Annotated in this window: 52 protein-coding genes and 3 pseudogenes (1 of these 55 cut by a window edge); 12 read left to right on the forward strand and 43 right to left on the reverse strand. The window is 64.2% G+C overall.

Features of this window, described 5'->3' with window-relative positions; all coding sequences use genetic code 11:
- Nucleotides 1-733 precede the first annotated feature (733 nt).
- The 31 genes from ACZ92H_RS12325 to ACZ92H_RS12475 all read right to left on the reverse strand — a co-directional run bounded on the left by ACZ92H_RS12325 (nt 734) and on the right by ACZ92H_RS12475 (nt 31,404).
- Complete coding sequence (locus tag ACZ92H_RS12325) at nt 734-1,381, reverse strand: DUF4272 domain-containing protein (RefSeq protein ID WP_465049556.1); 648 nt, start codon at nt 1,379-1,381, stop codon at nt 734-736.
- Nucleotides 1,382-1,405: 24 nt separating this feature from the next.
- Complete coding sequence (locus tag ACZ92H_RS12330; RefSeq protein ID WP_465049557.1) at nt 1,406-2,608, reverse strand: eCIS core domain-containing protein; 1,203 nt, start codon at nt 2,606-2,608, stop codon at nt 1,406-1,408.
- A gap of 24 nt (nt 2,609-2,632) precedes the next feature.
- Complete coding sequence (locus ACZ92H_RS12335; RefSeq protein WP_465049558.1) at nt 2,633-5,422, reverse strand: hypothetical protein; 2,790 nt, start codon at nt 5,420-5,422, stop codon at nt 2,633-2,635.
- A 44-nt stretch (nt 5,423-5,466) separates the two neighbouring features.
- Nucleotides 5,467-7,719 carry an ATP-binding protein gene (locus ACZ92H_RS12340; protein ID WP_465049559.1) on the reverse strand — a complete coding sequence of 751 codons (2,253 nt, stop codon included), beginning with the start codon at nt 7,717-7,719 and terminating at the stop codon, nt 5,467-5,469.
- A 4-nt stretch (nt 7,720-7,723) separates the two neighbouring features.
- Nucleotides 7,724-8,215 carry an aspartyl/asparaginyl beta-hydroxylase domain-containing protein gene (locus ACZ92H_RS12345; RefSeq protein ID WP_465049560.1) on the reverse strand — a complete coding sequence of 164 codons (492 nt, stop codon included), beginning with the start codon at nt 8,213-8,215 and terminating at the stop codon, nt 7,724-7,726.
- A gap of 4 nt (nt 8,216-8,219) precedes the next feature.
- On the reverse strand, nt 8,220-8,987 hold the full coding sequence (locus tag ACZ92H_RS12350; RefSeq protein WP_465049561.1) for a hypothetical protein: 768 nt from the start codon (nt 8,985-8,987) through the stop codon (nt 8,220-8,222).
- 4 nt (nt 8,988-8,991) lie between these two features.
- On the reverse strand, nt 8,992-9,636 hold the full coding sequence (locus ACZ92H_RS12355; RefSeq protein WP_465049562.1) for a hypothetical protein: 645 nt from the start codon (nt 9,634-9,636) through the stop codon (nt 8,992-8,994).
- Complete coding sequence (locus ACZ92H_RS12360) at nt 9,636-10,580, reverse strand: hypothetical protein (RefSeq protein ID WP_131368854.1); 945 nt, start codon at nt 10,578-10,580, stop codon at nt 9,636-9,638. Before ACZ92H_RS12360 ends, ACZ92H_RS12355 begins: the two co-directional genes overlap by 1 nt.
- 63 nt (nt 10,581-10,643) lie before the next feature.
- A complete protein-coding gene (locus ACZ92H_RS12365) occupies nt 10,644-14,183 on the reverse strand; it encodes a hypothetical protein (RefSeq protein ID WP_465049563.1) in 3,540 nt (1,179 codons plus the stop codon).
- Nucleotides 14,180-14,995 (reverse strand): hypothetical protein, encoded by an 816-nt coding sequence (locus ACZ92H_RS12370; protein ID WP_131368852.1) that lies wholly within the window; start codon nt 14,993-14,995, stop codon nt 14,180-14,182. The genes ACZ92H_RS12365 and ACZ92H_RS12370 overlap by 4 nt, the downstream gene beginning before the upstream one ends.
- Entirely contained in the window at nt 14,992-15,969 is a 978-nt protein-coding gene (locus ACZ92H_RS12375; protein ID WP_465049564.1) for a phage tail protein, read from the reverse strand. Before ACZ92H_RS12375 ends, ACZ92H_RS12370 begins: the two co-directional genes overlap by 4 nt.
- Nucleotides 15,966-17,093, reverse strand: coding sequence for a hypothetical protein (locus ACZ92H_RS12380; RefSeq protein ID WP_465049565.1), 1,128 nt, complete (start codon nt 17,091-17,093; stop codon nt 15,966-15,968). The genes ACZ92H_RS12375 and ACZ92H_RS12380 overlap by 4 nt, the downstream gene beginning before the upstream one ends.
- A gap of 3 nt (nt 17,094-17,096) precedes the next feature.
- The gene (locus ACZ92H_RS12385) at nt 17,097-20,159 is read right to left on the reverse strand and encodes a baseplate J/gp47 family protein (protein WP_465049567.1); all 3,063 of its coding nucleotides are present in this window, start codon (nt 20,157-20,159) and stop codon (nt 17,097-17,099) included.
- Nucleotides 20,156-20,353 (reverse strand): hypothetical protein, encoded by a 198-nt coding sequence (locus ACZ92H_RS12390; protein ID WP_465049568.1) that lies wholly within the window; start codon nt 20,351-20,353, stop codon nt 20,156-20,158. Before ACZ92H_RS12390 ends, ACZ92H_RS12385 begins: the two co-directional genes overlap by 4 nt.
- Before the next feature lie 14 nt (nt 20,354-20,367).
- Entirely contained in the window at nt 20,368-20,757 is a 390-nt protein-coding gene (locus tag ACZ92H_RS12395) for a GPW/gp25 family protein (RefSeq protein WP_131368848.1), read from the reverse strand.
- A 2-nt stretch (nt 20,758-20,759) separates the two neighbouring features.
- Nucleotides 20,760-21,167: a PAAR domain-containing protein gene (locus tag ACZ92H_RS12400; RefSeq protein ID WP_465049570.1), complete on the reverse strand. Its 408-nt coding sequence runs from the start codon at nt 21,165-21,167 to the stop codon at nt 20,760-20,762.
- 5 nt (nt 21,168-21,172) lie between these two features.
- Nucleotides 21,173-21,769, reverse strand: coding sequence for a phage baseplate assembly protein V (locus ACZ92H_RS12405; RefSeq protein WP_465049572.1), 597 nt, complete (start codon nt 21,767-21,769; stop codon nt 21,173-21,175).
- Nucleotides 21,766-22,812: a phage late control D family protein gene (locus ACZ92H_RS12410; protein WP_465049574.1), complete on the reverse strand. Its 1,047-nt coding sequence runs from the start codon at nt 22,810-22,812 to the stop codon at nt 21,766-21,768. Before ACZ92H_RS12410 ends, ACZ92H_RS12405 begins: the two co-directional genes overlap by 4 nt.
- Nucleotides 22,805-23,446, reverse strand: a complete 642-nt coding sequence (locus ACZ92H_RS12415) for a CIS tube protein (RefSeq protein WP_465049575.1) — start codon at nt 23,444-23,446, stop codon at nt 22,805-22,807. The genes ACZ92H_RS12410 and ACZ92H_RS12415 overlap by 8 nt, the downstream gene beginning before the upstream one ends.
- Entirely contained in the window at nt 23,446-24,591 is a 1,146-nt protein-coding gene (locus ACZ92H_RS12420; protein ID WP_465049576.1) for a hypothetical protein, read from the reverse strand. Before ACZ92H_RS12420 ends, ACZ92H_RS12415 begins: the two co-directional genes overlap by 1 nt.
- Nucleotides 24,591-25,103, reverse strand: a complete 513-nt coding sequence (locus tag ACZ92H_RS12425) for a phage tail protein (RefSeq protein ID WP_070257377.1) — start codon at nt 25,101-25,103, stop codon at nt 24,591-24,593. Before ACZ92H_RS12425 ends, ACZ92H_RS12420 begins: the two co-directional genes overlap by 1 nt.
- A 1-nt stretch (nt 25,104) precedes the next feature.
- Entirely contained in the window at nt 25,105-25,260 is a 156-nt protein-coding gene (locus ACZ92H_RS12430; RefSeq protein WP_465049822.1) for a DUF6760 family protein, read from the reverse strand.
- Nucleotides 25,257-25,640: a hypothetical protein gene (locus ACZ92H_RS12435; protein WP_465049577.1), complete on the reverse strand. Its 384-nt coding sequence runs from the start codon at nt 25,638-25,640 to the stop codon at nt 25,257-25,259. Before ACZ92H_RS12435 ends, ACZ92H_RS12430 begins: the two co-directional genes overlap by 4 nt.
- 21 nt (nt 25,641-25,661) lie before the next feature.
- Nucleotides 25,662-26,108 (reverse strand): phage tail protein, encoded by a 447-nt coding sequence (locus ACZ92H_RS12440; RefSeq protein ID WP_034777734.1) that lies wholly within the window; start codon nt 26,106-26,108, stop codon nt 25,662-25,664.
- A 34-nt stretch (nt 26,109-26,142) separates the two neighbouring features.
- Nucleotides 26,143-27,801: a phage tail sheath C-terminal domain-containing protein gene (locus ACZ92H_RS12445; protein WP_465049578.1), complete on the reverse strand. Its 1,659-nt coding sequence runs from the start codon at nt 27,799-27,801 to the stop codon at nt 26,143-26,145.
- Nucleotides 27,802-27,820: 19 nt separating this feature from the next.
- Nucleotides 27,821-28,399 carry a carboxypeptidase regulatory-like domain-containing protein gene (locus ACZ92H_RS12450; protein ID WP_131375533.1) on the reverse strand — a complete coding sequence of 193 codons (579 nt, stop codon included), beginning with the start codon at nt 28,397-28,399 and terminating at the stop codon, nt 27,821-27,823.
- Nucleotides 28,396-29,025, reverse strand: a complete 630-nt coding sequence (locus ACZ92H_RS12455) for a Pvc16 family protein (protein WP_131375531.1) — start codon at nt 29,023-29,025, stop codon at nt 28,396-28,398. Before ACZ92H_RS12455 ends, ACZ92H_RS12450 begins: the two co-directional genes overlap by 4 nt.
- A 2-nt stretch (nt 29,026-29,027) precedes the next feature.
- A complete protein-coding gene (locus tag ACZ92H_RS12460; protein WP_465049579.1) occupies nt 29,028-29,876 on the reverse strand; it encodes a hypothetical protein in 849 nt (282 codons plus the stop codon).
- Entirely contained in the window at nt 29,876-30,508 is a 633-nt protein-coding gene (locus ACZ92H_RS12465) for a hypothetical protein (protein ID WP_465049580.1), read from the reverse strand. Before ACZ92H_RS12465 ends, ACZ92H_RS12460 begins: the two co-directional genes overlap by 1 nt.
- Nucleotides 30,509-30,515: 7 nt before the next feature.
- Nucleotides 30,516-30,902 carry a hypothetical protein gene (locus ACZ92H_RS12470; RefSeq protein ID WP_465049581.1) on the reverse strand — a complete coding sequence of 129 codons (387 nt, stop codon included), beginning with the start codon at nt 30,900-30,902 and terminating at the stop codon, nt 30,516-30,518.
- 88 nt (nt 30,903-30,990) lie between these two features.
- The gene (locus ACZ92H_RS12475) at nt 30,991-31,404 is read right to left on the reverse strand and encodes a hypothetical protein (protein ID WP_152259351.1); all 414 of its coding nucleotides are present in this window, start codon (nt 31,402-31,404) and stop codon (nt 30,991-30,993) included.
- 527 nt (nt 31,405-31,931) lie between these two features.
- On the opposite strand from ACZ92H_RS12475, the gene ACZ92H_RS12480 reads away from it, so the two are divergent.
- The gene (locus ACZ92H_RS12480) at nt 31,932-32,642 is read left to right on the forward strand and encodes a helix-turn-helix transcriptional regulator (RefSeq protein ID WP_465052356.1); all 711 of its coding nucleotides are present in this window, start codon (nt 31,932-31,934) and stop codon (nt 32,640-32,642) included.
- Nucleotides 32,643-33,286: 644 nt separating this feature from the next.
- On the opposite strand, the gene ACZ92H_RS12485 is transcribed toward ACZ92H_RS12480, so the two are convergent.
- Nucleotides 33,287-34,216 (reverse strand): LysR family transcriptional regulator, encoded by a 930-nt coding sequence (locus ACZ92H_RS12485; protein WP_465049583.1) that lies wholly within the window; start codon nt 34,214-34,216, stop codon nt 33,287-33,289.
- Between the two features lie 137 nt (nt 34,217-34,353).
- Between ACZ92H_RS12485 and ACZ92H_RS12490 the strand changes: the two are divergent.
- A pseudogene (locus ACZ92H_RS12490) lies at nt 34,354-35,577 on the forward strand (FAD-dependent monooxygenase).
- Between the two features lie 467 nt (nt 35,578-36,044).
- Here ACZ92H_RS12490 and ACZ92H_RS12495 read toward each other — a convergent pair.
- The gene (locus ACZ92H_RS12495) at nt 36,045-36,977 is read right to left on the reverse strand and encodes an AraC family transcriptional regulator (protein ID WP_465049584.1); all 933 of its coding nucleotides are present in this window, start codon (nt 36,975-36,977) and stop codon (nt 36,045-36,047) included.
- 133 nt (nt 36,978-37,110) lie between these two features.
- On the opposite strand from ACZ92H_RS12495, the gene ACZ92H_RS12500 reads away from it, so the two are divergent.
- From ACZ92H_RS12500 to ACZ92H_RS12520, 5 genes are read left to right on the forward strand one after another with little or no spacing between them, the layout of a single operon-like run.
- Nucleotides 37,111-37,854, forward strand: a complete 744-nt coding sequence (locus ACZ92H_RS12500) for an SDR family NAD(P)-dependent oxidoreductase (RefSeq protein ID WP_465049585.1) — start codon at nt 37,111-37,113, stop codon at nt 37,852-37,854.
- 17 nt (nt 37,855-37,871) lie between these two features.
- Complete coding sequence (locus tag ACZ92H_RS12505; protein ID WP_290599650.1) at nt 37,872-38,267, forward strand: VOC family protein; 396 nt, start codon at nt 37,872-37,874, stop codon at nt 38,265-38,267.
- Between the two features lies 1 nt (nt 38,268).
- Nucleotides 38,269-39,252, forward strand: coding sequence for a saccharopine dehydrogenase family protein (locus ACZ92H_RS12510; protein ID WP_465049586.1), 984 nt, complete (start codon nt 38,269-38,271; stop codon nt 39,250-39,252).
- A 10-nt stretch (nt 39,253-39,262) separates the two neighbouring features.
- Nucleotides 39,263-39,589 carry a nuclear transport factor 2 family protein gene (locus ACZ92H_RS12515; RefSeq protein WP_465049587.1) on the forward strand — a complete coding sequence of 109 codons (327 nt, stop codon included), beginning with the start codon at nt 39,263-39,265 and terminating at the stop codon, nt 39,587-39,589.
- A 15-nt stretch (nt 39,590-39,604) separates the two neighbouring features.
- Nucleotides 39,605-40,153 (forward strand): nuclear transport factor 2 family protein, encoded by a 549-nt coding sequence (locus tag ACZ92H_RS12520; protein WP_465049588.1) that lies wholly within the window; start codon nt 39,605-39,607, stop codon nt 40,151-40,153.
- A 75-nt stretch (nt 40,154-40,228) separates the two neighbouring features.
- On the opposite strand, the pseudogene ACZ92H_RS12525 reads toward ACZ92H_RS12520, so the two are convergent.
- A pseudogene (locus ACZ92H_RS12525) lies at nt 40,229-40,375 on the reverse strand (transposase domain-containing protein); the annotation flags it as partial.
- 76 nt (nt 40,376-40,451) lie between these two features.
- Between ACZ92H_RS12525 and ACZ92H_RS12530 the strand changes: the two are divergent.
- A pseudogene (locus ACZ92H_RS12530) lies at nt 40,452-40,947 on the forward strand (transposase); the annotation flags it as partial.
- 62 nt (nt 40,948-41,009) lie between these two features.
- On the opposite strand, the gene ACZ92H_RS12535 reads toward ACZ92H_RS12530, so the two are convergent.
- From ACZ92H_RS12535 to ACZ92H_RS12545, 3 genes are all read right to left on the reverse strand, one after another.
- Nucleotides 41,010-43,382: a membrane-bound PQQ-dependent dehydrogenase, glucose/quinate/shikimate family gene (locus ACZ92H_RS12535; protein ID WP_465049589.1), complete on the reverse strand. Its 2,373-nt coding sequence runs from the start codon at nt 43,380-43,382 to the stop codon at nt 41,010-41,012.
- Nucleotides 43,383-43,442: 60 nt separating this feature from the next.
- Complete coding sequence (locus ACZ92H_RS12540) at nt 43,443-44,138, reverse strand: MFS transporter (protein WP_465049590.1); 696 nt, start codon at nt 44,136-44,138, stop codon at nt 43,443-43,445.
- Between the two features lie 125 nt (nt 44,139-44,263).
- Nucleotides 44,264-45,169 (reverse strand): LysR family transcriptional regulator, encoded by a 906-nt coding sequence (locus tag ACZ92H_RS12545; protein ID WP_465049591.1) that lies wholly within the window; start codon nt 45,167-45,169, stop codon nt 44,264-44,266.
- Between the two features lie 118 nt (nt 45,170-45,287).
- Here ACZ92H_RS12545 and ACZ92H_RS12550 point away from each other — a divergent pair, with 118 nt between their 5' ends.
- The 4 genes from ACZ92H_RS12550 to ACZ92H_RS12565 are packed head-to-tail and all read left to right on the forward strand — an operon-like array spanning nt 45,288 to nt 48,234.
- A complete protein-coding gene (locus tag ACZ92H_RS12550; protein WP_465049592.1) occupies nt 45,288-45,716 on the forward strand; it encodes a (R)-mandelonitrile lyase in 429 nt (142 codons plus the stop codon).
- Nucleotides 45,717-45,723: 7 nt separating this feature from the next.
- The gene (locus ACZ92H_RS12555; protein WP_465049593.1) at nt 45,724-46,512 is read left to right on the forward strand and encodes a carboxymuconolactone decarboxylase family protein; all 789 of its coding nucleotides are present in this window, start codon (nt 45,724-45,726) and stop codon (nt 46,510-46,512) included.
- 15 nt (nt 46,513-46,527) lie between these two features.
- Entirely contained in the window at nt 46,528-47,052 is a 525-nt protein-coding gene (locus ACZ92H_RS12560) for a (R)-mandelonitrile lyase (RefSeq protein ID WP_465049594.1), read from the forward strand.
- A gap of 3 nt (nt 47,053-47,055) precedes the next feature.
- Nucleotides 47,056-48,234: an MFS transporter gene (locus ACZ92H_RS12565; RefSeq protein ID WP_465049595.1), complete on the forward strand. Its 1,179-nt coding sequence runs from the start codon at nt 47,056-47,058 to the stop codon at nt 48,232-48,234.
- A gap of 577 nt (nt 48,235-48,811) precedes the next feature.
- On the opposite strand, the gene ACZ92H_RS12570 is transcribed toward ACZ92H_RS12565, so the two are convergent.
- From ACZ92H_RS12570 to ACZ92H_RS12595, 6 genes are all read right to left on the reverse strand, one after another.
- The gene (locus ACZ92H_RS12570) at nt 48,812-50,416 is read right to left on the reverse strand and encodes an aldehyde dehydrogenase (NADP(+)) (protein WP_465049596.1); all 1,605 of its coding nucleotides are present in this window, start codon (nt 50,414-50,416) and stop codon (nt 48,812-48,814) included.
- Nucleotides 50,417-50,461: 45 nt separating this feature from the next.
- A complete protein-coding gene (locus ACZ92H_RS12575) occupies nt 50,462-51,592 on the reverse strand; it encodes a lactonase family protein (RefSeq protein WP_465049597.1) in 1,131 nt (376 codons plus the stop codon).
- On the reverse strand, nt 51,589-53,187 hold the full coding sequence (locus tag ACZ92H_RS12580) for a methyl-accepting chemotaxis protein (RefSeq protein ID WP_465049598.1): 1,599 nt from the start codon (nt 53,185-53,187) through the stop codon (nt 51,589-51,591). Before ACZ92H_RS12580 ends, ACZ92H_RS12575 begins: the two co-directional genes overlap by 4 nt.
- Nucleotide 53,188: 1 nt before the next feature.
- Nucleotides 53,189-54,445, reverse strand: coding sequence for an MFS transporter (locus ACZ92H_RS12585; RefSeq protein ID WP_465049823.1), 1,257 nt, complete (start codon nt 54,443-54,445; stop codon nt 53,189-53,191).
- 72 nt (nt 54,446-54,517) lie between these two features.
- Nucleotides 54,518-56,407: a hypothetical protein gene (locus ACZ92H_RS12590; protein WP_465049599.1), complete on the reverse strand. Its 1,890-nt coding sequence runs from the start codon at nt 56,405-56,407 to the stop codon at nt 54,518-54,520.
- Nucleotides 56,408-56,457: 50 nt separating this feature from the next.
- Nucleotides 56,458-56,848: the 3' end of an efflux RND transporter permease subunit gene (locus ACZ92H_RS12595; RefSeq protein WP_465049600.1), read on the reverse strand. It continues 2,045 nt past the right edge of the window; the window shows 391 of its 2,436 coding nt (coding positions 2,046-2,436); its start codon lies off the right edge, out of view — the gene reads right to left on this strand; the stop codon is at nt 56,458-56,460.

Consider the following 56,848-nt stretch of genomic DNA (forward strand, 5'->3'; position numbering starts at 1 on the left):
GTTCAACTGCGCAAACTGCGCGATAAAGCTGATCCATTCGGCTGGCTGCATGGTCTGCTCCCTGTGTGGCGGGTATGCAGAGTCAGACAGCAGCGCCAAGGAAAGATTCCTGCATTTCCCCTATTTTTCGAGGACAGAGCCTAAAAAAACGCTTATCGATGATAGGTGGCCTTCTCCAATCAGCAATCGCAGTTCGTTGACAGACAGGCCGCTGATCGCAGCGCCCGGTTTCCGCGCTATCATGTTCTGCCAACATCCCCTATGAACAGGCCAATCAGCGGCCAGAACTTGGCGCTGGAATCATTCAATCCCGGCGTATGCGCATCTGGTTCTACCTCGAATCCTTTGGGACTCCCCGAACCGTTGCCACCGTTCCTGCCCCTGACGCAATGAAGCGCCAGTCCCCTGGGATGTCCCCATTCGTGATACAGGGCGTGCCGCGCACGGTACCGTTCATTTCCGAGCCGAACAGGACGTTGTCCGCAGGAATTACCTTGATTTGAAGGTAAGCATCGGCTTGCCCACTCCCTTGATAGCTCGGTGGTCCTGTCCTCGATATTGTTGAGATATTTGACTTGGCGCATGAGAATTGGCACGCTCCCGACCGCCGGAATGGATGTCATAAAAAAGGCCATGTGATAGCAGGAGCCTGGCTTCGAAACGGCGGCGCGGGGCGCGACGCCATGAAGCGAGTTTTTCACGGGACGCGCGAAGCAAGCGCCTGTGCGCCTGGTCAAACGGCCACTTCGATCTCTTCCCATGGCACAGCCGCCGGGTCCAGCAGCCACAGCAAGGCGAACTGGCGCTGCGCGATGACCTGCCCGATCAATCCACCTGGAACGTTGACGAAGCGCGCCTGCTGGCAAACGGCCAGCAGGCGCGTGTTCAGGTCAAGCGCATCGAGGAGTTCCGCATCGCCGCGCAATGGCCCGGCCAGCGCATCGATCGAGCCGGCGCCAGTGATCATGCCGGCGATGTGCTGCGGATCGCAAGTGGCCGTCGGCGCCGCCAGACTGCCGGCCTTGCCCAGGGCCCATAGCAGCGTCCAGCACGCCTCGAAGCCCCACTGGAACACGGGTCCCCGCTGTGCCGGATCGGTCTGCGGGTCGAGAAATGCGGCTTCGAGGGGGCGCAATGCGAACGCCGCCCCGAGCTCCGCGATCAGGTCGGAGGCAAGCTCCGGCGCGAGTCCTTCGGCGCGCGAGGCGCACATGCACAGGCAAATGGCGCGCCCCGCCGTCTCGCGCGCGCTGCGCACGGCCCCGCTCAATGTCAGGGGCAACGGCAATTGGGCTGGGGGAAGCGGCAGGCCCAATGATGTCAGATGCCGGACCGAGCGATCCAGGCGCGCCCGCGCCACGTCAGAAGGGATGGTTTTCATGGCATGCTCGCTTTCCAATCGATCTTAAACAAATTTACCCATCAAGTGTTCATTGTATTTCTTTTGCGCAGCTTCGATCACCTTGCGGATATCCGGATGCAGCGCATTGTAGTCCACCGTCCCGGTGCCTGGTTTCATCGCATGGAGGGACTTGTGAAATTCCGACAAGGTAGCGGCCGAGCCTGTTGGTGGGGCGGCCGCATACATCAGGTTATCGAAATCGGTTTGCGCGCCACTGAATTTCGCGCCCTTGTTGACCATGTGCTCCTTGTTGACCTTGAAGGTCGTGACGGTGCCCGCCTTGGCCGCCAGCGCAGGAAAATCCGTGCTGATTTCGTCCAGCAACTCAGTAAATCTGTCCTTGAATTTTCCGCCCACCTGGCTGTAATTATTCCAGTCCGAGGTAGCGTCGCGGCAACGCCGCCACGCCTCGGCCAGCACGGGATTGACCTTGAAACTGAGCTCCGCCACTTGCTGATAAAACTGCGAAATTTCCGCCAGTACCGCCTTCGTCGGGCCGCTGGCCTGCAACTTGACATTGATCGCATCGACCCAACTGATCCAGCTGTCCGGATCGAGCACCGTGCCATTTTGTGCCTCGATGATGGCATCGAGCGCATCGCTGATGATCGTTCTGTTGTTGTGCTTAGGATCGTCCTTGTAATCGACGCCATTGAATACGACCCGTTGCGCCACCATGGCCGCCGGCCCGGAAGCAGCTGGCGCGGGAACCGGCAGGCTTGCCGTCTGCGCAGGCATGGCATTCATGGCCCGGTTTCCCATCCGGTCGGCCTCCTGCTCGAGCGCGCGGTCATCGTTGATGGCCATGCCGTGCGCCGCCATCGTGGGCTTCACCCTGCCCTGCCTTTGCTGCAGCACATGCCAGGCTTCATGCGGCAAGTGTCGCTCCTGGCCAGGTCCCAGATGAATATCGCCGCCTTGCGCATAGGCATGCGCCTGCACCAGGCCAGGCTTGTGCGAATTGTAATGGACGGTTATCCGGTCCATCGCCATGCCCGACAGTTGCTCGATGCCGGTCCTGAGCGGCGATGGCAGCGGCGCGCGCCTGGCATCGGGCGCAGGCCCGCCGGCCGGGCTGCGCGCATAGCGAAAGTTCGCCATGGCGGTGCCGCCGTGCGCGCCCTGCCGCTGAACGACAGCAGGGGTGCGGCGCGTGTCCGTGGCGGGCGGCATGGGCGGCCTGCGCCGCAAAAGTTCACGCGTCATGATCAGCTCTGCTGGCGGGGATTGTCACGTTTCCTCCTTGCGCCTGCGCTTGCCGGCAACTTTACCCGTGCCGGTTTGTGCATCGAGCAGCAAGGATGCGTGATGGTAGAGCGCAGATGGCACGGCTGGCACATAGGCTGGTTTTTTCAACACCCTTTTTGAGCCGATATCCCACACCGCGCCCTTCGGCACGTAACTATCGACTGGCGCTTCATCCCCGGTCTTTTGCAAATGCATGACGAAGCCCAGATTGGTGCTGTCGGTTCCGAACTGGAAGTGTTTCGAAAAGCTTGCATACAGCGTCACCTTGGCATGCGTATTCCCCCCCAACAGGCCAGGCAGCGCCGCTGGGTCCATATTCGTCATATCGTAGATCTGCGCGTCGCCAATCTTTTTCTTTCTAAAATCTTTCACCTCTTTTTGGGTGGTAAAGTTATAGGCAGGATCAACCAGGCTGAGCGCCTGGTCTCCCACCTTGGGAGTCAAGGTTTCAAAATACACCGGCCCTCTTTTCTCGATTGTCGTCGTCAGGAAGGCTGCATCCGCTCCATGAAACATCATCGAGCTGCTCGAACCTTGCTGCCCGCTATGGGTGAGATAGAACGACGCAATGGTATAGCCGGCACGCTGGACGGGACCCGTGTAATGGCGCAAAACAGCCGCTTCCATTTTCCCCCTGGCCTCGCTCTGCTCATACTCCGTCGACAAGTGGAGTACCGCCTCATTGATGTTTTCAATGACCTGCGTCGCCTCTGCAAACAACACGTCGATCGGCCAGCTGTGCCAGCGGTCCAGTAAGCGCAGCCCTTTGCCATAGTTGCTCGCTATCCGATTGAGCAAAACCTCAACCTTGTCGTTGCTGGTCACCACCCGGCCCACCGCGCCCTTGGCAAGGTTCATGGTGCGCTGGAGCGTGTGTTGCAGCTGCGACAAGCCACCGCCCCGCCTGCGTCCGCTGCGCGCCGCTTGAGCGTGCGGGTGTATCACTTGCTGAAGCGTGTCAAGAAATCCCTTGATCTGATACTGCCCTGGCCATATCCGGATCGATTTTTCAAGATCGCTGATGGTGGGGTACAAAAAACCAAAACTTTGCCGCTCGGTCATTTTTACCGTGCTTATCGCGTTCCATTTATCAATAATTCCCTGCTTGATCGTCGGAACAGTTTCCCGCAGATTTACCTTCTCCTGAATTTCAAAGATAACGGCCGGATAAGAGAAGAAACTCGTTTCGCCCTCCATGCCAGCGTACACAAGTTTCAGCTTGTATTGCTCGAACTGGCAATCCTGCTCCCCGTAAATCCGCTTTGCCCCATCCACGATTTGCCGATAATGCCCCAACAATTCCGACTCGTAGTCTTGCGGCGTATCAAAATCATGATCGACCAGGAGAGTTGCCTCGGCAAGGTAGTCATCCCGATCAAGATATTGCTTGGGAGTGCCACTATCGATCGCAGGTAAGTAGGTACTGACGCCCGAGTTTTCCATCAACAGATTGTAGCTAAAGCTGTTGATCTCCGTCCCCAGCTTGGGACCGGGATGCCCCTGCCCCCCCTTGTTCAGATAATCGATGATGCCGAACGGACTTCCCTCGTCGCGCGCGACAGGCTTGTTCAGCAAAGCCGATGATCCCTTCTTCTTGCGCCGCGTCTTCTGCTTGACGGGTTTATAGATCTTGGACAAGCCATTAACGAACCCGGCATCACCACGCTTGTTGCCTGCTGACAGATCAAGTATGCTTTTTTGCACATTGGCGGCACTGGAGCGGAAATAGTCGGACTGATTCAGGTTGAAGTACGTACTCGTCCCCTGGCCTCCAGGCGGCTGCTTCGTGGTGGTCGGGGCCGTCTTGGCGTGGTACAGCTTCAGGCTGTCGCCTGCGGCATGCATCATCTTGGAGCGCTTCCTGGCGCCATCCGAGCTCTTCTCTTTCCTGCGCGCCAGTCCCTGCCGCGACACCTTGCCGCTCCAATCAATGACTCTGTCGCGCACGCCTTCCGGCATGTCGCCATACAGGGCGCCCAATTTCGCGATCTCTTCCTCCAGAAACATTTCCGCGTCAACGGAGGTCACGGGATCCCAGCCATCCGTGGCCGGACCAGGAAAGTCAGGGAGATTCTTCATCAGTTCCCGATAGATCTCCACATACTCGGCAGAGTCTTCCCAGTACAGCTCTGCCAGCAGGGAAAACACGTCGTTGCGGCCCTGCCGCCATAACTCATTGCGTGTGATATAGCGTTTCGCATCGCCTATCGTGCGCTGCACGGGCGCATTGGCCTGGATGTCCGCGCTTGCGGCGAGCGGCTGGGACGGCCCTGTCCGGCGTTGCAGCGGCTGGCGCATCAGGCGTTCAGCACCCGCCTCGTCGCTCGTGTTGACGGCTTGCCCGTTGACGCGGCCGTCGGCCCGGGGCGGCGTCCCCCGCAAGACATTGATGATGTGATGCCCGACCTCGTGCTTGATGTTCGGCTCGCTATCCTTGCCGGGCGCAAAATGGACCTTATTGCCTTGCAAGGTTGCCTCGGCATCCACGGTGGCGGGAAACGGCGAATTGTGCGTGGCGCGCAGCGACGACGTATCGATGCCATGCTGCTCGCCCATCGCCGCCGCGATGGCGCGGAAGGCGGGCGAGCCTTGCGCGCCCATGGTAACCGCCGGCTCTGGCTGCCGTGGCAGGCTGGCCGGGCTGCGCGCATAGCGGTACGGCTGCATGGCCGTGCCGCCATCGGCGCGACGCCGCGGCAAGCTATCCGGCCCGCTGGGCGCTGCCGTGTGTGCTGTCGCGGGAGGTTTGCGCCGCAGGCGCTCATGTTCCATCTGCCGCCCCTCCTGGCGCCCGCCTGCACCGCGCCGTCCTGGCGCTACGCATCGTCGTTCCAGCGGAAATCGTCCGGGGAAAACACCTTGCCCAGCTTGTGGTACTCGCGTTCTATCGCCTTGAGCAAGTGCCGCTGCCCCACCGCCTGCCGTTCGGCCGCCGCGAGGAAGGCGGCGCTCACGGCGATGCTGTTGATGTTCGCGCCGCTCAGCGGCGCGCGTTCGGCCAGCAGCTCGAAGTCGATGTCGCCGGCCAGCGGCACGGCGGGCGGAAAGGCGCTGCGCCACAATTGCAGGCGCTGCGCGCCTCCGGGAAACGGATACTCGATCATGAACTTGAAGCGCCGCGTGAAAGCCTTGTCCATATTGGCCATCAGGTTGGTCGACAGGATGACGATTCCCGTGTAGCTTTCGATGCGCTGCAGCAGATAGCCCGTTTGCAGATTGGCATAGCGGTCGTGCGCGTCCTTCGTCTCCGTGCGTTTGGAAAACAGGCTCTCCGCCTCGTCAAAGAACAGCACGATATTCATCGCCTCGGCCTGGTCGAACAATTGCGCCAGGTGTTTTTCCGTCTCGCCGATGTATTTGCTGACGATGCTGGCCAGGTCGATCCGGTACAGCCCCAGCCCCAGTTCATTGGCGATGATCGACGCGGCCATGGTCTTGCCCGTGCCGGAGGGGCCGTAAAACAGAATGCACAGATTGCTGCCATGGTCGTTCTTGCGGTTGAAACCCCACTCCTCGATGACCTGATGGCGCTGCTGCGCATACTGCAGCACTTCCTGCAGCCATTGCCGGGTGGTGTCCGGCAGGACGATATCGCCGAAGCGGTAGGTGGTCTTGACTTCATGCGCGACGCTCATCTGTTCACGGTTGCTCTGCGCGCGGCAGGCGTCGAGCAGCAGATCGCCGGCGCTGCCCTCCTCCCCTTCGGCCTGCAGCATGCGCCGGCTCGCCGTCTCCTTCAGCGCCAGCACGATCTGCTCCTGCGTAAACAGGTATTGATTGACCAGCTTGGCAAGCAAGGCATCGTCGATCTCCACGCCGAACGCACCCGCATGGCGCTGCCAGCCGGCACGCCGCAAGCGGCTGTCCGGTGCGGGCACGCGCACCAGGACGGCCGCCACCGCGTGCCGGCCGTAGCGGAAGGCCAGGTCGGACAGCCGCCGCGCCGGGCCGTTCAAGACCACCAGGTAGGGCTGGCTCTCGAACAGCACATGCATGACTTCGTCGAGCAGATCGTCGTCGGCACCTTCCTGCGTGCCGAGCCAGTGGCAATGCAAGAGCACGAAAATGCGGTTGCACAACAGCGCATCGCGGCACAGCAAGCGCAGGCGCGCCAGCAAGGCGCGGCGGTTCTTTTGCCCGTTCAGATAGGCTTGCCAGATTTCCTTGCCGTCGAGTTCGACGCACGCCATGCCCATCGGTGCGAACGTCGCCGCGCACAGGCTGCGGGCCAGCCACAGGTCCGGCCCCTGCAGTTGCAACACATGGCTGGCGGCCCGCGCGCGCTCGGGGCCGCAGTGCTCGACGAAGCGCGCCAGTTGCGCCAGGACCCGGGCGTCGGCCAGGTGCTCGTCAAGCGCCAGCGTGCTTTCCAGACTGGTCAGCGGGCGCTCGAGACACAGGCGCGGCGCGGCCTGAGCCAGCAGATACGCGGCAATCGGCTCGCTCAGGCGATAGCCGCCATCGAGCCCGGCGGCGTTGGTGTTCGGCGCCAGCACGATCAGCTCCCAGTACAGCAAGGCGGCATCGGCCATCAGGCACGGTTGCAAGCCAGAACGCGAGCTGCGGCCGGCCGCGAGCATGACATCCAGGCCCGCCAGGTCGATCCATCCTTCGCGGCCTGCGGCGCTGTCGTCGCTGCCGAAAGCGCGCACGATGGCGCCATAGCGCCATTCGATTTCGCTCAACAAACCGAACAGCAAGACTTCCTGTTGCGGCCGGTCCAGGTTGAACAAGGCGCAAATATGGATCCAGGGTATGAAAATCTGCGCTTCGACGGTGGCCGCCGCGCGCTGGCCCAGCAATTGCCACTGCTGCTCGATGCGCGCGCCCAGCCGCGCCGCCGCATCGGCGCCGCCCGCGCTCCCCGCGCCGGGCGCACTGGCTTGCCGGTACAGGCGCTCGAGAGTGGCGCCGGACGCCGGCTCGGCCGGCCCGGATGCCTGCGCCTGGCGCGCCAGCAGGGCGAACTCGATGATGCTCTCCGCCAGCGCGCGCATCGCCTGCAGCAGGGCCGCATTATCCGCATAGGGACCGTTATCGGCCGCGGCATTGGCTGGTAGCGCGCTCATCGCCTCACACCCCGTCCGGTTTCATGAAATCGGCCAGCAGCACCAGGCGGTCCGTGTCGCCCCGGTTCCACGCCGCATGTTCCTGCGTATCGTCGAAGACCAGGCAGCGCCCGGGCTGCCACTGGCGCACGGCCGCGCCCACCCGCAACGCGCACTCGGGCGAACTGCGCAAGCCCAGGTGCAGGCGCAGCACCCGGTCCGTATAACCGACGTGCGGCGCAATCTCGGTGCCCGGTGCCAGGCGCGAAAAGCCGGCCGTCACCAGGCCAGGGATGCAGCCGAGCAGGGCCACGGTGCGGGGACAGAAGATGGCGTTCTCGAGCATCGGACGGCCTGCGAGCACCAGGCCATAGACATCCCAGCCGCAGTTGTACAGGCCCGTTTCGGGCCAGGCGTCGAATTCGGCGCGTGGCAGCGCCAGACATTCGTCGAGCACACTTTCCCAGCCTTGCTCGAGGCGCGCTGCAAAGGGGAACTGGTCATTGTGAAAGAACATGGTGTCACCAGAACAGTTGCCATTGCCCGGCCTGCCAAACGGCATGCCCCTGCAAGGTGATGCGATAGTCTCCGGGCTCGCCATCGAAGCCGCGCGCCTGGTGATAGCGACGGCCGGAATGGATGAAGGCGGCTCCGGTCTGGTAATGGATCTGCTCGAACGGTTCGCGCTGCAGCAGGGCCAGGATGTCGCTTTCGCCCAGATGGGCCGTGCGTTCGAGTCCGAACGGCCACATCTTCATGCCGGCACCCCGCCCCGCAGCGGCGATCAGCAAGGTCACCGAGAGCGTCGGCGCCGCGCCCAGGCCGACGGCCAGGTGGCCGCGGTCGAGGTGGATGGGATTACCCGGGAAGTCGGCCGTCTCGCGTCCGCCCTGCCATTGCTCGTGCACCAGGTCGAGGTCTTCCGAAGCACGCAGGGCGGGATGGCCGCCGAACAGGTGAAAGCCGGGCAAGGCAAGCGCCGGGTGGTAAGCGACAGGCTGGCCCAGCGCGGCGCCCAGGGCTGCCAGCAAGGCGTCGTAGACTTCGCCGAAATTGTCCAGCAGGAAAGGATTGTATTGACGCGCCAGCCGTTCGTACGGACGCGCCGGCATGCCCACGATATCGTAGTAATACGTCGCGCCCAGGGTATGGATCGGGAAATGCCGGGTGCGCCTGAGCCAGAACGGTTCCAGGTCCAGCAGGCGCTCGACGACGTCCGCGCATTGCAGCGGCGTCAGCACGGGCAGGTGGAAGGATGCGATCTCTTCAGCGCAGTGGTCGGGATTCATGCTTTTACCAATACAAAAGGAGTTGTCCGTCCAGGCGGACCGCATGGCCCTGCATGGTGATGCGCTCGAGGCCGCCCGTGCCGCAGGCCAGCACCGCCTGGTGCGTCGCCAGCCCGTCGTGCACGACCATCTGGCCGTGGCGGTAGGCGATGAAGTCGGGTTCCGCGTCCTCGCGCCGCCACAGATGCAGGCCGCTGCCCGCCGGCACGCTCAGCGGCAAGGTAAAACTCAGCAGGTCATGCGCGCCGAAATGCCGGCCAGCAAACACATCGCGATACTGCAGGTCGCGGTGCACGCTCGCCACCGGCCCGGTGAAAGCCGGATGCGGCAAGTAAATATGAAACCCGGGCCAGGCGGCCTCGGGCGCCAGCCGGGCCGGCAACGCACAATGGCGCTCCAGGCAGGCGAGCACCAGTTGCAGCAGCGCGCCGAAATGGGCCGCGATCAGGCGGTTGCTGCGTTCGCGCTCCGGCCGGTCCCAGTACGGGCCGGCCCGGCCCGCCCCTGCGTCGAGGTAGGCCGCCAGCCCCAGTGAATAAAAGGGCACCGCGGCATGGCGCCGCCGCCAGTGGCGTGCCAGCAGCGACACCCGCAAGACCCAATCGTCGCAGGCGGCCTCGTCCAACAAGGGGAAGACCGGAACGGGCATCAGCCGTGGCGTCCGTCGCCCACCAGGCGCACCAGGGCACGCGTGAGCAGGCGCCGGTCTCCGCTGTCGAGGCTGATGTCCGTGGCGCGCTGCACATTGTCGAGGAACAGGCGCACATTGGCATCGATCAGGCCCAAGTCGCCCCGGTTGGCCGCATTTTCATTGATTTTCACCAGCGCGCGGATGCCGTCCTTGAGCAAATCCGTCTGTTCCACGCCGAAGTTGCGCCCGGTAGCCTGCCCGAAGGTGGCGACGAGGCTGGCCAGGTCGGCCTCGTCGACACGGTTGTCGACGGGCTGGCCCGCGGGCCTGGCGCTGCAGACGATTTTTTGCAGGCCCTGCACGAAGCGCGTCCGGTCGCCCGCGTCATTGCTCATCTTAGTGGCATCGCCGAACACATGGGCAAAGTCGCCCACCCGTTCATCGATCGTGCGCTGGGCCGAGGCCAGCAGGTTTTCCTGCAATCGGCCCGACGCGACCTCTTCGCGCAACTGCGCCATGGCCGCCGCCGTGGGACTGGGACGGGTTTCCAGCGCGATCGAGCTGGCGTTCTCCGGCGTCCAGACAAACTCCACCAGGGGCGCCGGGCCGATCGCCGGCTCGGCCGTCAACTGGATCTTCCAGGTTTCACCGGCCCGCACCGTCATCGTGAAATTCCCTGGCAAGGGGATGAAATACGTGTGCGCGCCTTTCTTGCCGGATGACGCCGTGACCGCCTGGGTGCAACCGGTGGCATAGGCGTGGCTGGTCATGCTACCGCCGGCGTCGATGGTGCTCCCCTCGAGCATGCCCAGGTAAGCGGCGGTGATGGTCGGCTGTCCGATGCTGGCCATCACGAAGCCGTCACTGGCGGCCACCGTACTGAAGACGCCCTCGACCAGGTCTGCCTGCGAATAAGTGGTGCGTGCGCCGAAGTCATTGCAATGTTTATGGTTACGTTTCATGACAACTCCATGGTGAGATGCAACATCAAATGTCCTGCCGTGTCCGGCAAGTGCGAAAATGCTTCACATATCGTTCTGCCTGCCGTCGCCGACCAGCCGCACCAGCGCCCGCGTCAGCAACCGCGTGTCGGTGTTGCTGAATTCGATGCCCAGCGCCTGTTGGACGTTGCCGATGAACAAGCCGATATTTTTCTTGATCAAATTCAGATCGGCGCGGCTGCCCTCGCTGTCGTTGATCTGCACCAGCGCCTCGACGCCGGCCTGGAGCAGGCCGCGTTGCTCATCGGTAAAGCTGTGGCCGCTGGCCTTGCCGAAGGTGTCGATCAAATCCTGGACCGCCTGCGGATCGAGCGGCTTGACGACCTCGGCTTCGCCAGGCAGGGCTGGCGAGCAGACGATCTTTTGCAGGTCGCGCACGAACTGCGCCCGCTCTTCCTCGTCGGAACTCATGTGGGTAACATCGCCAAAGATCTGGGTCAGGTCGTTGACGCGGCCATCGATCACTTCCTGGGCAGTGGCGGTGACCGTGCCTGGCACCTGGCCGCTGGCCAGACGCTCCTGCAGCTTCAGGAACGAGTCCGCCATGAGCCGGTTGGGGTTGATGTCCGGCCTCACCGTGACCGCGCCCAACGCCGCTGCGCCGGCAGCGGCGGGTATCCAGGTCAGCACCACATCGGGCGGCGTCTCGCCTGCATCTTGATTGGTGATCAGCTTGACCTCCCACGTCTCGCCCTGCCTCACCGGCAGCGTAAACACGCCAGGAACGGGCACGTTGTACGTCGTGGCGCTCTTCTTCCCTGTTTTCACGGTCACGGGCTTGGTGAAGGCCGTGACATACGTGGCGCTGGTCGATTGGCCGCCGGCGTCGACCGTCGCTCCCTGCAAGACGCCAAAAAATGCCGGTGGCGGCGAATCGAGCGTCAGTGTCCCCATGAAAGCCATCAGGATGCCGTCGCTCGCCGCCAGCTGCTTGAAAGGAAACGACGGATTGTGATATTGCGCCCGCTCGCCGAGCACATCGCCCGCCAGCGTGCCCGCCTGCAGCGTGCCCGTCGCCGTGACGTTGCCGGCGATCTTGACGTCGCCGGTGACATTCAAGCCGCCCGTCACCGCCACCTCGGCGGAAACGACGGCCAGCGTCGGCGCCGCGCCGCCCACCGCCGCCACGCTGAACAGACTGGCGCCGGCGGCAAAGCCGGTACCGCCGATGGCCACCGACTCCCGGGCCCAGATGGTGTTGGCCGTCAGATCGTCGAAGGTCGCCGAGCCGCTGGCAAAACTGACGGGACCGTTCACCTGCAGGGCGTAGCGCGCATCGACATTGGCGAGGGGCACATTGATGCCGACCGTATTGGCGTTGCTTGCATTGCTATTGCTGACGATGAGCATGGCCGGCGCCAGCGCCGCCTCGTCGTCGGGCGCCAGGATGGCATTGTCGTCGTTGGCCTTGAACTGGGCCAGCAGGCCCGCGCTGACCATGTAAGCCGAATTGGCGGCCGCAAGCGGGGGCGCGCCGGCGTCGCCCGACGCCAGCAAGGTCAGCTGGGTCTGGCTATCGACCGAGCCGACGCGCAGCATTCGCGGCAGTGTCTGCGGATCGGCCGCGGCGAACAGCTGGTCGCCCGCCTTCGCCGCGCTCAGGAAAGCGGTGCCAGTGCCCGTGACCATGGTCGGCGTGGCCGCATCGATGCTGATGGTCCCTGCCCCGTCCTTCTTCACGCCGTCGGCCCCCTGCAGCTGGTAAGGCAGGCTGTCGACCTTTCCGACATACGGGGCGGACAAGGTCAATTGCGTATCGCTGGCAACCTGCGCGACGCTCTGCACCTGCACTGCGACCGGGTTGAAGCGGGGAATCAGCAGGGTGTCGCCGGCCGACAAGGCGGTAAAGGTGGTGCCCTCCGTGCCCGTGATGGTCGTGCCATTGCTGCTGACCTTGCCGGTGCCGGCGACGGGCGCAAACGTGCCCGACAGCAGGTAACTATAGGGAGAATTGATGACGGGAATTTCGAACTGTGTCGTCAGGACCAGTTCCGTATCGCTGACAGGCGTCTTGGCCAGCACCGCCTGTTGCTGGTTCAGGGTGCCGATGGCGATCAGGTCGCCGGCCTTGACCTGGTCCTGGAACGTGGTGTTGTAGCCCTGCACGACATTGGCGCTGATCGAACTGATGACGCCATTGCCGATGAAGGCGCTGCCGCCGCCCACGCTCAGCGAGGCAGCCGGGCTGCGATCGAAGATGCCGACGTTGCCACCAGCGTAGAACAGCCGGCTCGCCGCCTGCCCCGGCGACTCCTTGGTCCAGTAGCTGAGCATGGCCATGCCCTGCAGCTTCGAGCCGTTGCCCTCGAAACTCTGTGCCTTGATGGCGCCGCTGGCAGTCAGGCTGTCGGCCAGGATCTGCCCCTGCACGTCGAGGGCGGCGCGCGGCGCGCCTTCGCTCAGGCCGATGCCGACGCTGCGGTCCGGCCCGATGACCAGGGCATTCGGCCCGGAACTGGCGGATCCCCCCTTGGCCAGCGCCTGCACGCCCAGGCCGATCGATCCGTCCAGGCTTACCTGCAGCAAGGTGCTGTCGCTGCGCGCAAAACGCGCCAGGGCCGAGCGCATGTAGGTGTAGCCCGATCCGGGTGCCGGCATCGTCGTGGGCGAAAAGGCAGCATCGATCTGCACCTGCAAACCATCCTGGACAATCTTGCTGACGGTGCGGCGCTGGGCCGTCCCCATGCGCACCGAAGGGTCCGCGATGAGCTGGTCGCCTACCTGCAGGAACGGCAAGGGCGCATCCGAGAAGGTGACCAGCTGGTTATCCCAGCTGATTGTGCCCTTGCCCTTGAAGGTCACGGCGTCGATTTGCAGGTTGGCCACCGGATGGTCGGTCCCCACGCCAAGGTTGTTGCGTGCCGTGAGCAAACCCATGAACTGCCCCCGCGGGGCGTCGAACTCCAGGTAATAGTCGTCGGCGCGGCTGCCTTCGCGGCGCGCACTGATGCTGGCGTAGTCCGTCCGCAGCGTGGCGCCGCCCATGTTGGATGGGGTGGAAACGGCCTGGTTCACGCCCGCCCCTTCCGTGACGAAATTGACGGAGCCGACGCTGGTGCCCACATAGCGGCGCTCATTGCGCCCGGACTTGTAGGTCAGGCTGTTGATGCTGCCCTCGGTGGTCAGGGAAATGACCGCCAGCAAAATGTTCACTCCGGGCTGGTCAAGATTGCGCAGATACTGGATCTGCGGTTGCTGCACGATGCGCTTGTAGCCGGCCGTGCCGCTCTCGTCGCTAAGGTCGGCGAACACGTCGAAATAGTTGATGGTGATGAAATAGCTTGCACCAGGGGCCAGCTGATCGAACGTCAGCACGGCCGGCTCGAGCAGGATGATCTGCCGGCCCAGGGCATCGATCGCCATGCCGCGCGACACTTCGAGCTGGCTTGGCTCACCATCCGCCGAGGCAGCAACCTCGAGACCGTGCGCGATGCCATACAGATACAGGCTGACATTGCGCGCCGCCAGCATGTCCATCTGGTACTGCTGCTCGCAGCGAAAATCGTCCGTCAGCAAGGCTTCGCCCGAAAAATAATTGGGCCGTTCGACACGTGGCTGTTTCATGGTTTTTCCCGGATGCTGGCGCTGGAAACGGAACTGGTGCCGGGGATGGCGATCCACGACAATGCGATATCGCCGCTGCCGCCAGCGGCCTGCAGCGCCAGCAGCGTGACGACGAACTGCGCCGTGCCGGAGGCGACGGCGGTGGCGTACGGAACGCTGCCGCCCACCGTCACCATTACGGTAGGCGGGGTGCTGAAGGCATCTTGCTGCGTAGCGTAGAAAGGGACGGTGACGCTGGTGCTGGCGCCCGCGCCTTGCAACTGGGCCGCCGGCACTGCCAGCGTGCCCTGCAGAAAGGTGTCGGGCGCGGCATTCGCCTTCACCGTCCCCAGCGGGGCCGGCAACAGGCTCGTCACCGGGACGCGGCTGTCCGTCACGCTGACGATGGCCTTGTGGGCGTCGAGCGTGACGGTCGCCAGCAGCACGCCATTGTCGGGCACCCTCTTCGCGGCAAGCAACTGGGCTGCCTCGTTGACCACGTTGGCCGTCGAGGCGCTGGTGTCGGGATAGCAGGCGTACACCAGCATGGGATTGCTGGCGTCCGATGGCAGCGTGAGCGGCGTCCCGCCGGACGGCAGGATCAGCAAATGCCCGGCGGCGTCGAAGGCCACGCCCTGGCTGACGGCCAGCGTATTGCCGGCCTGGCTCACCAGCATGCCGTTCAGCACGCCGGGCGAGAACAGGAACTGGTTTTGCAGCCAGAACCAGTTGCTGAAGTAATTCTGTTCGAGCGTCATGTAGTCCGACGTGAGGAACATGCCGGTCTGGTAGTTCAGGTGGGTGGCGACATCCGCCTTGATGATGCTGCTCATGTCTTGATTCCTTGTTGGCCCAGTAAGGTATTGACGCCCAGCGCGGTGGCATAACCTTCCGCCTGCAGCTGCATGCTGGGCACGATCGTGATGAGGTAGTTGCTGGCGGCCGGCTTCATGACGCGCAGGAACTGTTCGAGCCGGCCGCACAGCGCTTCGATCTGCGCCACGTTGGCGCTCGTCAGGATGAACAGCGGGTTGTGCGCGTTCGGCAGCACCAGCTGCACGTTGAACAGCCACGGCAGGTAGCCCGCCACGACGGGCGCGCCGCTCGCGTAGGTGTCGCGCACGATGAAGGCGCTGCTGGCCAGGTCGCTTGCCATGATGTCGGGCGCGGACGGCGCGCTGATCGTCACCGACAAGGTGCCGTCGATGGCGATCCACTTGCCGCCAGGGTCCTGCTGCTGGCCGCGCATGGCCAGCGGCAGCTGGAGCAGCAGATTGGCCAGCATGCTCAGCCCCTGCAAGGTCCCGCGCAGGCGGTACAGGGCCATGATCTCCGCGATCACGGTGCGCTTCTGGTCGATATCCCAGTCATTGTCGACCGCCAGCGCGACCCAGCCGCCGAGCCAGGCGAGGAAATCGTCGAGCCAGGCCTCGATGGGGGCGCTCGGGTCGGATGCGCCCGGCGCGGCGGCCACGTAGCCGGCCAGCGGATCGCCGGGCGCGGGCACCTGGATGTAGGTGTCGAGGTCGGCCAGGATGGCCGTTTCCTGCTTTGCCGTCGCGCCTGAAATGGGCGGAATGAAAGCCGTGTCCGAGGGAGGAAACAGGAAACTCAGGCGCGGATAGAACAGGTTGCCGATGACGTCCGCCTGCAGCAGTTCATGGATGCCCTTGCGCCCGCCCAGCTCGGCGTCATTGATGCCTGTCAGTATCTTTTCAAAAATCTTCAGGTACTGCGCGAGAAAAGCCGGCTGCGTGGTGCTGTACACGGCAGGCAGGTAGCGCAGGTAGCTCGATGGCGCGCTCATGCGGCATTGCTCCTGACGCTGACATCGAGGCAGCGCAGGCGCGGCAAGCCCCGGTAAAACATTGCGGGCGTGCCGGGCGGCAGATCGGCAAGCTGGGCGTTGACGTCCAGCACGGCCATGCGGTCGAGCACCAGGGTCGGGATGAAATCGAAGAGCAGCCCGTCGATGGACTCGATGCCCGGCATGGCCAGGATCAGCTGGCGCAGCGCCGCTTCGGTGGGAGCCTCGCCATATGGCCAGCCCTGGCCGGCCGCCCCCCCTGCGCCGGGCAGGAAGTAGGCGAAGAGGCGCGCGAACAGCAGGCCCAGCGTGACATCCAGGCGCACCGTCGGCGCGCAGCCGGCGACGAGCGTCACGTTGATATCGGTGAACTGGGCCGCGCGCGCCTGGACACGGTTGCCGGCGATCACGCGCGGCGCCAGGTAGGTGTTCACGGCCGTGAGCAAGGCACGCTCGGCCGCCGCGTCATCGGACGCCTCGATCATCAGCACCTTGCGCCGCGTGCCGCTGCTGCCGCTGCCAGCCTGGTTCGGATATGGCGGATACTGGTAGCGCCATTGCGCATCGCTGAGTATCCAGGCGACGCTGCCCTGCCCCGCGCTCTGCGCGTACGCGCGCCGCACCAGCAGTGGCGTGGGGGCGGCGCTGCCCGCGGCGGCGCCCGCCGCCTGCTGAGCAATGACCTGATTCGTTTCCAGCGCCAGCGCCTCGATATTCGACAGGGTCAGCGCCATGTAGGGATGGCCGACATAGGCCAGCACATAGCGCTGCAGCGTCGGCTTGTTCAACACGATGCCCTGCTCGAGCTGCGCCAGCACCTGCTGCAAGGCCAGGAAGGCGGCGTCGTGGTTGGCGGCGGCGGCCAGGCTGTAGGGGGTCTGGTTGCCGGAAAAGGCCAGGCCCAGCACCCAGCGCAGGTAATTCTCGTCCGTCTGCACGGGAATCGCGTTGGCCTGGAACAGCAGCGACTCGTCCAGCCAGGCCAGCAATTGCAGCAGGGTGATGCCCGGATCGCTATCGTTGTAGTCCGTCCACTGGCGCGTATACTGCGGAATCCGGCGCACCAGGTCGGCTGCCAGTTCCTGGTAGCTCTTGCGGTCGAGGTCGGGCAGTTCGAAGGCCATGGGCTACACCGCCGAAATATACACGAGCATGCTGCCGGCGACGGGCAGCTCGGTGGGCGCCAGCGCGACGTTGCCATCCTGGCGCCCATTCACGTTCAGGCCCAGCACGGCGGTCACGCCGGGCAGGCTGCGCAACAGCACAGGGATGGCGGACGCCTGCACGGTCTGGCCGAAACGCCAGCCCTGGCCGGGCGGGCCGCCATACACCGGCTGGAAATAGGCGCGCAGCAGCGCCGCGATGCGCGCCTGTTCGGCCTGTATCTGGTCGGGCGCGATGCGCATGGCCAGTTGTGCCGTGACGGACACCGGGACATAGCGCGCCGCCTCGATGCCGATGCGCTCGGCCAGCGCCGCCAGGCAGTATTGCCTGACATAAATGCCCACCTGGTCCAGCAGCGCCGGGCTGGCGTACGGGAGCGGATCGGTGGACAGGGGCAGCACCGCGATGCGGATGAGATTGCCTTCCGCCTCCACGGCGCGCGCCTGAGCCACCTGGGCGCTGGCGGCGCCGGCCAGGGCCGTGAAATCCTGCAGTTGCACGGCCCAGCCCCCCGCACGCACCAGCGCGGGACTGGTGGCTGCCAGCTCGGCCCGCGTAGCGCAGCCGACCCCGCCGCCCGCCGGGGCGGGATTGTCCACCGCGGCGATGTTGGCGATGCCGGGACGCAGCACCGTCAGCGCGCCAGCGCCCACGTTGCCCGCCAGCCCTTGCGTGTGGTGGTAGCGGATGGCCACGATATTGTTGTGACCGGGCGGCGGGATCATGCCGTTGTAGCCATCGCCGAACGTCAGCAGCCCGTTTGCATAGTCGAGCATATACACGCGGTCGGTCGGACCGCTGAAGGCGAAGTTCTCCACCTGGGTCCAGCGCCGCGCCACCTCGCCGGCGCCCACGCGCACCTCCGCCAGCTCCGCGTCGGCAAACTCGGCGGCCCCTGGCTCCCGCCCCGCCATGAGCCCGGCAGGTTCGATCACGCACACCAGCACGTCGGCCAGCACCGGGGGAAAGTCGAGCGTGAACTGCTGGAACATCTGCTCGTTGCTCGATCCGAGCACTTCATCGACCAGCGTGGTCAGGTTCGACGCCATGACCGTGTTCGGATACATGCCATACAGACGGATGGTACGGTCGACATGGGCGTTGTTGATGCGGAACCAGAACGCCGTCTGCGAAAACAGGTAGGCCGCCTGCATTGCGGCCGGGACCACGAAGCCGACCAGGCCGGAGCGGCTCAAGCCATAGGTGGCATCGTCCACCGCCAGCGCCCGCCACTGCTGGCCGTCGTGGTATTCCCACTGCAGGGTGCGCCCGCGGGCGGCCTGTTCCTGCTGCAGATAGAAATACAGCACCAGCTTGTTGCCCACGCAGGCGGCAGCGAATCCCGCGTCGTCGAAGGCAAAATAGAAGCCGGTCAGCAGTGCGTCGACCGGCTTGAACGGGCTGAACAGGAAACGGCTCAGGGTGAAGGCGTTGTAGCTCCAGAAGCTCTGCGGCTTGGCCGCGAAACTGTACTCGATCCGCGCCGACAGCACGAATGGCGGGTAGTAGCTGGGCTGGGAAATCGTATAGCTGAAGTTGACGCCGGCCACGTCGTTGAGGTATTTGCTCACCCCCAGTTTTTGCGCCTGGTCGATGACATCCGCGGGAATGGCGTCGATGGTGGCGCTGACGCTGGTGCTGGCAATGCCGCCCTGCTGCCCGTAGCCGCCTTCGGCGATCACGCAGCGCAGCCACAGCCCCTCGGAGCCCGCCACGGTGCCCGGCCCGAATTGCGGGCAGGCGAACTGGATGCAGGTCGCGCCGTCCGGGTTGTCATACTGAAAATTATTGATCCTGTCGACGAACTGGTAGGTGGCGGCGTCCGTGGTGGTGGCGTTGAAGGCGCGCCATTGCAAACCGTCCCAGAATTGCCAGACCAGCCGCACCGCAAAGGTGTGCTGCAAGGTCGCGAGCGTGAAATGAATCGTCACCAGGGCGCCGGTCCTGGCGAACACGCTGTCCGAGCGCAGGTAGAACGCATCGTTCGTTTTCGGCGTTTCGCCGAACGGATAGGCGCCATTCGCGATATCGAGCAGCACGCCATTGCAGGCGGCCTGCTGCGGCACGATGGCCTTGCCCTTGAAGGTGCAGTTCACCCCCGTAATGACGGGCAATTGCGGGGCCAGCGAGGCAAGCACCTTGACCTGCGGCGCGGGCTTGACCAGCAGCCAGTATTGCGCTTCTCCATCCTGGCCGTTCAACGGTGCGGCATCGAAACCGGCGCCCGGCTCGCCCGCCCGGTACAACTGCCGCTGCAGCTGCGCCAGCGGCACCGCGGCCGCGCGCGGCGTCATGCCAAGCACAATGTCGAGCTGGCGCGACGATGATGAACTCGTCAATTGCGTCGTCAGCGGCGTCAGCGCGCCATCGAACCATTGTCCGAAATATTCCGGGTACAGCTGCTTGCCGGTCAGGCTGACGGTGATGCTTTGCAACGTATCGTCAGGCTTGAACAGGACCGGATCGCCCATCATGAACCAGTGCCCGAGCGGCTGTTCGGCCGGATCGGCCTGCTGGCTGGCCACGAAGATCGGCACCCCGGCCTGGTCCCCGAGCAGGCCGGGCAAGGCATCGATGAACTGATCCTGCGCCGGGATGACCGTCATCGCCGCCGACAGCGTGGCGGGCAGCACCAGCAGCGTCTCGTTGGTCTGGAAGCGGATCGTCTGGTCTTGCCCATCGAGCACCGCGCACTGTGCCGGCACCGTCGCCGCCGGCTGGCCGGCCTTGAGCAGGAAGCGCAACGGCGCCTGCGCCGCCAGCGGCGCGCGCAACTGCATGTTCATGAACTGGAAAAAACCCAGGCGGCGCTGCTCCGGCATGGCGTTTTCGATATCGGCCGTGTAGGCGGCCAGCTGCGAAAACAGCTTCAGCAGCACCAGTCCCGGATCCTGGTCGACGTCCGACGCGCTTGGCGGCAGCGTATTCCAGAAGTCGCTCCATTCGGGAACGTAGGCCTTGGCCAGCGCCAGCGTCTGCGCATAAAACTGCTCTGCATCGCGAAAGTCGAGCATCGGGGAAGTCATGGACGCGGCTCGCCTGCCACTTCCGCGCGCAGCTCTTCCAGCACCTGGATGGCACCGCTGATACGCAGCAAGGTTGCCTGGAGCTGGCGTCTGCGCTCATGGTACTCGTCCTGCAGCGCCTGCAGCTGCGCCTGTCCCGCACTTTCGTTGCTTTTCAATTCGGCAAGGCGGTCGTCGAGCAATTGCATGTCCATGCGTATGTCCTGGCTTATTTGAGAAAGAATGGATAGACCAGATTGGCCGGCTGGTTGTGCGAGCGGATCAGGTAATCGACCGACACCCGCAGGCAATTGGGCTGCTGCGCATCGATGAGGGCGGCCACGCCGGTGACCTGGATGCGCGGCTCCCAGCGGTCCAGCGCCTGCTTGACGTACAGCTGCGCCAGGCTGCTGGCGCTGGCATTGCCGGCCGAGAACACCAGCTCGTTGATGCGGCAGCCGAAGGCCGGCAGCATCACCCGTTCGCCGGGCGCCGTCTGCAAGATGATCAGGATGGCCTCGGCGATGTCGCCGGCGCCGGCCGCGAACAGCACGCGCCCGCCGCTGGCCTGCACGGGGAACGCCCAGCCCTGGCCCAGGAAATCGGCGCCGGCGGCCATCGCTAGCCCATCCTCACGGTGCTCATGCCCGCCACCTGCACGGCCGGCGGCGGCACCTGCGGACCTGCCGGCGGCAGGTCGTGGCAAGTCTCGCACAGGTCGCCCGCGCGCGCGGCGCCCTTGCCGTTGATGCGCACCGTCAGGCTGCCAAGCATCACCCGCCCAAGATTGGTGGGCGGCTCCTGGAACTGGCCGCTGGCGGCGATATGCGGCGGCACATTGCTGGCCATCGAGCCGACCGTCGCCGCAGGCCTGCCGTTGATGCGCACGTTCAGACTGGTCTTGCTGGCGATCTTGCCGGAAAATGGGAACGGCTGCGGGGTCGGCACGGGGCCGCCCGGGCTCGGCACCAGCACGATGTGGATGTCGGCGGCGTTGACGATGCTATCGCCCGCCTTGGCGGCGCCCATGCCCATCAGTTCAGATCGATCATGGCGGCCTGCAGCTTGAGCGCCTTTGCGCCATCCAGCTGCATGCCCTTGGACGACAGATCGGCCTGGACGCTGCCGTCCGTGGTCTGCAGCACGACATGGGCGGCACTGATGGTCAGCGTGCCCTTGGCGCTGATCGCCAGGTCGCCTTCGCTGCTGACGCTGACCTTGTTGTTGGCGGTATCGAGCTCGATCCGGTTGTTCTTTTCGTCGATGATGGTGATCTTGCCCTGGGCGCCATCATCGAGCACGATGGTCTTGCCCAGCTGCGTCCTGAGCATCCGCACCTCCTGCTGCCGGTCCTTCTCGACAGGCGGCTTTTGCACACCGTTCCACAGGAAGCCCAGCACATACGGCTGGTTCGGATCGCCGTCGGCGAAGGCCAGCAGGACCGAGTCGTCTTTCCTTGGCAGGAAAAAGGCGCCACAGCCGGGGCCGGCGAAAAAGCTCATCACCTGGAGCCAGTCCGACTCGATGGTGGCGCCACTCAGCGTCAGAAACACGCGGATGCGTCCCAGGCCCTTGGGGTCCACGGTATTGCTCACCTTGCCGAGCGCGACGCCCGATGCTTTGCCGTTCATATACCCGTCCTGCGCACGTTGATGTCGGTCTTGTAGCCGCTGCTGTCGTCATAGTCGTGGGTGCTCGACGTGACGTAATAGGTGCCGTCAAAGCGTTCGCTCAGCCCTGTGATCTTGATATTGACGCCAGCCACCAGGTCGCTGTCGCCCACCAGGCTGGCCTGGCCTTCGATAAAGCTTTGCAGCTGGCTCTGGAATTGCGCGTCGGCCACCGCCTGCAGTGCGGCCGGGTCGCTGATGCCGGGGCATTGCAGCGTTATTGCCGAACTGGGAAAATCTTCCGCCACCTCGTAGCCCGTTTCGCTGCCGCCCATCTTGTCCTGGCTGGTGCCGGACTGCGCCACGGCCGTGATGACGGCATCCGTTTCGACGTCGTAGCCGATGGCGGTCACCTTCTGGCCCATGGTCGGCACCTTCAGGTTCAGGTTTACCGCATTCAGGTCGCGCGGGTAACTGAGCGTCTTGATGGCGCCCTTGCCTTCGGCCGAGGGGCGGAACACGAGCGTCGTGTCGGCCATCAACAGTTCGTAGTCGAGCTGCTTGCAGCGTTCCATCAAGAAGGCGTAGTTGGAGACATTGTTCTGGATGACGTACTGGTTGACGGTGTCCGGCTGGCCTTCCAGTGTGACGGGCAGGCGTGCCGCGCGCGCCACGTCGCTGACGATCTCATTATCGTTGAGCAAGCTGTAGGTCTTGCTGCGGGTGCCGAACTTGAGCCGGTACATGCGGTCGAAACCGCGTATCGTGGCGGCCGAGGACGCCGTGCTGAAACTCGGCTCGATGGCCGTGATATCGCCGCTGATCAGTTGATGCAACTGGTTCAGGCCCAGGAAGATCGTGATCTGGTCGCCCGGCTTGAACACGTCGAGGTCGACGTCCTGCCAGGCGCCGTCCGCCTTCACCATGTCGAGCGTGAAGCTGAACATGGCCGGAACATTGATTTCATCGTGCACGCGCACATTGTGGATGGCGGCCACGATCGAGGACGGCAAGGGACTGCGGTTCTTCAGGATCTTGAACGCACCGGTCTGGACGCTAAGCATACACGGCTCCCGCGCTGCCGGCATGCACGTCGGGAATGACCAGATTGCGGCCGATATCTTTGCGCTGCGGAAAATTCAAGGCATCCTCGATGCCGTTCTGAGCAGCGATCAGGCGCCACTGGTTCGGATCGCCCAGCGTGGCTTGCGCGATCAGGTACAGGCGGTCGCCCTGCTTGACCTGCCATAGCTGGCGGCAATTGAAATAGCCGCGCGACTGCAAGTCCTCCTCTTCCGTCAGCACCGACTTGAACGTCACGTTCAGCTCGGCGCGCACGGGAATGCCGGAACTGAGGAACATCGTGAATTTCTGGTCGAGCTTGACGATGATGCCGGTAAACAGCGGGCCGGCCCACGTAAACACCAGCACCGGCGGTTCCTTGCGCACATTCGTGCCCACGCTGGGCACGGTGAGCGCGACGATCTTGCTGGTCTTGCTGCGCACGTCGATCTGCTGCTCGTAGGTATCAAAAAACAGCGACACGGTCAAATCGTCATTATTGACCCGTTGAAACTGGATGTTCGATCCTTCACCCTGCACCAGCACCGTCTTGTTCAGCGACAGTTCGGTCGGGTTGTACATCACGGGGATTTCCTCGCGCGTCGCATGCACGACGATCTTGGCCATTTCCAGCATCAGGCGCCTCCCCGGCGATAGCGTTCGGTGGCGCTGCGGCGCGCGATGGCGCCGGCCATGCGGTCGGTCAGCGAGGCCAGCACCGGCGCGGAAAACAGCGTCTCGGCCAGCACCTTGCGCAACTGCTCCTGCGACTGCCCGCCGTGCACGATTTCATGCACCACCCTGGTCTGGACCGCGCGTTCCACGCCGAGCATGCGCGTATCGACAATGTGCTCGACGCGGCTTTGCAGCTCGGCCAGGGCAGCTGGCGCCGCCTGGCGCATGTCGCGCCGCACCGGCTGGCGTCCCTGGTAGCGTCCGAGGACGATGCCGGCGCGCGCGGCCGGCGCTGGCCATGGCGCCGGCGCGGCCGGCGCCGGGGTGCGCCAGGCGCCGGCCTGCGCGCCTGGCGCGACCGCGTACGTTATGTACAGAGACGCTGCCGGATGCGATGCGGGACGCAAAAACGGCGCGGCGGGCGCGGCAACGCCGTTGCGGACCGGCCCCCGTCTGGCCGTGCCGCCGCGCAGCGCCGCCTGGCGTTGCGTGGGATGGGCCGTGCCGCCAGCGGCCGGCTGGGAAGCCGCCCTGTGCGCCGCCGGCTGCGCGGGCCGGATGGCCGCCAGGCCCAGCGACGGCGACGGCGCCGCGGCGACCGCGCGCAGGCTGGCGCAACGCGCGACGGCACGCGCCAACGCCGCGGCGCCGTGCCGCCCCGCCGGCGGCTGCGCGGCGAAACGGTGCACGGCCGTCGCCGGGGCCGGCTGCTGTGCGCCGCGCGCCAGCCAGGCGATGCTCGCGGCCCCGGCACGCCGCGCCTGCGACACGCCGCGCTCGAGGCGCGGCAGCACCAGGCGCACGAAGGTTTCCTGCCGCGCATGCGCCTGCATCAGCTGGGTCCGCAAGCCCCGCAGGCGCCCTTCGATGCGTTCGACCATGCCTGCCTTGCGCACCATGCCCTGCACGCGCACCACCAGCCCCATGGCCGAGCGGAATTGCTGCCAATAGTGCGACACCGAGGTCGTGTGCCGGCCGGCCGCGCCGCCATGCGCCAGGCGCAGCTGCAGCGGCGCACCGGAATGGGAGAAACGCCACAGCGGCGCGCCGCGCGCCGCATGGAAGCGCTGTGCCAGGCCGGCGCAGCCAAGGCGCATGGCGCGCATCAGAGTATCCCCGCCGCTGCCGAATACACGCTGCTCGCAAGGCTCTTGCGGATGCCTTCGTGCGCCAGCGTAAACGACTGGCATGCCACCAGGCTGCCGCCCGCATCCAGGCTTGGCCCCTGCCACTGCACCGGCCAGGCATTGTAGAAATCCCACCAGACGCTGGGCAAGCCGCGGTCGTCCAGCAGATAGATGGAGCCGTTCCGGCGCCGGATGGCGCCGCTCAGCGTCGACTGGTACCACAGCCACATCGGGTCGAGCGCCGTGATGCCGGCCTTGAGCACCAGGTCGGAACAGGTCACCTGGCCGGGCAGCTTGTACTCGATGTCGTTGACGCCGCCCTGGCGCACGGTGCGCACCTCCGTCTTCGATTCGAGCCCATCGACGGACATGAAGCCGCCCACCAGGATGCCTTCGACTTCGACGAAGAAATTGTAGGCCTTGAAGGGGTCGATGCGCAGGCCCAGCTGGCGCTGCGCGGCCCCCATGACTGCATTCACACCCACCACCATCTCATGCTCCCAGGTTGTGCGCCGACTTGTGCCGCTCCTCGGCATTCATCGTCTGGTTGATCTTGCTGATTTCGCCGCACCAGCGGCGCCGCTCCGCGTGCTCCATTGCCATCAGATCCTCATGGGACCAGTGAAAGTGATAGGCGAGGAAGGCTATCTCTGCGTAAAGCTGGTCGGAAACTGGAGCAAGCCCGGCTTTCCCAGGGGACCCTGCGCCTCCCCCGGCAAGCCGGCGTCGTCGCTGTCGACCTGATTGATCTTGTTGTACAGCTGTTGCAGGTGAAAGAAATCGGCCGCGAACAGCTCCTCGACCACCTTGGTGCTGACCATTTCAAGGCTGCCCAGGCGCACGATCACGCGCGACAGCACGATGATGATCAGGTAGGCGGGGTTGCTCTGCACCCGGTGGTCCTTGAGCGGCAGGATTTCGTCGCCGGCGGTGGCCAGGCGCATCACGCCGTTGCGGTGCAGGTTGCCATCGCCGTCGCGGTAACCCAGGGGTAGAATAAATTCGATTTCGGTACAGATCACGCTCATTGCCGCTTCCCCTTGTGCGCGTTACGACACGCGCGTCATGTATTGCATCGTCAGTTCAAACGTCTCGATCATCACGTCGCTGCTGGCCGCGTTGAGGCCCGAGCTCTCGTATTTGCTGGCCCAGGCGCTGATCACGTTCCAGCGCGCCTTGTCGGCGCCGCCGGCATCCATCAGGATCAGCGAAACGTTCTTTTGCGCCCCCTTGGCGCCCGAACCCTGGGTCGACACCAGCTGGTACCAGTTGTACAGGTCCATCGAATCGGTCAGGCCCTTCTTCAGGCTCAGCTTGCCGTAGCTGGTAAGCCCCGACAGCGAGCGCTTGTAGACCGGATCGGTGCCTTCGCGGTATTCGACCGCCTCGATCGTACTGTCGGGTACGCTTGCCTCGGAAAACGCGGCGATCTGGATGCCGGCAATTTCGACCCGGAAGCGGAATCCCCGGTAGGGATCGGTTAATTGTGTAGCCATGCGCGTTCTCCGCAATCAATCGGTGTGGATGGGCTCAGCTGCCGGAATCGGGCGCGCTGGTTTTTTGGGTCAGGCGCAGGATGACGAACTCGGCCGGATAGACGGCCGCCAGGCCGATGTCGATATACAACTGCCCCAGCATGCGCGTCTCGATCGGATTGTTCGATGCGTCGCAGGTGACGAAAAACGCTTCGGCGGCCGTTGCGCCGAACAGCCCGCCCTGCTGCCACAGGGTGGTCAGAAAAGCGCTGACGTCGCGCATGATCGAGGACCAGAGCTGCTGGTCGTTGGGTTCGAACACCACCCACATCAGGCTTTGGCGCAGGCTTTGCTCGACATAGATGAACAGGCGCCGCACGCTCACATAAGTCCACTCCGTGTTCAGCGCGAGCGTGCGCGCGCCCCAGATCACGTTGCCGTAGTTGATGAAATTGCGCACCGCATTGATGCCTTCGGGGTTCAGCAAGTCCTGGTCGGCATCGGTCAGGGACTGGTCGAGCAGCACGGCACTCATCAGGGCACCGTCATTCACCCCCGCGGGCGACTTGAACACCCCCACATTGATGTCGGTATACGCATAGCGGCCAAGCACCGGACCGGATGGCGGGATCGGCACGTTGGCGCCGGCAATCGGGTTATAGATGTAGACCCATGGGTAATACAGCGCGCCGAAGTCGGAGTTGAGCGCGTTCGGATTGCCTTTCGGCGCCTGCCCCTGGCCGGACTTGAATGACAGCATGTCCTGCACGCTCAGGCCGAACGGCGGGTCGATCACATAGAACAGGCTGCGCTTGTCGATGCAGAACATCAGGCCGGCATTGATCAGGGTGCCCTGCAGCGCCAGCGACTGCTTGCCACTGGTATCGGTGGCGGTAACGGTGTCGGGCACGGACAGCAGGCTGAGGCCCTGCACCTTGTCGAGCAGCTTGGTGGCATCGGTCAGGTCGTAGTTCGGGTTGCCGCCGTTGCTCAGCGCCGTCGGCCCGCCATTCGGTGGGCGCACCGGCGTCGCGGGCGAGGCGGTGCTGCTGATGGGCACGCGTATGAACATCGAATTGTTGTTGATCTGGGAGGCCAGCGCGCTCGGCTTGTTGGCCTCGTTGATCGTGCTGTTGGCCGTAAAGCCGTTGAACTGCTCCAGCACGTAATAGGAAGCCGTGCCGATTGTTTGCGGGCTGAGGCTGTTTTGCAGGACGTATTGCTGCAGCAGCAAGTTCGGCATGGTCGCCACCAGCGGCGCGGCGGGCGTGCCGATCAGCGTCGCCGCCACCAGCACGGTGACATTGAAGACCGGCGTGGTGGGCGCCGGCGTGATGCTCGGGTCGGTCGCGCTGGCGTTGCTGATCATGATGCTGATGGCGTTGCCCCAGGGACCGGGCGTGACGGCCGTGACGGCCAGCGGCGACTTGGCGCTGGCGCACTTGGCGCTCGCCTTGTCGCTGGCGCGCACCACGTAGCAGGCGGCCCCCCCTTCGTTGAAAAACTCGTAGACCGACCACGACACCATTGCATACCAGGCCAGCTGGCCGAACGTGCGCTGGTAGGCGGCCCAGCTGGTGAGCAGGACGGGCTGCATGTACGGCCCCGTTTCCGTCACGCCGACGAAGGCCGGGGTCGATGTCGAAGCCCCCTGGATGCTGCGGGCGCTGGGTACTTCCTGAATATAAATACCGGGATGGTTATAAGTGGCCAAAATAAGTCTCTCGTGTGGATTACGGCATCTCGATGTCAAGGAACAGCATGGAACCTGGTTGCACGCTGACCTGCCTGCTGACCTTTGCGTGGCCGGCCTTGCTAAAGCCCAGCTCGACCGTGGTCGGCTCGTCCAGTTTACCGCGCAGCGCCAGCGCGTAGCGGCCCGCATAGCGACCATAGCCGGACGAGGCGCCCGCCACCGCCAGCGCCTTGGCGCGCGCGCCCTGGTAATCGGCGCTGATGGCGACCCGCGCCAGCGGTTGCGCGGCGGCGTCGACGATCTTGCCGCGGATCAGCGTGGTCCCCTCGGGATACGGGTACAGGGGACTGGGCGCCAGCACGCAGGCAACGATGGCGTCGGCCAGCGGCTCCTTGAGCGGCACCTCGAACGTCAGTTGCTGGTCGAAATAGCGGTGGTCGGCACTGAGCACGTCGAGCCGGTAGCTGCCGTCGTCGAGGCCGGCAAAGGCGTAAAAGGCCTGGGCCTTGTCCTGGGGCGCAATGGGCTTGTCGTTCAGCAGGAAATGCGCGCGCGCGCCCACCGCCGGCGCCATGCTGAAACCGTCGATCAGCTGGATGACAGCGCTCAGCTTCATGCCGCTCCCGCCCCGGCGATGGCGCGCCGCGTCGCCTCCAGTGCGCTTTCGGCAACCAGCTCGGCGCTCGGCTGCAGGACCGAGGCGATGCGCACGGGCGACAGCGTGTACAGCTTGGTAAGCTTGTAGGGCTTGTTCGGAAAACCGCTCCAGATATTGTGCAGGGTCAGGATCGGGCTGGCGTCGGGCACAATGGCGATCGAATCGTTGCCGCTGGCCTTGAGCTGGGGATGAAGCCAGGCGCCCGCGAGCGCCGGTACGTCGTGGAACAGGCGCACCAGCTTGTCCACCAGTACCAGTTCAAGTTCGGCCGAGCGCGCATACGGCACCATCATGTAGAGCAGGTCCGAAACCAGCGGCGGCGGCGTCACGGCCAGCGAGTTCGGCCCACCCGTGCCCTGGGTGCGGGTGAGCGTGGGCGGCAGGTTGCGCAGGTAGGGATTGATCTCGATATTGTAGAGGTAGAGCGACAGCATGGTTGCGCCCTGGCTGTCGATCTCGGCGGGCGAGTCGAAGACGACCGCCGATTCGTTCGCCAGTTCCGGGATGTGCGCGCGGATCAGCGAGCGCAGCGACTCGCTCACGCAGCGCAGCACCTGCCCGGAATCGATGGTCGACGGTCCCATGGCTAGAGCGTAAACACGGTGAAGGTCTGGCTGACCAGTTGCGGCTGGCGGTTGCCGATGTGGGCGTACAGGCTCACGTTGGGGTCGCAGGTGGCCTTGAGGTAGATATACGGCAGATCGTGCGGCTGCCAGCTCAGGTAGGCCTGCATGAAAAAGTCCAGCGTGGCGCCGGCATCGGCGCTCCGGCTCGTCTCGAACTCCAGCACGCGGCTGCCGTACGACAGGAACTTGAGCGGCAGGCTGGGCTGCGCGCCGGCCAGGCGGATGCCGCCCGACTCGTCGCCTGCCGGCCCCAGGCACCAGATGGCCAGTCCCAGGCCCTTCTTGCTCGACAGTTCGAGGGCGATGCGGTCGCCAGGATAGGCATTCTGCACCGACACGATCACGCTGCGCGAATTGGCGTCGGGCTCACGCAGGGCCGCGCTGATGCGGCCGTTGCGCCACTCCATCGCGCGCTGCGAACCGAAAAACGCCATCACGCTCGCTTCGTTATTCAGCGTGCAATAGCCTTGCAGATAATCGACGCCGGGGGCCACGCGCAGGAACAGGGTCATGGTGAAGCCGTTGAGCGCGGCGCCGCTGCTGGCAGTGCGGATGGCCAGCAAGCCGCCGCAAAACTCCACCGAGCGGATGCACGACTGGCGCTGGCCGCCGCTCTGCTCGGCCACCACCGTGAAGCCCATGCTGTCGCCCGAGCGCGCGCCCAGCGACCATTCGGTGCCGGCCGTGGTGAACGTGAAATTGATGTTCGAATCGGCTGCGACATTCTTGAATATCAACACGACCGGCACGGGATCGCCTGGCATGCGCTGGCCGTCCGCAGCATCGGGCTGGAGTATTGGAGTATTCATCAGGCAAGATCGATCGCAAATGAACTCAGGCCGATGACCGTGCTGCGGTCGCCACGCGACTGCAGGCAGACGCTGGCGCCGGGCGGCAGGTCGACCCGGCCCTGCAACTGCGGCTGAGTGGTCTGCACGTACAGTTCGATGCTGACCTCGTCGCAATCCTGGTAGGTTTCAAGGATGATTTCGCGTGCGTTGATGAGCAAGCTGCTCAGATACATGGCTGGCGCGCTGCTGGACATGCACAGTCCGACCATGCGGCTGTCCGCGCCGCCTTCGCTCCAGATCGCCTTCTGGTCGGCGCGGATGGTCAGAAAGGCCTTGCTGTTGGCGCGCAACTGGAAAAACCGGATGCTCAACTGGCGGAACGTCGTCACCTCGTGGTAGCACTGCTCGTTGAGCGCGTGCAAAGGATTGCTCAGCAGGTGCGATTGCAGGTGCTTCAGTTCATGCGGGTTCAAGGCCAGGGCATCGATCTGGATACGCGCCATGATCAGTTTTGCCTCGGCCTGCGCCAGGGCCTGGCCGGCCGGCTTGCTGACGGACACGGAGCGCTTGCGCGGCGCGGCGGCCGGCGCATGCTCCGCCGGCGCCGTCGCCTCAGCCTGGTCGGTACCGCCCGTTGTCCGCTTGCTCATCGCGTGCTTATTCCGGGAAGGTGATGGTGTTCTTGCCCACTTTCAGGGGGACCTGGCCGCTGCCGCCGAGAAATTTATAATAGCCCAGCACGGTCACATCGACATAGGTGAAGTTGACGATCATGCTCGCGCCGGCCGGGACCACGCCGACCACCACTTCCAGCGCTTGCTGGTCGCCCGATGGATTGGCGCCTGCCTGCAGGTTGATGCCATTTTCCTTCACGTTCAGGTAGGCCAGCGGAGGCGTGGCCGATGCGCCGCCCCAGGGCTGGATCTGCGCCGGGGTTCCGGTCAGCGAAATCTTGTTGGCATCGGTGATCGACAGGACGGCGTTCAGCGGGACCGTGTTGTCGGACCTGACTTCAAAGATGAATGCGATCGAATATTCTTGCACGGTAATTCCTCGAAGAGCCAAAAAAGGATGAATGCCCTGCCGTGGGCGGGCATTCACACGGGTGCCGATGCGCCAGCTTCAGCAAGGCTTAATTCGGCCACTCCAGGATGACAAAGTTCTGGCTCAGCGTGATCGGCTTCTTGCCATCGAAATTGAAGGTCAGCACGGGGCCGCTATCGCTGGTCGACTTGATCTTCAGCAGCGACAAGCTGCCATTGGCCGTCAGGCAAGGCGAAATGTTGAAGGTTACCGAATCCGAACCGCCGGTGCTGATCTGCAGGTCGATCAACACGCCATTGACGCTCAAGCTGCTCAACGGCAGGGCCACGCCGCCCGTCGCGGTGAGGGTGATACCCGAATTGCTGTCTTCCGATGGATCGCCGGTGCTCCAGCACAAGGTGTCCGACTTCGTTTCGATGTCCAGTGTGACCGAGATGCGCTGGCCAGGCTGGGCGTTTTGCACACTGATTTCCGCCGTGGCGTACTTGTACTCAGATGTCATGATGCATTCCTCTAGGAGTGAAAAATCGTTGAACTACACGCGTCCATTTTTTCAAGTCGACTGACAATGCATTGGTCAGCAACGACATTAGGCCACGCTGGCGCGGCGCCAGTCACCTAACAAATGTGCCAGTTTGCGCTGGCATGGCTTTGGTGTATCCGCGACGCGCGGCAGCCAGATACTCACGCATTCCCACCGAAAAATGGGAGAAAAAAGAGGTTTCCCCCGCATTTGTTGCATCAGCAGAAACCTTCGCCGGCCCCTGCTTGTGACAATGTAACGATTGCTAGAAAACTATTATTTTTACTAGGTGTCGCTCATGCTCAAATCCTGCAACATACAAATCTGCCCTTCGTTTAACCTTCGTATTGTGATGCTGCGCCCGCTCCTACCACCGCGCCTGATGACAGGCGGCTATTGCGACGACACCGTGATTGCCGGGACGCGTCTTGCATGCTGGCGCGACGAACCACCATCATCAACCCGAGGAGTGTGCCATGGTGCTGCTGGATGATCTGTTTAGCCTGGTGAGATGCCAAACCGAAGCGGACTGGAGCCGCCTCCTGTTCAGCATCGGCGCGCAGTGCGGCTACGAGCATGTGTATTACGGCGTCGCGCCGGACAAGACGGTGGCTTTTCACTGGCCGGCGCCGGAGGCGTCCTTTGTCGTGAGCAACTATCCACCATCCTGGCGCGCACTGTATGTCTCGGAACGCCTGCATGAAAGCGATCCCAGCATCGCCCATTGCCTGGCCAACACCATGCCCCTGCTATGGCGGCCGGAAAGCTTCCCCGGTCCGGCGCAGCGCGCCTTCTATGAACAGGCGTGCCTGCACGGCATGCGCTCCGGTTTTTGCTTCCCGGTGCACGGCGCCAGCGGCGAAACGGGCATGTTGAGTTTTATCCGCAACGCGCCGCCAATGGATGCCGAACGCGACAGCTTCGCCACGATTGCGCAGCTGGCCCTGATCCGCGACTATGTGATCGAATCGTCCGCCCGCTTCATCAAGCACGACGCGCCGCCCGCGCCTGGCGCCAATCCGCTGACCACGCGCGAAATGGAATGCCTGCAGTGGATCATGGCGGGCAAGTCCTCGTGGGAAATTTCGCGCATCCTGCTGCGTTCCGAAGGCACCATCAATTTCCATGTCTCCAATGCGAAGAAGAAATTCAATGTACAGACACGCCAGCAAGCCGTCCTCAAGGCCATCAAGGCGGGCTTCCTGATCCCCTCCTGAGCCGGGCCGGCAAGAAAAACCGGCATGCCCGGTATGGCGCCCGCGACGCACCCCTCGCACCATCGCACACGCCTTCTCCGCACGACACAGTGCCAACTTAGAGCCTATCGCTGTAGATGAATACCTCCCTCGCAGGAGCGCCTCGGAAGCGGGGATGGCGCTGATCGTCGTCGCGTGGCGCGCCACGCGTCCTCCTCACGCCTTGTCCGCGCTCCTGATGTGCTGCCGGCAGAAGCCCTTCCCTACCGGGCCAGGCACTTATTCCAGGATGGGGCAGAACTGAATCGCCAGCAGTAGCTCAGGCTCTCTGATGCATGGCTCTTGAAAGCTGAAAAACCGATGGATCGTGTGAGGAGTCCGGCTCTGCTGCCAAGCGCCTGATGTGCGGTCTCGTCGTTGCCTGATCCAATGATGGAATCGGGTTTGCTCTGCCTATCCCCTGCCCTGCAGAGATTTCTGTGTGAATTCTCCATGGCTAAACGCTTTACGACGTTAATCGCGGGTTTCGTGTGTCGCGGCGCAATCGGATCGAGTTATCTTCCGCATCATTCTCATTCTGCAATGATGCATTTAAATTAAAGGGTTGCGTTGAACGATAGCATCCGCCGTTGTGGAGCAGACATTCGGCTATTCGGGGGCGTTCCTCAATTCGATTTTCCTCTTGAGCCGCTCCCGACTCCTTCCAACCGCAGCTGTATCAATTCCAGTAACGCCCGTACCCGCGCAGTCACGGAATGACGATGGCTGTACACGCCAAGCAATTGCAGCGGCGCAGGGCACAGGTCCAGCGGCACTTCCTGCAATCGGCCTGCGGCAAGATCTTCCTGGCATGGATAGGCCGCCACGATCGCAAAGCCGATGCCTTGCCGCGCGCCCGCCAATGCCAGTTCTCCGCTGTTAACACGATAGCGGCTCCGCACGGATACCTTCACGATGTCGCCTGTGGCGTCGAGAAACTGCCAGGGCTGGCCCTTTAACGCACTCAAGGTGGTAATGCAAGGCAATGACCTAAGTTCGCGCACGTGGCGCGGTATCCCAGTCTTGGCCAGCAGGGCGGGCGCCGCAACCACGATGCTGGGCAGCGTAGCGAGTTCGCGGGTGATGAAGGTACTGTCGTCCTGGCGCCCACGATGGAAGACGATGGACAGGTCCATGTCTTCCCGGAGAGCTTCGAGACCGGTCAGGCGGGTGTCGCATTCCAGTTCGACGCCGGGATGGAGGCTGCAGAATTCGGCCAGGATGGGAGCTAGCAGCCTTGGCGCCTCGCCTGGCATGCACATCCTGAGGGTGCCGCGCAGTTCACGCTGCACTGCGCCCAGCTCTTCCTCGGTGGAGAGTAAGGCGTCGAGCAAGGGTTTTGCGCGTTCGTAGAGTAGCCTGCCAGCTTCCGTCATGCGCAGATGGCGGGTGCTGCGTTCCAGCAGGCGGACGCCCAGCATGCGTTCCAGCGAGGCGACGTGGCGGCTGACGTTGGAAGATGGCAGGCTCAGCAGGCGTGCCGCGCCGGCAAAGCTTTGTTCATCGACGACCGCCACGTAGACACGGACGGTATTCAGGTCGAGGGCATTGCGCATGATTATCCCGATTAAGGTATGAAAGCTACCCATTTTTACATACTAGTGCTCCACAGTGGCGGAATTTAAGATGCCGTCTCGTCCGATGAATCGCCGCCGGCGGCGCGTCGGGACGGATTGAATAGGAGAGCTTCGGCATGGAAATCGGAATACTTGGCGGCGGCATTGCAGGGTTGAGCGTGGCGCTTGCCTTGAGCAAGCGGGGGTACAGTCCCCGCGTATATGAGCGCCGGGCGGGGCCTGCGACGATGGGGGCTGGCGTTACGCTCTGGCCCAACGCCGGCTTTGTGCTAGAGGAACTGGGGCTGCTGCAAGACATCGCTGCAGCGGGAGGCCGGCCAGTGTCCATGCACCGCCAGGATGCCGCGGGCAATTCTTTGGGGGGCATCGATATTGCGCTGCTAGACCAGATTATGGGACATCCGACGCATACGATTTTGCGCCGGGACTTGCAGGCGGTACTGCTGGACCATGCGGCACAGGCCGGGATCCCGGTAGCATTCGGGCATCGGGCGGTGGCGATCGACCTCGATGCTGGCGGCAAAGCCGTGGCGCGCTTCGAAAACGGGGCAAGCATTCGTCCGGATCTGCTGATCGGCGCCGATGGCCGCATGGACTCGGTGGCACGCCAGTTCGTCGCGGGGGACAACACGCCAGTCTATCAGGGCTTCGTGAACTGGGTGGGTGTGGCGCAGGCGGAAAGTGCACTGGTGGACGATATCGCGATTCAGGATTACTAGGGTGCGGGTGATCGCTTCGGTTGCGTGGCGGTCCGACCGGATTTGGTCTACTGGGCGGCGGCGCAGGCACGGCCATTGCCGGGAGCGGCGCCCGCAGCGGATATGCGGAAGGAGATCGAGGATCTGTTCGCGCGATGGCCGGAGCCTGTCACCCGCGTCATCCAGGCGACACCGGCGCATGCCATCCGACTGATTGCCGTGCACGACCTGGAGCCGCTGCACACATGGAGCCGCGCCAATGTACTGCTCGTGGGAGATGCGGCGCACGCGCCGTTGCCGACCTCCGGCCAGGGCGCCTGTCAGGCGCTGGAAGACGCCTGGCATCTGGCGCGGTGTCTGGTTGGGACGGACGGCTGCCTCGATGCAGCCTTGCTGCGCTTCGCGCAGATCCGCGGGCCGAAGACCGCGAAGCTGGCCGAGCAGGGTCGCGTTTTCGCGCGCGGCCTGTTTGCCACTGATCCTGAAACCTGCCGCATTCGCAATGAACGCGCCAAGGCGTCCGATCCCTTGCGTGACGTGCATGCCTTGGCAGCCGGATGGGCGCAGGGTTTGCCGATGGCCGGCTGCACGGACGGCACGCCGGTGAACAGCGTTGGCTCCGGCAGTCTGTACCGCCTCTGAAAGACTGTGCCAATGTAGACACCGCATGGCGTCTCCGGCCGCGAGACGCCTCACTACGGAGCGAACGGGGCATTTTAGGACTGAATCGCCATCAGTAGCTTAGGCTCTCCTGATCCATGGTTCTTGCAAAATGAAAAACCTTTGGATCGTATTGGGGGGCCAGGTGTCCTGCCAGACTCCTGGTACGCGATCTCATCCCTTATCCAACGACGAGATCCGGTCCGGGTCTATCTCCCCTGCCCTGCAGAGAATTCTGCCGCGCTCGAGCACGAACTGCTTCAGCTTCGGTGGAGTCCATCATGACCTCTTCCCTGGCTAAACCTCTTGCAACGTTAATCTTGGCTTCCGCGGGGCGCGGCGCAATTGATTCGGGTTCTCTTTCGCATCATTTCTACTCTGCAGCGATGCATTTAAGTTAAAGTGTTGCGTTGATCGATGGTTTCCGCAGCAAGTAGATATCCTTCGCATTACTGATATTTATTTTCAAAAGGCCTTATGAGTTTCCAGTTTACTATTCCCCCCCGCAGCTCTCGGGTGGCTTTCACAAGGTCTCTAGAAGGTGGCAGGCCGAACAAGCGGGCATATTCCCGGCTGAACTGATTAGGGCTCTCGTAGCCGACACTGAACGCAATCGAAGTCGCGCTGCCCTGGCCGGAGATGAGTTGTGAGCGCGCATGTAACAAACGTAGACGTTTTTGATATTGTAAGGGGCTCAATGCCGTCACCGCTTTAAAATGGCGATGGAATGCCGAAACGCTGAACGCCGCCATCTCAGCGAGTGCCTCCACCTTTATCTGTTCGGTAAAGTTACGACGTATCCAGTTGATTGCCACACTAATACGTGAAAGTGCCGTGTCAGGCGATGCAATGTCTCGTAGCATCCAACCGAGAGGCCCCTGAAGCACACGAAACAGTATCTCACGCTCATAAGCAGGAGCGAGCACTGCTATCTCGTCCGGCCGTTCCATTAGTCGCAGCATACGGATCCACGCGTCGAGCAGCTCACCATTGACCGGCGCAACCGAGAATCCTGAACCAAACAGCGTACTACATACCCGAACCGGCAAGTCACGGATAAGCGCAGCGACGATGGCGGGATCAAGCGTCAAGCTCACAGCCAGATACGCTTCGCCTGTCGCGGCAGGATGTACAGCCCCAACGGCAGGGAGATCCACTGACATCACAAAGTAGGTGGCCGGATCATAATGCAAAGTGCGGTCGCCAATCGTCATCGTTTTCGATCCCGTCAGTATCAAGTTGACCATTGGATCGTAGACGGCAGCAAGCAGATGCTCCGGGATCTCGCCCTGCACCATGGCGACACGTGGGATGCCGGTTTCGGTGCGGCGATTCTCGGCCCCTGCGGCCAGTGCTCTCAATTCTTGCATTTGCTGTTCCATGTTGAAACCCTAACAGGGGCCACCCCCGGATGCAATGGGAAAGCAGAAATAGGCAAGTTTTGAGGAGGATCGGGTGAGTCCGTTGCTGGCGGCAGTCTTACCATGGATCTCACTAATCTACTGGAGGAATCGAATGAAGATTGTCATCGTGACGGGCAGCAGCCGTGGCATCGGCGCCAGCACTGCACTGGAATGCGCCAAGCGCGGCATGGGCGTGGTCGTCACTTACAACAGCAATCCGGAAAAAGCGGAAGCGGTCGTACAAGCCATCACGGGGACGGGCGGAAAGGCGGTTGCGCTGAAGCTGGACGTTGGCAACAGCCAATCGTTCGCCGATTTCCGCCAGGCGTTGGATGGCCAGCTGGCCGCCGTCTGGGGCCGAAACAGCTTCGACTTCCTTGTCAACAACGCCGGCCACGGGCTGTATGCGCCGATCGCTGAGGTCACCGAGGCGCAGTTCGACGGTCTGTTCAACATCCACCTCAAGGGGCCGTTTTTCCTGACTCAGGCGCTGCTGCCGCTCATCGAGGACGGCGGCCACGTGGTCAACGTCACCAGCGCAACGAGCCGGGTAGCGACGGCTGGCGTGGCGCCGTATGCCGCTTTCAAGGGTGGTCTGGAGGTACTTACGCGCTACATGGCCAAGGAATTCGGCGCGCGCCGCATTCGGGCCAACTCGATCGCGCCGGGTGCGATCCGCACTGGGCTGGGCGGCGGACTGACACCGGAATTCGAGGCTATGCTGGCGGACCAGACGGCGCTCGGCCGGGTCGGCGAGCCGGAAGAAGTCGGCGGCGTTATCGCCAGCTTGCTGTCCAATGAGAACCGCTGGATCAATGCTCAGAACATCGAAGTCGCGGGCGGCTACATCATCTGAATCAAGGAGAACGCATCATGCTCGATCACGTTTTTATCTGCGTCAGCGATATCGCTCGCTCGATTGCCTTTTACGAAAAAGCACTGGCGCCGCTGGGCATTGCCCATGCGCTTGACTACGACGGCCGCCAAGGCCCGGCAGGTCACCCGGACCTGAAAGGTTTCGGCGCCAACGGCCGCGTGTTCTTCTGGCTGCGCGAAGGGACGGTGGACGGCCGCGCTGCCCATGTGGGCTTCGTCGCCGATAGCCAGCGCATGGTCGACGCGGCCTTTGCCGCGGCGATGGCCGCCGGCGCCACCGACATCCATCCGCCCGGACCGCAGTTGCACTATGACCCACGCTATTACGCCGCGCAGGTGCGCGACCCGGATGGCTATAGCCTGGAATTCGTCTACAAGGAATGGCAGCACTGATATGAAGAAATTAATGATTTATGGCGCGACCGGCTACACCGGCCGCATGGCGGCGCAGTACGCCGCAGGGGCAGAAACGCCGCTTATCCTTGCTGGACGCAATGAAGCGACGCTCGCATCCATGTCCGCGATGCTCGACCTGGAGTACCGCGTCTTCGCACTCGAAGACACCGCAGTGCTTGATTCATCACTCGGCGATGTCGGTGTCCTCCTCAATTGCGCAGGTCCGTTCGCAAGGACGTCCAATGTCCTGATGAAAGCCTGTATTCGCCAAGGCGTGCACTATCTTGACGTCGCCGCAGAACTTGACAGCTACCGTCTGGCCGAAGTGCTCGACGGCGAGGCGAAAGCCGCAGGTGTGATGCTACTGCCAGGCAGTGGCGGCAGCGTGGCAATGCTCGGCTGCCTTGCCGGACACGCCGTCGCAAAGGCAAATCATCCATCAAGCATTCAAGTGGCCATGCATGTATCCGGTGGTTTGTCGCGAGGCTCCGCCGTCAGCGCCATGGGCAGCGTCACCGCCGAGACCCTTGCGCGCCACGGCGGAGGGCTGGTTGTGCGGCCGCACGGAACGGTCCGAAAACTCGACTTTGGCAAGGGGGCAGTGGATTGCTTTCAGGTCACCCTTCCCGATCTGATTACGATCTGGAAATCAACTGGCATTCCTGACATTGAGACGTTCGTCCACGTTACCGGTGACGGATTCCCTCAAGGTGATCTCTCGGCACTGCCGGATGGGCCGAGTGAGCAGGAACGGCTGGCCCATCGTTATCAGGCCGTCGCCGAGGTCACCAGTTCAGATGGCAGTGTTGTCCGCTCGGTGCTCGACACGGTCAACGGCTACACGTTCACCGCTACTGCCGCCGCCGAGGCAGGACGGCGCGTTCTTGCCGGCGAGCACCGTTCTGGTTTTCAGACCCCTGCCATGCTTTTCGGCAATGGTTTTGCCGAGACCATTGCCGACACCACGATCGTCGACGCTTGAGGAGCATGTCATGGAAAAGCTGGTTGATCAATTTATACGACTCGCCAATGCCTTTGACGTCGAGGGAACGTTGGCTCTCTTCACATCCGATGCGGTCATCGAAGACGTTTCGGTGGGCAATGTTTTCGCCGGCATCGAAGGTATTCGTCGCTACCTCGAACAATTCTTCGTCGGTTATAGCACCGCGAGCAAGTTGTTGTCGCTAGAGCAACCACACAAGCTGGTGGCGCTTGCTCGCCTTGACTTCACCGGCACCTTTGGCCACGAGATTGGGTCGCTCCGGATCCAGGCCAACACGGCAGGACTGATCGAACGCATCGACGCCGCTCTTGAGTAACCATTAGAGAAAACAATGATTGGCGCCTTCAAGGGTGCCGATGCCGGGACTGGCTGCATTTCGCAAGCCGCCGGTTCAGCAAAGGAATTACTTATGACCATGTCACCATCACTTGCCAACGAGGCCGCCGACCGGCTTGCGGTAGTCGATACCCTGTACCGGTTCGCCGCCGGCATCGACCTTCGAGACAAGAACCTGCTATCGTCCGCACTGGCAGAAAATGCCATTTCGGACTTTCGCCCAGCTGCCGCCAAGGCCGGGTTTGAATATCCGGTGATTGAAGGTAGAGACTATATCGTTGCTGCCCTCACCGCGTCTCTCGCGACGTTGGATACGACTCACTCCGTGACCAACCCACGTGTCACCATCGACGGCGACACCGCGCGGCTGGATGTGCTCGTAGAGGCCCAGCATGTCCCACGGCAAGATCCGACTCGCCACTATCTGATGAAGAACCGCTACGATGTTGAGCTAAAAAGAAGCGACGACGTCTGGGTCATCACGCGGACCACCGTCGACAACGTCTGGCGTTCTGGGGATCCGGCGGTCCTTTCCGTCGTATAAGCGTCGGACCACAATCGTCTTGAACGGTCATTCAATGTGACCGATGACGTCCAAGCACTGGGAGGCGGGTGTTGGTCAGGCAGGGTTTGAATGCCGAAGGAAATGCCATGGCAGGAACTCGTCCGCGCGGTAGACGGGGTGATCACCGATGTGTACCAGCACATGGCGCAACCAAGCTTCGGGCTCGATCCCGTTCAGCTTGGCTGTGCCGATCAGCGAGTAAGAGCGCCTGACATCCAGAGAAACAACGGCCGCGATGCTGGTCAAACTCACCTGACATCGTTTTCGGGGGGCCACCATGGCCGAAGCACTTCTTCCTGACGACCTGTGGGCGCTGATCCAGCCTTTGCTACCAGCATATCGTCCTTCCCCCAAAGGCGGGCGCCCTCGCATGGACGACCGCGCCGCTTTGACCGGCATCCTGTTCGTCCTCAAGACAGGCTTGCCTTGGGAATATCTTCCCCGTGAACTGGGCTGCGGCAGCGGCATGAGTTGCTAACCTGCCCCAATCCCACCGACCGCGGCAATCTCGGTTGCAAGCACCATCTGCTCGTCGATCAACGCGGTCTGCCTCTGGTGGCGAGCATATCAGGGGCTCAGGTACATGATTCCCGCATGCTGGTTCCCCTGCTTGAGGCCGGCCCTTCAGTAGCTGGGCTTGCCGGCCGGCCACGCAAACGTCCTGCCAAACTGCATGCCGAGAAGGCCTCTGCTTCGCGCGCCCATCGGGCCTGGTCGGCCCACGCCTAGCCCGCTACGGCATCGAATCACGCGAGCGTCCGGGTAAATGGCGCTAGGTGATTGAACGCACACTGGCCTGCCGTACGATCATGTCGATGCTAGGCGCCAGACGGAGCTAGCGCGGCAGCGCATAGGCGACGATATAGTCGCCCTTCTGCGTAGTCGCGGAGTTTCCACCTGCACTGATGGCGACGAACTGGCGACCGCTACGCGGTGACAGGTAGCTCATCGGCGTCGCCTCCGCGCCTACCGGTAATTGGGCGCTCCAGCGCTGCGCCCCGGTGCGCACGTCGAAAGCACGCAACTGGAAATCCTGGCTGGCACCGATGAATACCAGGCCTGACGAAGTCGTCAATGGTCCGCCGCGGGTGGGCATGCCGATCGGGATCGGCATGCGGGTGGCAATGCCCAAGGGGCCGGTTTCCTGCGTGGTGCCCAGCGGGACCGACCAGACGATCTGGCGCGTAGTCAGGTCGATCGCCGTGAGCGTGCCGTATGGCGGCTGCTGACAGGGAATGCCCAGCGGCGACAGGAACCGGCGCTGCTCGACGCCCCACGGCGTACCCGCCTGCGGCGCACTGCCCTCGTGCCCGCCGTTGGCCTGCACCTTGCGGTCATAGTCTTCACGCGGCACCAGCTTGTTGGTCACGGCCACGCGGGTATCGTTGACGATCAGGTAGCCCAGGTTTTCGGCAATGCTGACGGAGCCCCAGTTCATGCCGCCCAGCCAGCTTGGATACTGGATGGTCTGGCGTTCGCTAGGCGGCGTGAAGATGCCTTCGTAGCGCGACTGGCGAAACGCCACGCGGCACGCCAGCTGGTCGACCAAGGTCAGTCCCCACATGCGCGCTTCGCTGAGCGGCTCGGTGCCGATGGACGGCATGCCCACCGAAAATGGCTGGGTGGGCGCAAGCCGGTCGTCGGCCATGCCGCCCTGCGGCACGGGGCGCTCCTCGACCGCTGCGACCGGCTTGCCGTTGCGGCGGTCGAGCATGAAAATTTCACCGCGCTTGGTGGTCTGGATCAGGGCCGGAATGACGCCGCCGTGGCCGTCGGCGACATCGTACAGCGCCGGCTGTGATGGCACGTCATAGTCCCACAAATCATGGTGCACGGTCTGATATCTCCAGCGCTCCCGGCCCGTCTCGATGTCCAGCGCGACGACCGAGGACGAATAGCGGTCGCTGGCCGCGCTGCGATGGCCGCCCCAGAAATCGGGCGTCGAATTGCCGGTCGGCAGATAGATCAGACCCAGCTTTTCGTCAAACGACGGGATCGACCAGACATTCGGCGTGCCCGGCGTGTACGAGCCGCCTTCCGGCGGTAGTCGGGTGATGGCCGGGTTGCCCAGGTCCCAGGCCCAGGCCAGGGCGCCGCTGCGTACGTCGAAGGCGCGTACCACGCCGGACGGTTCGCCCACCTTCTGGTTGTCCCACACCAGCCCGCCGACGACGATCAGATCACGCACCACGGTTGGCGCGGCAGTGGGGAAATACAGCTCGGGATTCGGATTCTGCATGCCCGGACGCAGGCTGACCACGCCATGCTCGCCGAAATCCTCGCAAGGTTTGCCGCTCGCGGCGTCGACCGCGACAATGCGCGCATCGACCGTGGTGGCAATGATGCGGCGCGTGCATGCCGGCGCCGCAGCGGCCGCAGGTGCCGTGCCATCGGCGCCGGCATCGTGATACGCCACGCCGCGGCAGCGCGGATAGACCTTGTTCGGCGCGGCATGGGAATCGAAGCGCCAGCGCTCCTTGCCCGTCTCGGCATCCAGGGCGAAGATTTTGCTCGACTGCGTGCAGCCATACAAGGTGCCGTCGATGTGCAGGGGCGTCACCACGTGCGCCGCGCTGCCGCTGGGAATCTCGCCCGTGCGATAGGTCCAGGCGACTCTCAAGCTGGCGACGTTGGCGGGGGTGATCTGCTCGAGCGGCGCGTGCCGGGTGCCGGATGCGGTGCGTCCGAAATGCGGCCAGCCGGCCGCCGCGACCGTGCCGACAGCCAGGCCCGCCACCGGTGCCGGTGTCAACTGTGCCGTGGCAAGAGGACGCGGCTGCAAGCTGGCATAAAAAGTCAGGCCCAGCGCAATCGCCAGGGCTGAGGCCAACAGCTGGGCCGGGCGGCGCCGGAACGCGTCACCGCCCCGCTGAAAGGCTGGCATTAGCAGCAATAGCAGCAGGGCCAGCACCGCCATGGCGAACAGGCGCGAAAACAGGGGCCAGAAAGTGAGGCCTGCTTCCCACAGCGACCAGGCGACCGTTACGGCGAACACGGCAAGGTACAGCGCAGCTCCCAGCGGGCTGCGCCGAACGATGAGCCAGCCGGCCGACGCCAGTGCCAGTCCCGCCGGGGCGAAAAACCAGGAACCGCCGACCGCTATGAGATACGCCCCGCCGGCCAGCATGGCAAGCCCGTACAGCAGGATCACCAGGCCCAGCAAGATCAAAGCTGGCACGGCTGCTTTCATGGTTTTTTCAGTCGACATGCATATTCTCCGCTTCATTGATGGGATTGTTTCCTGGCCGCCCGCATGGGCCGCGCCACTTCACCGCTGCCACACTGGCGATGTCATCGGGTGCCGCCGCCCTGCCCGGCCAGGCAGAAAGAGCCATGCGCACAGCATGCTGGCGACGCCCATCCAGGCGATGCCGTTCAAGGTCGACCGGGCGCCCGCGAACATGCCCACCGGTGCGAAGCCAACCATGCCGGTGCCGTACTGCACGCTGCCAAGCAGCGCCGAGACGGCACCGGCGCCCTCGTCGAAATGGCTCGAGGCGCCGGCAATGGCATGGGCGCTCATGAAACCGTTCGCCGCCACCACGAAAAACAGGGGAACGGCGACGCCGCCCAGGCCGCCCCAGCCTTCCAGTGCGTCGAGCGCGGCAACGGCGCCTGCCAGCGCCGCCATGCCGGCCCCGAAACGTATCAGCGCGTCGGCGGAAAAGCGTTTCTGGAGCTGCATGTTGATCCGGTTGGTCAGCATGATCCCCGACACGCCTGCAGCGAAGAGCATGGCGTGCCATTGTGGCGATACATGCAAATAGGCAATGTAGAGGAACGGCGAACCTGCCACGCAGGCGAAGCAGGCGTCAGTGTCCAGCGCTTCGGCCATGGACGGCATCGCCGGCAGATACAGGTCCGTCGAGATAGACGCAAACGCCATCAGGGCGCCGAGTATCGCTACCGTGCGCAGCGACTGCGGGCCGCTCGCTTCCATCCAGTGTGGTGTTGCTCCCTCCATGTCATTTCCCCAGACAGTCATCAGCGGACGATGTTAGCCAGGTCCTGAACATTGATCAATTCAGGTAAAACGCATGCACTTATGAAAATGACTCATGAAACGAGCTGCCAGGCGGATCCAGGCCCTTACGTTTGCGCAGGACGGTAGCGCAAGGCCTCGACCACCAGCTGCATCGCCCGCGACGATTGCCGGCGGCTGGCGTAATACACGTGCAGGCCCGGCACGCGCGGATACCAGTCCTCCATGACGCGGCGCAGGCGGCCCGTCGCCACGTGCGGCTCGGCGAGGTCCGTCGGCACGTAGGCAAGGCCCATGCCGGCCAGGGCCGCATCGAGGATCTCATAGGCGCCGTTGAATGCATACTGGCCTTCGACCCGGACCTGGATGGCGCGCCCGTCTTTTTCCAGTTCCCAGACATAAAACGCATCGTGCGTCGGCAGGCGCAGATTGATGCAGTTGTGCATCATCAGGTCCTGTGGCGTCATCGGCGCTTGCCGTCCGTCCAGATAAGCGGGCGCGCCGACGATCGCCATCTGCAGGTCAGGACCGATGCGTGCCGCGATCATGTCCTTGGCCACCTGGTCGCCATGGCGCACGCCGATGTCATAGCGTTCGGCAACAATGTCAGCCAGGCCGTAGTCGTTAATGATCTCTACCCGGATTTGCGGATAGTCGCGCAGGACGGGTGCCAGGCGCGGCAGCAGGATGGTGCGGGTGGCGTAATCGGTCGAGGTGATGCGGATGCTGCCGGCCGCCTTGTCGCGAAACTCGGCCACAGCAGCCAGTTCTGCCTCGATGTCGTCGAAGTGCGACGGCACGGTTTGCAGCAGGCGCTCGCCTGCCTCGGTGGCCGAAACGCTGCGCGTGGTGCGCGTCAGCAGGCGCACGCCGAGCCGCGCCTCAAGGGCGCGCACGCTGTGGCTCAGGGCAGACTGCGAGACGCCCAGCTGCGCCGCAGCGCGCGTAAAGCTGTGCTCGCGCGCCACCGCGATAAAGAACAGCAGATCGTTGAAATTGTTTGTGCGTGCCATTTATGATTCATTTTCATAAGTATTTGCAGATTATAGCCACTAGTCGCATCAACGCCTTGGCCCTATAGTAAATAAGACATGGCGGCGGTTTCGCCGACTCATTCATAAAGGACATTCCATGGAACTGAAACGTGCAGCAACGCTCATCACGGCCGCGGGTCCCGAAGCCTGTTTTACTGGCCAGGTACGTGTACAAATGCTGAGTAACCCGGCGGCGCCAGCCCGCACCTCGTGCGCCAATGTGACATTCGAGCCTGGCGCCCGCTCTGCATGGCACACCCATCCGCTGGGCCAGACGCTGATCGTTACGGCCGGTTGCGGCTGGACCCAGTGCGAAGGCGGGCCGATAGTGCAGATCCAGGCGGGCGACGTGGTCTGGTGTCCGCCTGGTCACAAGCACTGGCATGGCGCAACGCCGACCACGCCCATGACGCATATCGCGGTGCAGGAAGCACTCGACGGCGTAGCGGTGGTGTGGCTGGAGAAAGTCACGGACGCGGAATATGCCGTCGGCCTGCCTGCCCAGTGCGCCGACCATGCCTGCTAAGCCCGTGATGAAATCCTGCGCAGCACCTGCCATCGCGGCCTGCCTGAGCCTGGGTGCCTGTGCCACCTTGCCGCAGCACTCAACGGCGCTTGGCGCCCGGCACGCGTCCACGCTGGAGGACATGCAGGCGGTCTCGCCGGGCCTGGCCCGCTACACCACGGACACCGTGCATGGTGGGCTATGGGCGCGCCCGCAGTTGTCGCCACGGGACCGCAGCGTCGTCACGCTGGCGGTGCTGATTGCCCGCAACCAGTCCATCGACTTGCCCTATCAGCTGGACCTGGCGCTCGACAATGGCGTGACGCCAGGCGAAATCTCCGAAATCATCACCCATCTGGCGTTTTACTGCGGCTGGGGCAATGCCACAGCCGCCGTGACGGCGGCCAAAATCGTGTTCGCACAGCGCGGCGTCGGGCCGGCGCAACTGCCGCCGGCCCGGCCCGTACTGCTGCCGCTCGACCTGGAAAGCGAGGCGCGGCGCCAGGCCGCCGTGATGCAGAGCGTCGGCGCCACGGCGCCGGGCGTGGTGGAATACACCACCGACGTGTTGTTCCACGACCTGTGGCTGCGTCCTGGCCTGGCACCGCGCGACCGCAGCCTGGTGACGGTCAGCGCGCTGGTCGCCAACGGCCAGGTGGCGCAACTGAACTATCACCTGATCCGCGCGTTGGACAATGGCTTGACGCAAGAGCAGGCGTCAGAGGCGATGACCCAGATGGCGTTCTACGCTGGCTGGCCCAGCGTCTTTTCGGCACTGCCCGCCGTCAAGCAAGTGTTCGCGCAGCATCCCCATTAACCGAAAGGAAAGCCCATGCCGTTTCACCTCACCGGCAGTGTCGCCCTGCTCGTCTCCGCCTTGCTGTACGCGCCTCACGCCGCCAACGCGCAAGCGCTGCAGCAGGAGATCTCACCTGCAGCAACGCGTCCGGCCATCGACGCGCCGGCGCGCTTTTTTACGGGCCGGGTGCGCATCACGCCCCTGTTTGAGCCGACACCAGAGGCACCGCTCACGGGCGGCGTCGTCACGTTCGAGCCGGGCGCGCGGTCGGCCTGGCATACCCACCCCACCGGCCAGCGCCTGGTGATCGTGGCCGGCACCGCCCGGACCCAAGCGTGGGGCGGACCGGTGATCGAGCTCCAGCCCGGGGACGTGCTGTGGTGCGCTCCCGGCGTCAAGCACTGGCACGGCGCGACGCCATCGGCGCCCATGACCCATCTGGCGCTGACCGGCACTGTCGATGGCAACAACGTCGCCTGGATGGAGCAGGTCAGCGACGCAGAGTACGGCGCCAGCACGCCTCCGGCAGGCCGGCATTCATTCTTACACGATATGTAAACTATGGAATATCAAAACAAGGCGCTGGTCTGGAAACTCAGCTTTGGTATTTTTGGCATCCTTACCACGGAACTGGGCGTGGTCGGCATCCTGCCGCTGATCGCCGACACCTTTCACGTCAGCGTGACGCAGGCGGGATGGCTGGTGAGCATCTTCGCGCTGGGCGTGGCGCTGGCAGGACCGGTCATGCCGTTGCTGTTCTCCGGCGTCAACCGGAAAACAGCCATGTTAGGCGTGCAAGGTATTTTCGTACTCAGCAATCTGGTCTGCATGGTGACGGACAATTTCACCGTGCTGCTGCTGGCGCGCCTGATTCCCGCGCTATGCCATCCCGTCTATTGCACCCTGGCCTTCACCATCGCTGCAGAAACGGCAGGCCCGCGCGACGCTTCCAAGGCGGTGGCCAGGATCATGATGGGTGTCTCGGCCGGCATGGTATTCGGGGTGCCGGTTAGCAGCTTGATTGCAGGCGCGACCTCGTTTTCCGCCGTAATGCTATTCTTCGCCGCCGTCAATGCGCTCGCTTTCATGCTCACCCTGCTGACCATGCCGTCGATGCCGGTGGACTCCAGGGTTGCCTACGGCACGCAGCTGAGCCGGCTGCGTAGCGGCCTGACGTGGATTTCCCTGGCTACCGTGGCCTTGATCGCCGCCTCGATGGCCAGCGTGTACAGCTACGTGGCCGGCTATCTGAAAAACGTCGCGCAGCTGGCGCCACACACGCTGAGCCTCACCCTGCTGCTGTTCGGCCTGGCCAGCATCTGCGGCAATCCTGTGGCGGGCCGGCTACTGAGCACGAACCCGCTGCGGGCCGTGTTTCTCTTCCCGTTCGTGCTGGGCCTCATCTATATCGCCCTGTATTTCGTTGCTGCCTCCACCTTGACGATGCTCGTGTTAGCCTGTCTCTGGGGCGTGGTGTACGGCGCCGGCAATAATTTCCAGCAATACTGGATCGCCTCGGCTCTACCCGACAGCCCCGAACTGGCAACGGGGCTGTTTCTGTCCTTCGGCAATATCGGGATCACTCTGGGTACCACTATCGGCGGCATGTTCATTGCTGGGATGGGTATCCGGTCGATCATCTTTGGTGGCCTGGTCTTCCTGGCGCTGACATTCGTGTCCATCCTTATCCGCAACTTGATGCTGAGGCAGATCCCGGCGCCGGTGCTTGCCGTGAAATAAACCACATCGTGCTGGTCACCAAAGGCCGTGTGCCGACCAGCCCCGATTCAATGACGGCGGCCTGCCGCGCTGCCACTTGCAGCGAGCGCTCGACGCCTCGCGCTCTGTCGGCCGGGCCTCTGTTCGAGCTGTGCCGTATTTGGCGGCGCTGGCAGCGATGCGGTGGCCTTGCCCCGGCATCACTGGCACAGCCTGTCGGCAAGGCGGTCTTTGCCTTGGTGTTGACCGCCCGCTGCCACGTTTGGAGGCCTGCGCAAAAGATGTTCCTGAACGAGGGCTGCAACGCAATAAGTTGTATTTATAGCATATTTTCCAGATACGCCAGGGACGCTAAAACTTCCTGCGGACATCCCCCCTGAAAATTGCGATTACAACCCATTACTAACGTATGTATCCCAGGCCGAATCGTGGCGTATAGCCGATGACCCGCAATCGTGGCCAACGTCCGCAATGGGGGCGGAACCGGACGATGCGATTGGAGCAGAACGCCATCGGCTACTGAAACATCACACCTGAGGCGACGATAAGCCTCAGGTACTATCGACTTGGGCAATCAAAATGACACACCGTGTACTCCCTAGCGTGGCGACCGGAACCGGCCTTGAGTGGCAAGCCGCAATGTGCCATCCAGACGATAGCTCAATCCCAGCGGATTGTCCGCTTGCAAGGCAGCAGGCAGCAGCGCATCCGGCATGTCCTGATAGCTGATGGGACGCAGGAAGCGCGCGATGGCCTGGCTCCCGACCGAAGTGGTGCGGCTGTCCGAGGTCGACGGATAGGGACCGCCATGCACCATGGCATGGCCTACTTCCACCCCCGTGCCAAAGCCATTGACGAGGAGACGTCCGACACGCCGCTCCAGGGCCGGCATCATCTGCGCTGCAGCGGCATGATCGGCCGTGTCGATATGCAGGGCCGCCGTCAGCTGCCCTTCCAGCGCCTCGACGATGGCGTGCATGGTAGCCAGGTCGGGACAGCGCACGAGCAGCGCCGCCGCGCCAAAAACTTCGTCCTGCAGGGCCGGATCCCGTTGAAACGCCTCGGCCGTGGTGGAAAACAGGGCAGGTTGGCATTGGCAGCCACTGCCATGCTGACCGCGCGCCTCGACGCGCACGTCCGCATGCCCCGCCAGGGCCGCCACCGACGCGGCATAGCTGCCGTGGATGCCGGGCGTAAGCATGGTTGCGGCCGGCACATCGGACAGGGCCGTTGCTGCGGCGCCGAGGAAGCGCTCCAGGTCCGGCCCGTCGACGGCCAGGAGCAGGCCGGGGTTGGTGCAGAACTGTCCCGCGCCCATGGTCAGCGCCGCGGCGAAAGCCTTGCCGATGGCCTCGGCACGGGCCGCCAGCGCATGCGGGAACAGCAGCACCGGGTTGATGCTGCTCATTTCCGCATACACGGGAATTGGCTCATGCCGCGCCGCCGCCAGCCGCATCAGGGCCGTGCCGCCGCTGCGCGAGCCCGTGAATCCCACGGCCTTGATGCGATGATCGCTGACGAGACTTTGGCCTATCTGGCGGCCGCTGTCGAACAGCAGCGAGAACGTGCCTTCCGGCAAGCCGCAGTCGAACACGGCTTGCTGGACCGCCCTGCCCACCAGCGCCGACGTGCCCGGATGCGCTGAATGGGCCTTGACGATGACGGGGCAACCGGCCGCCAGCGCCGACGCCGTATCGCCGCCGGCGACGGAAAACGCCAGCGGAAAATTGCTTGCGCCAAACACGGCCACGGGACCGAGCGGGATCTGGCGCATGCGCAAGTCCACGCGCGGCAGCGGCTGGCGCGCGGGCTGGGCCGGATCGATGCGCAAGTCGAGAAAATCGCCGGCGCGCACGACGGCCGCAAACAGGCGCAGCTGGCCCACCGTGCGGCCCCGTTCGCCTTCCAGGCGGGCGCGCGGCAGGCCGCTTTCCGCCATGCAGCGCTCGATCAGCGCATCGCCGATGGCCAGGATATTGACGGCGATCTGCTCCAGGAAGGCGGCCCGCTCGTCCAGCGTGGTTTCACGGTAGGCATCGAAGCCTTGCCACGCCAGCGCGCATGCCTGCTCCAGGTGCTCCAGGGCGGCGCCGCCAAAAGCGGGGTCCAGGATGGCGCCCGTGGCGGGATTGGTGGCGTAAATGCTGCCGTTGGTCCCCGCAACATGGCGGGCGCCGATGAGTAAATCAGTCGAAACAGACATATTTTCTTTCAGTGAAATAAAATCGTGCGCCAAATCGTGCACCACTCAGGGCATGAAACTGAGATTGACGGGCGCCGGCACCGCCACCGAGATGCCCGTGTCCGACAGCCTGCCGCTGGCCATATCGACGCCGAAGACGTGCACGCCGCCGCTGCGCTGGTTGGCCACCAGCAGCCATTTGCCGGAAGCATGCAGGGCAAAGCTCCACGGCGTCTCGCCGCCAGAGCCGATGCGCTGCAGCGAGGCCAGCTTGCCCGACGCCGGGTCGACGCCGTACACGAGCAGCGCGTGTTCACCCCGGTTGGCGACATACAGGAAGCGGCCGTCGGCCGAGCGCGCGATTTCCGCGCCGCTCTTCGTGCCGGCGAACCCGTCGCTGCTGATGGCCACCGTCTGCAGCAGCGACAAGCTGCCCGGACCCGCCTCCCAGCGCAGCACCATGACTTCGGCGCTCAGTTCATTGAGCAGGTAGACGAAGCGCCCGTCCGCGCCAGCCACCAGGTGGCGCGGGCCGCTGCCGGGCGGCGCGCTGAACGCCTGCCCGGGCGACAACATCCGCGTGGCGGCATCGTAGCCATACACGAAGACGCGGTCGGCTCCCAGGTCCGGCACCAGCAGGTAGCCGCCGCCGGGGGCGATGGCGCTGGCGTGCGCATGCGCGCTGGCCTGGCGCCGGTGCGGGCCGGAACCGTGGGCTTGCAAGGTCGACACCAGCGGCCCCAGGCTGCCGTCCGGCAGCACGGCGATGCTGGCACTGGAGCCGCCGGCGAAATTGGCGGCGAACAGGGTCTGCGACGGCACGTCCAGCCACAGATGGGTGGCGCCGTTGCCGCCCGTGGGCGCCTCGTTCAGCTTGCGCAAGGCGCCGCTGGCGCGCTCCACGGCAAAGGCGCTGACCGTGCCTGCCTTGCCGCTGTCGTCATCGACGGCGTAGAGAATGGGCAGTTGCGGGTGCGCCAGCGTCCAGGTGGGACGCAAGCCCCCGGCCACGGGGCCGATCAGGTCCAGCTGGCCGCTGGCGGGGTCGAAGCGCAGCGCCTGGATCTGCCGCCCCTGCGAGCCGACGTACACGAGTTCGGCACGCGCGGCGGGCATCAGCAGCAGAAGCAACAGCAGCTGCACCGCCAGTGCACGCGCGCAGCGGGCCAGCATTTGTTGGTAGTCAATCAAGATCATGAAGTCTCCAGTGTCAACAGGGCATGCCCGGACGAGCGTCTTGCGGGGTCAGCCTGGCGGAAGACGGCCACGGCCTGCACCAGCTGCGCCGCCTGCCGCTTCAATCCCGCCGCGGCGGACGCGCTTTCTTCCACCAGCACGGCGTTTTGCTGGGTCGCGCGGTCCATCTGCGCCACCGCCTGCCCCACTTCGCCCACGCTGCCGGCTTGCTGCGCGCTGGCCGTGCTGATCTCGGCGACGATGTCCGTCACGCGGCGGATCGATTGCACGATTTCCTGCATGGTGGCGCCCGCCTCGCCCACCAGGGCCGCGCCCTGGCCCGCCTGCGCCACGCTGCCGCTGATGAGGGTCTTGATGTCGCTGGCGGCCGCCGCGCTGCGCTGCGCCAGGCTGCGCACTTCGCCCGCGACGACGGCAAAGCCCCGTCCCTGTTCACCCGCGCGCGCCGCTTCCACGGCCGCATTCAGGGCCAGGATGTAGGTCTGGAAGGCGATGCCGTCGATCACGGCAATGGCTTCGGCGATCTTGGCCGAACTGCCCTGGATGCCGCGCATGGTCTGCACCACCTGCCCCACCAGCGCGCCGCCGCGCTCGGCCACGCTGGACGCGCCCTGCGCCATCTGCCGCGCTTGCTGGGCGTGGTCCGCGTTGTGGCGCACGGTGGCGCCCAGCTGTTCCATGCTCGCGGCCGTCTGCTGCAGCGCGCTGGCCTGCTGTTCCGTGCGCTCGCTGAGGGCCAGGCTGCCCTGCGCGATGCGCGCACTGGCGCTGGCCACGGCCTGCGAATTGCCGCGCACCTCGCCCACCACGCGCCCCAGCGCCTGCTGCATGTCGCGCAGGGCTGCCAGCAGGGGAGAAAATTCATCGCGCGCGTCGTCGTGCACGGCCACCGTCAGGTCGCCGTCGCGCACGCGCTCGGCCACGGCGCGCGAGACGGCCACGCGGCGTCCCAGCACGCTGGCCACGTGCCAGGACAACAAGCCCAGCCCGCCGATGGCAGCGGCGGCCAGCGCCAGCAGCACGAGCAGGGTGCGGCGCGCTTCGTCTACCACCTCGCCCAGTTCGCCCCGCAGCGCGGCCTCCTGCGCCTTGACCGTGTCGCGCAGGGCCGCCAGCAATTGCGTGCGGGCCGGCACCGTCTTGTCGACCAAAAAGGCAAACGCCTCGGCCGCCTGCCCCTGTTCGATCAGCGCCACGTCCTGCGCGGCCACGGCCCAGAAGGTGTCGAGCAGTGGCGGCACCGTGGCGTAGCGCGCGCGGTCGTCGTCCGTCAACAGTTCGCGCTGGTAGTCGGCCATGGTCTGCGTCACCTGGCCGCGCTTTTCGGCGATGCCCGCCAGCGCCCGCTGCAATTCCGGGGCATTGCGCGCCAGCATGGCGTGGCGCAACAGCAGCAGCACGCGCGTCACTTCCAGCTCCGTGGCCGAGACGCGCTGCAATTGCGGCACGCGCACGCTGGCCGTGCGCTGCGCCACGGCCGTCACGTGGTTCAGGGTCATCCAGGCAAACAGGGCCACGCCGGCGAAGGCCAGCGACAGGGCGCCGGCCACCAGGTGCAGGCGTCGGGCGATGCCCGGCGAATTAAAGAGTGTCATGTCAGTGGGTTCCGGGTAAAGGCATGGCTGGCGCCACGGTGTCGGGCGCCAGGTCGTTGGCGCGGGGCGCCCATTTGCGCCGCATCAGCACCACGGTGCTGGTCGCCCCCGCCAGCAGGAAGCCGAAGATGGCCAGCATGGGCAACTCGTAGCTGCCGCCCACGTGCAGCAGCCAGCCAGACAGGCTGGCCGAGACGCCGCCCGCCAGGCTGGTCGCCACCTGCTGCAAGCCCGTGTTCAAGCCCACGGCCTGCGTGGGGATCAGGGTCAGCTTGCACAGCGCCAGGTTGTTCGCCGTGGCCAGCCCCAGCAGGGACAGCGACAGCACGTTCCAGAACAGCGCCAGCGGCAGGCTGGGCGCATACGCCCCCAGCAGCACGGTGGTGCCGCCGATGAAGCCGGCGACGACGAAGCACTTGCGCACCAGCACGGCATCGTGCCCGCGCGCAATGATGCGGTCGGCCGCCCAGCCGGCGACGGCGGCGATGAGGGCGATACCGGCAAAGCTGAAGAAGGTGTACAGGCCCGACTGTTTCAGGGACAGCCCCCGCTGTTCCACCAGGTAGGCAGGCATCCAGCTCATGCAATAGAAGGTGAAATAGCCATAGCAAAAGTTATTGATCAGGCCGCCCCACACGACGGGGCTGGCCAGCAGGTTCGACAGCGGTACGGAGGCGGCGCGCCGGCCCGCCGCGGCCAGCTGCCCCTGCGTGGGGAAATCGTCGCGCACCAGGCGCAGCCAGGGCGCCAGCCACAATAATCCAGCCAGCCCCGTGAAGATGAACATCCATTGCCAGGAATACGTGACGATCATCCACGCCGCCAGCGGCGCGCCCAGCGCCGGGCCCATCTTGCCACCGATGGAAAAGATGCCCAGCGCCGTGCCCTTGTGCGTTTCATCGAAGTTGTTGGCCAGATAGCGGTAGGTGGCGGGCACCACCACCGCTTCCGTCACGCCGATCAGCAGGCGCATGAGGATCAGCGCCGACAGGGTCGTTACCAGTCCCGTGGCCGCCGCGGCCAGGCACCACAGCACGAAGCAGATGGCGTAGGGCCGCTTGACGCCATAGCGGTCCACCATCCAGCCCATGGGCAGCTGCACCAGGCCGTAGGACCAGAAGAAGGCCGAGGCGAGCCAGCCCCGCTCCACGTTCGTCAAGGCAAACTCCCGCACGAAGCCGGGGTCCGCCAGCGCCGACGACAGGCTGGTGCGGTCGACAAAGGCGATCATCAGCCCCAGCGCCAGCAATGCCAGGATGGCCCAGGGGTTTTCCGCCGCCCGCGCCGCCTGGCCGTGCGCCGCGCCCGCCCGCTTCTCCGATGGCACGGCTTAGCCCTGCGGCAGGTACAGCGGCATGGAATCTTCCCACTTGCTGTCCGTCACGATGCGCTTGTCGCTGCCGTCCGCGTTCATCACGTAGATCTGGCCGTACTGCTGGAATGTCTGCTCGTACAAGGCCGCCTCGTCGCGGAAGCCGTGCTGCGAGCCGCTCCACAAAATGCGGCCGTCGGCGCTCCACACGGCATGGCCATCGCTCGACTCGTGGTCGGTGCAGCGGTACAGGCCCGTGCCGTCCGGGCGGATGGTGTAGACGTCGTAGTTGCCCGTGTCGTCGCGGCGCGTAAACACGATGCGCTGGCCATCCGGCGACCAGCCCGGCATGTTATCGAGCGAAGTCGTCAGCACGCGCGACTTGCGCGTGGCCAGGTCCAGCACGCGGATGCCCTTTTCCTGCGCGCTGAAGACGCGGTAGGCCAGTTCCTTGCCATCGGCCGAATAGCTGGGGAAGCCCGAGTGCAGGCTGCCGTCCGTCAATTGTTCGGCGCCCGTGCCGTCGCGGCGCACGCGCCACAGGGCCGCCGTCATGGTGCTGCGCTCGGCGAACCAGTAGCCGAGGCCGAAGGCGATCCACTCGCCATCGGGCGACCAGCACGGCTGGAATGCGCCTGCCAGGCCCATGCGTACCTTCGCCTCGTTCAAGCCGTTGCCCTGCGATTCGAAGACCTTGCGCTTTTCGCTGCCGTCGGGGCGCATGACGTAAATGGAACTGTTGCCCAGCTGCTTATCCGTAAACACCACCCAGCCGTCGCGCGACATGAGCGGATACACGTCGACATGGCGGTAATCCCAGTCCTTGTCCCAGCTGAACAGGGGTTTGAGCAGCGGGCGCACGGGCTTGAAGGCCACTTTTTCATAGATGACGGACTGGCCGTCGGCCGTCCAGCTCGGCGAACGGATGAAGGCCTGCTTCACGGGCGCGCGCTGCGAGGTGTACGCCAGCCCTTCGTTCGGCCCGTACTTGATCAGGTAGGCGATCTCGCCATCGCCCAGGTACTGCGGCTGCAGCTTCAGGTCGGTGCCCATCGTGTGTTCCTGGCGCGCGCCGCTGGCCACGTCGACGGACACGATCTGCGAATACGCCTTGCCGATGTAATTCGGCCGCCGCGCGCCCCAGGTCGCTTCCACCGTCATTTCATAGAAGACGATGCGCTTGCCGTCCGGCGACCATTTCGGCGAACCGAGGCAATAGCCGGGGCGCGTGGCCACCTGGCGGAAGCCGCTCCCGTCGGGGCGGATGATGTAAATACTCAATTCCTGCGTATGTTCCCAGCCATGGCCCTGGTCATGCCCCGTCCATTCCGTGTTGCGGTCGCTGGAAAAAGCCAGCCACTGGCCGTCCGCCGACCAGGCCGGGCGGAAATAGCAGTCGGGCTTGCCCGCCTTGCCCTGCACGGCGCCGAGGCCCGTCAACTGGCGCAGCTGGCCGGTCGCCATGTCTTGCAACCAGATATTCGCGCGGTAGCCATTGCGCGTCGACACGAAGGCCAGCGTGCGGCCGTCCGGCGACAGCACGGCCGCGTCATCGACGGAATCGCTGGCCACCACGGAGGTGATGGCACTGCCGTCCGGGCGCGCGCGGTAGACGTCAGACTGGCCGTCGCCGCGCCGCTCCGAGGTGAACAGCAGCCACTCGCCATTCGGCGACAGGCTGGCGTTGTATTCGAAGGCCGTATCGCCCAGCAGCTTGCGCTCGTTCGTGCCATCGAGGTTGGCGATGAACAGTTGGGAAACGGAGGGGGCGATGCGGTTCATCAGCATTACACCCTTCTTTTTTACCGCCGCGCTGGCGATACCCTGCGCCTTGGCCAGGGTGGCGAACGGCAACTGGCTTGCCAGTGCTGCCGAACCGAACAGGCGTAGGACTTTTCGACGATCCATGAAGTGCTCCTTTATTGTAGTTGTTAAATTCACGGTATTGCTTAGGCGCACTATTTTCGTGCCCCACTATACGTATTTCGTTTGTGATAAACATCGTGCACTGCATCATTGCGTGCCTGCGCGGCAGCCTGCGGTTTGAGCAGGAAACTGGCCAGCGCCGGCAGCAGTACCAGGGCGCCGATCATGTTGACGATGAACATGAAGGCCAGCAAAATGCCCATGTCGGCCTGGAACTTGATGGGCGAGAAGGCCCAGGTGGCCACGCCCAGCGCCAGGGTCACGCCCGTCAGCATCACGACCTTGCCCGTCAACAGCAGCGCGCGGTGATACGCCTGCGCCAGTGGCAGGCCCAGGCGCATCTGCGCCAGCATGATGCTCAGCACATACAGCGCGTAGTCGACGCCGATGCCCACGCCCAGCGCCGTGACGGGCAAGGTGGCC

The organism is Janthinobacterium foliorum, from assembly GCF_978021625.1.

Coding starts and splice junctions, on each gene's coding strand:
- ACZ92H_RS12325 (WP_465049556.1), bottom strand. CDS start 1,381: ATGAAAACCATCCCTTCTGACGTGGCGCGGGCGCGCCTGGATCGCTCG.
- ACZ92H_RS12330 (WP_465049557.1), bottom strand. CDS start 2,608: ATGACGCGTGAACTTTTGCGGCGCAGGCCGCCCATGCCGCCCGCCACG.
- ACZ92H_RS12335 (WP_465049558.1), bottom strand. CDS start 5,422: ATGGAACATGAGCGCCTGCGGCGCAAACCTCCCGCGACAGCACACACG.
- ACZ92H_RS12340 (WP_465049559.1), bottom strand. CDS start 7,719: ATGAGCGCGCTACCAGCCAATGCCGCGGCCGATAACGGTCCCTATGCG.
- ACZ92H_RS12345 (WP_465049560.1), bottom strand. CDS start 8,215: ATGTTCTTTCACAATGACCAGTTCCCCTTTGCAGCGCGCCTCGAGCAA.
- ACZ92H_RS12350 (WP_465049561.1), bottom strand. CDS start 8,987: ATGAATCCCGACCACTGCGCTGAAGAGATCGCATCCTTCCACCTGCCC.
- ACZ92H_RS12355 (WP_465049562.1), bottom strand. CDS start 9,636: ATGCCCGTTCCGGTCTTCCCCTTGTTGGACGAGGCCGCCTGCGACGAT.
- ACZ92H_RS12360 (WP_131368854.1), bottom strand. CDS start 10,580: ATGAAACGTAACCATAAACATTGCAATGACTTCGGCGCACGCACCACT.
- ACZ92H_RS12365 (WP_465049563.1), bottom strand. CDS start 14,183: ATGAAACAGCCACGTGTCGAACGGCCCAATTATTTTTCGGGCGAAGCC.
- ACZ92H_RS12370 (WP_131368852.1), bottom strand. CDS start 14,995: ATGAGCAGCATCATCAAGGCGGATGTCGCCACCCACCTGAACTACCAG.
- ACZ92H_RS12375 (WP_465049564.1), bottom strand. CDS start 15,969: ATGAGCGCGCCATCGAGCTACCTGCGCTACCTGCCTGCCGTGTACAGC.
- ACZ92H_RS12380 (WP_465049565.1), bottom strand. CDS start 17,093: ATGGCCTTCGAACTGCCCGACCTCGACCGCAAGAGCTACCAGGAACTG.
- ACZ92H_RS12385 (WP_465049567.1), bottom strand. CDS start 20,159: ATGACTTCCCCGATGCTCGACTTTCGCGATGCAGAGCAGTTTTATGCG.
- ACZ92H_RS12390 (WP_465049568.1), bottom strand. CDS start 20,353: ATGGACATGCAATTGCTCGACGACCGCCTTGCCGAATTGAAAAGCAAC.
- ACZ92H_RS12395 (WP_131368848.1), bottom strand. CDS start 20,757: ATGGCCGCCGGCGCCGATTTCCTGGGCCAGGGCTGGGCGTTCCCCGTG.
- ACZ92H_RS12400 (WP_465049570.1), bottom strand. CDS start 21,167: ATGGGCGCCGCCAAGGCGGGCGATAGCATCGTCAACGCCGCCGACATC.
- ACZ92H_RS12405 (WP_465049572.1), bottom strand. CDS start 21,769: ATGAACGGCAAAGCATCGGGCGTCGCGCTCGGCAAGGTGAGCAATACC.
- ACZ92H_RS12410 (WP_465049574.1), bottom strand. CDS start 22,812: ATGCTTAGCGTCCAGACCGGTGCGTTCAAGATCCTGAAGAACCGCAGT.
- ACZ92H_RS12415 (WP_465049575.1), bottom strand. CDS start 23,446: ATGCTGGAAATGGCCAAGATCGTCGTGCATGCGACGCGCGAGGAAATC.
- ACZ92H_RS12420 (WP_465049576.1), bottom strand. CDS start 24,591: ATGCGCGCCATGCGCCTTGGCTGCGCCGGCCTGGCACAGCGCTTCCAT.
- ACZ92H_RS12425 (WP_070257377.1), bottom strand. CDS start 25,103: ATGGTGGTGGGTGTGAATGCAGTCATGGGGGCCGCGCAGCGCCAGCTG.
- ACZ92H_RS12435 (WP_465049577.1), bottom strand. CDS start 25,640: ATGAGCGTGATCTGTACCGAAATCGAATTTATTCTACCCCTGGGTTAC.
- ACZ92H_RS12440 (WP_034777734.1), bottom strand. CDS start 26,108: ATGGCTACACAATTAACCGATCCCTACCGGGGATTCCGCTTCCGGGTC.
- ACZ92H_RS12450 (WP_131375533.1), bottom strand. CDS start 28,399: ATGAAGCTGAGCGCTGTCATCCAGCTGATCGACGGTTTCAGCATGGCG.
- ACZ92H_RS12455 (WP_131375531.1), bottom strand. CDS start 29,025: ATGGGACCGTCGACCATCGATTCCGGGCAGGTGCTGCGCTGCGTGAGC.
- ACZ92H_RS12460 (WP_465049579.1), bottom strand. CDS start 29,876: ATGAATACTCCAATACTCCAGCCCGATGCTGCGGACGGCCAGCGCATG.
- ACZ92H_RS12465 (WP_465049580.1), bottom strand. CDS start 30,508: ATGAGCAAGCGGACAACGGGCGGTACCGACCAGGCTGAGGCGACGGCG.
- ACZ92H_RS12475 (WP_152259351.1), bottom strand. CDS start 31,404: ATGACATCTGAGTACAAGTACGCCACGGCGGAAATCAGTGTGCAAAAC.
- ACZ92H_RS12485 (WP_465049583.1), bottom strand. CDS start 34,216: ATGCGCAATGCCCTCGACCTGAATACCGTCCGTGTCTACGTGGCGGTC.
- ACZ92H_RS12495 (WP_465049584.1), bottom strand. CDS start 36,977: ATGGAACAGCAAATGCAAGAATTGAGAGCACTGGCCGCAGGGGCCGAG.
- ACZ92H_RS12500 (WP_465049585.1), top strand. CDS start 37,111: ATGAAGATTGTCATCGTGACGGGCAGCAGCCGTGGCATCGGCGCCAGC.
- ACZ92H_RS12505 (WP_290599650.1), top strand. CDS start 37,872: ATGCTCGATCACGTTTTTATCTGCGTCAGCGATATCGCTCGCTCGATT.
- ACZ92H_RS12510 (WP_465049586.1), top strand. CDS start 38,269: ATGAAGAAATTAATGATTTATGGCGCGACCGGCTACACCGGCCGCATG.
- ACZ92H_RS12515 (WP_465049587.1), top strand. CDS start 39,263: ATGGAAAAGCTGGTTGATCAATTTATACGACTCGCCAATGCCTTTGAC.
- ACZ92H_RS12520 (WP_465049588.1), top strand. CDS start 39,605: ATGATTGGCGCCTTCAAGGGTGCCGATGCCGGGACTGGCTGCATTTCG.
- ACZ92H_RS12535 (WP_465049589.1), bottom strand. CDS start 43,382: ATGTCGACTGAAAAAACCATGAAAGCAGCCGTGCCAGCTTTGATCTTG.
- ACZ92H_RS12540 (WP_465049590.1), bottom strand. CDS start 44,138: ATGGAGGGAGCAACACCACACTGGATGGAAGCGAGCGGCCCGCAGTCG.
- ACZ92H_RS12545 (WP_465049591.1), bottom strand. CDS start 45,169: ATGGCACGCACAAACAATTTCAACGATCTGCTGTTCTTTATCGCGGTG.
- ACZ92H_RS12550 (WP_465049592.1), top strand. CDS start 45,288: ATGGAACTGAAACGTGCAGCAACGCTCATCACGGCCGCGGGTCCCGAA.
- ACZ92H_RS12555 (WP_465049593.1), top strand. CDS start 45,724: ATGAAATCCTGCGCAGCACCTGCCATCGCGGCCTGCCTGAGCCTGGGT.
- ACZ92H_RS12560 (WP_465049594.1), top strand. CDS start 46,528: ATGCCGTTTCACCTCACCGGCAGTGTCGCCCTGCTCGTCTCCGCCTTG.
- ACZ92H_RS12565 (WP_465049595.1), top strand. CDS start 47,056: ATGGAATATCAAAACAAGGCGCTGGTCTGGAAACTCAGCTTTGGTATT.
- ACZ92H_RS12570 (WP_465049596.1), bottom strand. CDS start 50,416: ATGTCTGTTTCGACTGATTTACTCATCGGCGCCCGCCATGTTGCGGGG.
- ACZ92H_RS12575 (WP_465049597.1), bottom strand. CDS start 51,592: ATGATCTTGATTGACTACCAACAAATGCTGGCCCGCTGCGCGCGTGCA.
- ACZ92H_RS12580 (WP_465049598.1), bottom strand. CDS start 53,187: ATGACACTCTTTAATTCGCCGGGCATCGCCCGACGCCTGCACCTGGTG.
- ACZ92H_RS12590 (WP_465049599.1), bottom strand. CDS start 56,407: ATGGATCGTCGAAAAGTCCTACGCCTGTTCGGTTCGGCAGCACTGGCA.